Here is a 56,297-nt window from a genome sequence, read left to right on the forward strand (position 1 = left end):
GGGGCTCATCACAGGTGCGTCCGTCCTGGGCGCGGTGTTCGCGCTCGCATCGGCCTCGGTCGACATTGCAACGGCGCGACCCGAAGCGGTTGCCAGCGGTCTGCGGATCACCTTCGCCGTGGCGCTGGTGCTGATCGCTGTCGCACTGGCCATCGCGTTGGGAAGCCGCGCGCTGGCAGTGCGTCGTGACCGCCGATAACCCGATACCTCGTTTACTTTTCCAGCACGACCAGTGGTGTGTCTTTCTTCACAATGTACGTCGCCAGCTCAGACGCTTTGTTCGCGCCGACGTTCTTCGCGACGTGCGCGGTGCCTGCGGGGATGTACAAGGAATCGCCAGCCTTAAGCGTTACCGGTGGCCGCCCCTCAAGCTGATATTCAAACGTGCCCTCAATCACGTAGGCCACTTCCACCCCGGGATGAGAATGCTTGGGGGAGGTCACACCCGGTTCGAAATCAACGCGAACCTGGATCACTTCACGCCCGGAGACGTCGAGGTCCTGGCGCAGCAGATCGGTGCGGTGAAGACCCGCCTGCCAGCTTTTTACTGGAGGCGCCTCTTGTGCTTGAGAGACGCCCGCGAAGGCGGTGAGTGCCGCGGCAACGGCGACGCCGAGCATGCCAGCGGTGATACGGTGGTTGAAACGGGACATGGCATTTCTCCAATCTGTGCGCGGGAATATCGCGCGGAGCTTGCCGCGGATGCGGTGGCTCTATTCAGAGGCCGCCGTGTATCGCGCAAGTGTCGGAATGCCTTGAATTTGTATGCGAAGTTAGCTGCAGCCGCGCGGGATACGTTCCGATACAAACGGATCCGGCGCACACGAAAAAGCCCGCACAAGGCGGGCTTCGAAATCGAGTAGGTGGCCGGTGCTGGTCTCCGGCTTACAAGGTTTATCAGGACTCCCACAGAACAGTTTTGTGCTGTCCTGCTTCACACGGCATAAGGGCTGGATCTCAGCGCGGAGATCTTTCTAACCGTGTACCCTTCGGAACGCGCCCCACGTTTCCTCGCCATCCGCTTGCGCATCAGTCTGCGTCTTCACCTACACCTTCAAGATTAGTACAAACTCCAAAGCGCAAGGCGGGCTTTTTAGAACGATTTTGCCCTTTGGGTAGCGCTACAGGATGGAAAAACACTAACACCAGTGACACACCTCACTGGGTCAAAGCACAGTGCCGGCCCCTCCCTCGATCTATGACTGCCTGGTCTTCACGGTGACGAACATTTTGATGCGGTCGTGAATTTCCTGGAGGGCATGACGAAAAGGCTCATGGCGCTCACTGGTCGCCGGATCTTCGAAGCTCCACACCATCACCTCGCCGGAAGTTGGCATCCGGGAGGCTTCTTCGGACGATTTATCACACAGGGTGATGACATAGTCGAACGGCTGCCCCTCAAACTCATCGATTGCTTTACTACGTAACCCCGCGCGGTTTACCCCAATGTGATCGAGAGATTCCAAGGTGCGTGAGTCGATCTCACTGGCCTCAAGGCCAGCGCTGAAGGCTTCGAAGCGTACCGAGTCAGTGTGTCGCAGCAGTGCTTCTGCCATGAGTGATCGAACGTCATTTTTCGCACAAACGAACAGCACTCGACATTTGTCAGTCATAACGTTCTTCCCCTGTTTCAAACTGTTGGCCTTCATCGAGGCAAGGTTGCTGGGTTGATCAGTGTTTACTCATCAGTCCATGCAGAACGCCGAACCTCAGACCCGGCTCGGAAGGCGTCATATGCGAGACACCAAATACCTTGAATGCCGCCAGCATGAGCACCAGCCCCCCAGGCAAGATGCTCTGGCGGTGGGTTTGCAAGCCCGCCAGGCCGAGCTGTTTGACATGCCCCACTTCAAGCAGGCGCAACGACAAACGCAACAGACCGCTGTAGGTGATGCCGCTTTCGCCATAGTCGTTCAACCCGTTGGCCTTGAGGACTTTGGCCAGCATCCGTGCGGTGCCTGAAGAGCCAATCACCTGCTGCCAACCCAGCGCGCGATAACGACGTGCCACTTTTTCAAATTGTAGAGTGGCGACGCGCTCAGCTTCCAGGAGCGCCTGAGCCGTGATACAGCCACCCTGAAAGTAACGCGCGCCGAAGGTGCCGCTCCCTATCGCAATACTCTCGGTCATCAGGGGCTGCGCGCCCTGCCCCAGAATCAATTCAGTGGAGCCGCCACCGATATCCACGACCAATCGCCTGTTTTCGGTACCGGGTATCGTATGGGCAACACCGGCGTACACCAGTCGGGCCTCTTCATGCCCAGAGATGACGTCAATACGAAACCCCAGATGCCGCTCCGCGCTGGCCAAAAACAGTTGCGCATTGTCGGCTTCGCGCACGGCACTGGTCGCCACCGCCCGCACACGACCGGCCTCGAAGCTGCGTAACTTTTTGCCAAATCGCGCGAGCGCTTGCCATCCCCGATCCAGAGCCAACTCGTCCAGCGCGCCGCCTTGAGACCCCTCCGCCAAACGGACAGGTTCACGCAGGGTTTTCACCTCCTGGATCACGAACCCCTGACGCCGTCTGACTGACTGGCCGATCATCATGCGAAACGCATTAGAACCAAGGTCAATGGCTGCAAATAGAGAGGCGTCTCCTTTCATGGGGGGATTCCTTGCAAGCTGAGCGCACTAGGCGGTTTGCGAGGATCTTGCCATGGGGTCGATGACGCTAAGATGACACCCGCTGCCCTTTACGGATGAGCAGACTCCAGGATCGCGGGTCTTGAGGATGTGATCTTCGAAGGACGCAAAAAATGTGTCATCGCTGTAACCTTCGACAGTAATACTCAGGCTATACAACGCGTGCTCGTTCTTCTGCTGCCACTGTAGGCGGCTTTTTTTTGCCTGATGATTTTGGCAGCCGTTTTGCCAAGCCTACCAATTGGGTCTCGGCTTTTTCGAGAGCGGTCGCTGCGCAGCTCTGCCAAATCTTTTCCAGCGGGCGCAGGTCGGATTCGATCAGCGCCTTTTGGCACCATTGATAATGGTCATGCCAGGAGCCCAAAGCCGATTGCAGTGCCTTGAGAGAACTCGCCGCTTTCCGCGAGAGAGGTGAAAGCTTGGGAAAAGCTTCCGTGAGGTAGCGCGTGCGCTTGACCAGGATTCTCAACTCGTGCCGATCGAACTCAGCGTCATCCACGGCAGCATGCAGCCGGTCAATCTGCTTCTTCAGTGCTTTTTCAATTTGAGGTTGGATGTGCTTTAAACCGCCGTTGACTTCCACTGAGCGAAAAATGGAAGGCCAATCATCCAATTGGATGAACAGGTTGTTGAGGTGTGGGCTTTTTAGAACCCTGGTGTAGTGAGATGCCAAGCGCGCTTTCCTGACCTGAACCTGGGCAGGAAAGCCCCTGCCCTCCAGTTCCTGAATCATCACCTCCAGATCCCGAGCGGGCGCAGTCAGCCTTCCCACTTCAGCTGCCGCGATGTTCAGCGTCGCCACCTCGTTCATGGCGCGCATCGGTCGGAGCAAACTCCTGATACGCCTCACGGCGATCCTCAGATCATGCAACGCTTCGCTATCCGTTCGTGCTTCCAACCGAGCATGGGCGTGATACAGGGCAACCTGAAGCGCCAGTATCTCAGCAACGAACTTGTCGACGAATGCCATTCGGTCATCTCATTGAAACGGAATTGACACGAGCTTAGCAGAGGCAGCGACCATCACATATTGACCACCTTGAGATCATTCCTGGCACCCTTTCCAGACCTTGCGCATCAGCTCCTTCAGCATCAACGCCTCGGCCCAGCGATCGGTGATGTCACTTCCGTGGGCACCCGTCATTGCATACGGCGGCGGACCGAGTTCACAGGTAAAGGACAGGCTGGCGGGTGTGTTCGGTCGGGCCAGCCAATCCTCAATCCCATAGCGCCACCAGCCCAGGAAACGCTCCAGTCAGGGTCGATGCAGGAGACCTGTTCGCCATTGGCGACGCGACCATGAAACCCCCAACTGTGACGCAGGATGGTATGGATCTGCTCGTCGTCCTCGGCAGTGGCCGGCTCTGGCAGTTCGCGGCCCACGACATAGTGGGACAAGTCGGCCATCAGTTTGAGATCGGGCATTTCAGCGAGGATGTGGGCGCATGGCCTGCGGACGGGACGTCAGCAGGCCATGCGCGTCGCCGTTTACAGGTCGGTGATTTCCTTATGGCGTGGCACTAGCGTCTTCATCACACTCCACGCCACCAGATAGGCCACCGCACAGATGGCAAACATGATCATGTAGCCGGTATGGATATCGCCGATCAGTTTGTAATGGTCGATCACCCAACCGCCGGTCTTGGTCATCACGACGCCGCCCAAGCCACCTGCCAAACCACCAATACCGACCACCGAAGCGATGGTTTTCTGCGGGAACATGTCGGACACGGTGGTGAAGATATTGCACGACCACGCCTGGTGTGCGGATGCGCCCACGCCGATCAGCAGCACCGGCACCCAGAAACTGATGTAACCGAATGGCTGCGCCAGCAGTACCAGCAGCGGGAAGAAGGCGATCACCAGCATGGCTTTCATACGGCCGTCATACGGCGCGTCGCCGCGTGCCATGAAATAGCTGGGGAACCAGCCGCCGCCGATACTGCCCACCATGGTCATGCTGTACAGCACGGCCAGCGGCAACACGATGGCCTGGCCCTTCATGCCGTATTGCGCCGACAGGTAGGTCGGAAGCCAGAACAGGAAGAACCACCACACGCCGTCGGTCATGAATTTGCCAAAGGCAAAGGCCCAGGTCTGGCGGTAGGTCAGCAACTTGAACCACGATACTTTTTTGGCGGCGGCACCCGAGTCTGTGCCGGTGAGCGCTTGTGCGCCCTGATCGCTGCGAATGTAGGCCAGCTCTTGCACCGACAGGCGTTTTTGCTGCTCCGGTTTTTCGTACAGCGCAATCCATACCACCACCCAAACGAAGCCCAACGCACCGATCACGATGAACGCCGCTTCCCAGCCCCAAAGGCCGGCAATCAGCGGCACGCAGATCGGTGCCAGGATCGCGCCCACATTGGCGCCGGAGTTGAAGATACCGGTGGCGAACGAACGCTCCTTCTTCGGGAAGTATTCGGCGGTGGCCTTGATGGCAATCGGGAAGTTACCCGCTTCGCCGATCGCCAGCACGGCGCGCGACAGCATGAAACCGGCGATCGAAACCGGGATGACGGCAAGGCCCAAGGCGCTGCTGATGCCGGCAATACCCTCGCCCATCGGCTCCGCAAAGGCGTGCATGATCGCGCCGGTCGACCAGATGCAGATCGCTACCACATAGGCCTTCTTGGTGCCGATCTTGTCAACGAAGCGCCCGGCGAACAGCATGGAGATCGCGTACACAAACTGAAAGACAGAGGCGATGTTCGCGTAATCGGTGTTACTCCAGCCAAATTGCGTCGACAGATCCGGCGCCAACAGACTCAGTACCTGGCGGTCCAGGTAATTGACGGTGGTGGCAAAAAACAACAGCGCGCAAATCGTCCAGCGGTACTTGCCGACGGCCTGGCCGATTCGTTGCGGATTGATGGGCTCGTTCAGATTCATGGCATCACTTTATTGTTGGATTATGGTGATGATCTCTCGGTTTCAAGCGAGATCAATTGTGTCGTAGAGCATCGTCAAAACGCGATGGGTCCACGCCACTGTATTGCGGGCTCGAAAATGGGTATTCCATGCTCAGCGGCTGGAGTTGGACATCTAGCAAGAGCTATGGAGCGTTTGGTGGGACAGTCGTATGCAACAGGCCTGACTGCAGGAATGGGCAAGCAGTCAAGGTCGAACCGTAAGAAGCGGCATTCAGGGGGATGCGCAGGCGGATTGAATTCATGATGGGGCCGACACTCGTTTTTATTTTTAGTGTTTAACAGTCGATGATCGTCTGTCGTCGTACAACCATGCCTTTTATAGCGAGTTCACTACCTGGCTGTCAATCTGAAAAAGCAGCCGTTCGTCTCGACAAAGACTGCCCGTTAACATTGCGATATCGTACACACGCTGCTGATTGTGGGCACGTTAGACTTTTGACGTTTCGGGTGTTAATCGCAGGGTATGGAAGATTTGATGATTGAGCATTGTTGTACGACAACACACTTCATAAGCCATGACCTTCGAGGCTGGCGTTGAAGAGGCCTGAAGGGTCTTCCAGCGAAGCGCCCTTGGCAAACGTCAGCTTCACGACCTGCTTGTAGGTCTGACCGGTGCAGATGATTCCGGCGTGCGACCACACTGGAGCCCCCGCCACTTCCATTCCTCGACCACGTCGGGGTCGGTCTGCTGGATGAGCGTTCGGACTTCTTTATGAGGGTGTCCAAAACCGGGCTTTACAGCGTTTTTTGACTGTTGCCGAGGGTCTTGGCCTTTTCGATCCCCCAGTCAAAGGCTGCCTCCATGTCCAGCAGATGCGGTTTTGGATCGTGGTCCTCAAAAATGGCCGTGCCGTCCGGCCGGTAAACACCGATGAACATTCCCAATGAGCCGTCCTTCAATATCTCGGCTTTGACCTCGATCTTGCATGCGTTCGACAACGTTTCCTTGTGGTGCATATGGCGTTCAGTCATGGCTGCATTTCTCCCGTCGTTGAAGTCCGAGTAGCGCGTTTACCCATTGGCCATGTTAGCTCAGTGCGGCCCACTGAAAGGCCTGCCAGGACAGCGGCGTAATGCCACCTATACTAGAAGCCACCGCTCACACGGGGTCTGCACCCCAACAATAAAAAGCAGAGGTGGAACATGGTCTGGCAGCAACTCTACGATCCGTTCGGCAACCCGATACTTTCAACCCTCATGGCAGCAGTGCCGGTCGTGGTGATGCTGGCAGCCCTGGCGTTTTTCCATATCAAGGCGCATCTGGCCGCATTGATGGCTCTGGCCTCGGCGCTGGTGATCGCGATCTTTGCCTTCGGCATGCCGGCGAACATGGCCGGCTCGGCCGCACTTTACGGCGCCGCCAATGGCTTGCTGCCCATTGGCTGGATTGTGCTCAATATCATCTTCCTGCATCGGCTGACCACCGAGAACGGCTCGTTCAAAGTGCTGCAGGATTCCCTGGCGCGCATCACCGACGATCGACGCCTGCAATTGCTGCTGATTGCCTTCTGCTTCGGTGCTTTCTTCGAAGGGGCCGCAGGCTTCGGTACGCCGGTGGCGGTGACCGGGGCGATTCTGATCGGGTTGGGCTTCTCGCCTCTGGCCGCGTCTGGCCTGGCGTTGATCGCCAACACCGCGCCCGTGGCGTTCGGTGCGCTGGGCACGCCGATCATCACCCTGGCCAAGGTGACCGGGCTGGATGAAATGGAGCTGTCGATGATGGTCGGCCGGCAATTGCCGTTCTTCTCGGTGATCGTGCCGTTCTGGTTGATCTGGGCCTTCGCCGGCTGGCGCAAGATGCTGGAAATCTGGCCGGCGATTCTGGTGGCCGGGGTCAGTTTCGCCGTGCCGCAGTTCCTGGTGTCCAACTACCACGGGCCGATGCTGGTGGACGTGATCGCCGCGCTGATTTCCATGGCCTGCCTGACCGGTTTCATCAAGGTCTGGAAACCGGCCACCATCCATACCTCCGCCGCGCTGTCAGGGCGGGTAGACAACTCAAAGATCGACGATGAGCACGACGTACAACCCACGGCGACCGCCACCTTCAACAGCGAAAACCGCTCGGCGGTGATGCGCGCCTGGATGCCTTGGATCATCCTCACGATCTTTGTGTTCGCCTGGGGCACCCAGAGCTTCAAAAACATGTTCGATACTCGCGCGGCGATCGATCCGGCCACCAGCTCCGCCAAACTCGACCCGCAAGGCAAACCGATGCGCGAAGCCAACCCGATTTTCGCCCCGACGCTGACCTTCACCACCATTCACCAGCAGATCGAGAAGGTTCCACCGGTGGTGCCTGCGCCGAAAACCGAAGAGGCGATCTACAAGTTCAACTGGTTCACCGCCACCGGTAGCGGCATCCTGTTGTCGGCGATCCTCGGCGGGTTGCTGATGGGTTACTCCATCCCGCAGTTGATCCACCATTACCTGCGAACGATCTGGTTGGTGCGTTACTCGTTGATTACTATCGTGGCGATGCTCGCCCTGGGCTTCCTCACCCGCTACTCAGGCCTGGACGCCACCATGGGCCTGGCCTTCGCCGCGACGGGCATCTTCTACCCCATGTTCGGCACCCTGCTCGGCTGGCTCGGCGTGGCCTTGACCGGCTCGGACACGGCGTCCAACGTGCTGTTCGGCGGCTTGCAACGGGTGACCGCCGAGCAGTTGGGGATCAGCCCGGTGTTGATGGCTGCTGCCAACAGTTCCGGCGGGGTCATGGGCAAGATGGTTGACGCGCAGTCGATCGTGGTGGCGTCCACCGCCACCCGCTGGTACGGACATGAAGGGGAAATCCTGCGTTATGTGTTTTTCCACTCGATCATCCTGGCCATTCTGGTCGGTGGCCTGGTGACGTTGCAGGCGTATGTGGCGCCGTTCAGCAGTATGGTTGTGGGCGGGCATTGATTGACGTAGCCCGGGCTCACCGCCCGGGCCTTACGCCCACCCCTCAAGTCGCAGCATGGCCCTAACCAGACGCTGTTCCTCGCTTTCGATTTCCTTGAGGTTTTCGCAGATGCTCTGGATGTGCGCGATGGCCGCCTTGCGTGCTTGCTCCGGCATACGGCCGGTGACGGCGTTGTAGAGCCGCGCATGTTGACGGTCGATCTGACGCTTTTGTGGCTCGCGGTGGTAGAGGTTGTTGACCGAGGCAAACACCGTGTTCAGCAATAAGTCCGTCAGCGAGCGCAAGGTCTGCACCAGCACCGGGTTGTGCGAGGCCTCGCAAATCGCCAGGTGGAACGCATGATCGAGTCAGGCGTGTTCGGACGCCTCCAGCGAACGGCTATGGGCATTGAGCAACGCCTCGTAGCTGCGGGTGATGAGGACAAAGTCAGCGTCGGTTCCGCGCAAGGCTGCCAGGCGTGCAGACTCGCCTTCGAGCAGGCTGCGGACTTCGAACAAATCGTAGAGCGTGCGGGGTTGTGAGCTGAACAAGTGCATCAACGGCGACGCGGCACCGTGGCCCGAAAGGTCGGCTACAAATGAGCCTTTGCCCTGCTCTGTCTTGATAATCCCGCGAACGCGCAACAGCTTGAGGCCCTCGCGAAGTGCAGTGCGGGAAACGCCGAGTTTTTCGGCCAGACGACGCTCCGAGGGCAACAGCTGCTGCACCAATAAAAAACTACCGAATAAAAAACTGGTTCGACCAGCCAAACAACACATAGACAGTAGAACGCCTCAGGCCAATCATGCAAGTCAGTGGTAAACGGACACAGACCTCCTATAAAAACAACTGAGGGTCGTCAACCGACTATGAACATTCTTTACGATGAACGCGTCGACGGCGTCCTGCCTGACGTCGACAAAACTGCCCTGCTGCAAGCCCTGCAAACGCAATGGCCGGATCTGGAAGTCCTGCATCAACAGGAAGAGCTCAAACCGTACGAATGCGATGGACTTTCTGCTTACCGCACCACGCCCATGCTGGTAGTGCTGCCGCGCCACATCGACGAAGTGCAAGGCGTGCTTCGACTCTGCCATGAGCGGCAGGTCGCGGTGGTCGCCCGCGGTGCCGGCACCGGTTTGTCTGGCGGTGCATTGCCGCTGGAAAAAGGCGTGCTGCTGGTGATGGCGCGCTTCAACAATATTCTGCACATCGACCCTGCCGCCCGCACGGCTCGGGTTCAGCCGGGGGTGCGCAATCTGGCGATTTCCCAGGCTGCAGCGCCGTTTGGCTTGTACTACGCGCCGGACCCTTCCTCGCAGATCGCCTGTTCAATCGGCGGTAATGTGGCGGAAAACGCCGGTGGCGTGCATTGCCTGAAGTACGGGCTGACCGTGCACAACCTGCTCAAGGTCGACATCCTCACCGTCGACGGCGAACACCTGACCCTGGGTTCTCAGGCGCTCGATTCTCCGGGCTTCGATCTGCTGGCGTTGTTCACCGGTTCCGAAGGCATGCTCGGCGTTATCACCGAGGTCACGGTCAAACTGCTGCCCAAACCCCAGATCGCCAAAGTGCTGCTGGCGGCGTTCGATTCCGTCGAGAAAGCGGGCCGTGCAGTGGGTGACATTATTGCCGCCGGCATCATCCCCGGTGGCCTGGAAATGATGGACAACCTGGCCATTCGCGCCGCCGAAGACTTCATCCACGCCGGCTATCCGGTCGACGCCGAAGCCATTCTGTTGTGCGAGCTCGATGGCGTTGAAGCCGACGTCCATGATGACTGCGACCGCGTGCGCCAGGTGCTGGAACAGGCCGGCGCCACCGAAGTGCGCCAGGCTAAAGATGAAGCCGAACGCGTGCGCTTCTGGGCCGGGCGCAAGAATGCCTTTCCGGCAGTGGGCCGTCTCTCACCGGATTATTACTGCATGGACGGGACGATTCCGCGCCGCGAGCTGCCCGGCGTGCTGCACGCCATCGCCGCGTTGTCGGCCGAGTACGACCTGCGGGTGGCCAACGTTTTCCACGCCGGTGACGGCAACATGCACCCGCTGATTCTGTTCGATGCCAACCAACCGGGTGAGCTGGATCGCGCAGAAACCCTGGGCGGCAAGATCCTCGAATTGTGCGTGAAGGTCGGCGGCAGCATTACCGGTGAACACGGCGTGGGCCGGGAGAAAATCAATCAGATGTGCGCGCAGTTCAATAGCGATGAGCTGACCGTGTTCCATGCCGTCAAAGCCGCCTTCGATCCGAGTGGTTTACTCAATCCTGGGAAAAACATTCCGACGCTGCACCGCTGCGCCGAGTTTGGCGCCATGCACGTTCATTTGGGTCAGATGCCTTTCCCTGATCTGGAGCGTTTCTGATGCGCAGTGAACACGATATCGACGACAGCGGCGCGCTGCTCGAGCAGGTCAACCAGGCGCTGCAAAACGCCACGCCGTTGCGCATCCAAGGCTCCAACAGCAAGGCGTTTCTTGGGCGCATCGTGGCGGGCGAAGTGCTCGACACGCGCAGCCACCGAGGCATCGTCAGCTACGACCCGACCGAGCTGGTGATCACCGCCCGCTGCGGCACCCCGTTGGCAGAACTGGCTGAAGTATTGGACGCGGCGCAGCAGATGTTGCCCTGCGAACCGCCCTCTTTCGGCGACGGCGCGACTGTCGGCGGCATGATCGCCAGCGGGCTGTCGGGGCCACGGCGTCCTTGGTCTGGGTCTGTCAGGGACTTCGTCCTCGGCACACGGGTCATCACCGGTCATGGCAAGCATTTACGCTTCGGTGGCGAAGTCATGAAAAACGTCGCCGGTTACGACCTGTCGCGCTTGATGGCCGGCAGCTACGGATCGCTTGGCGTGGTGATCGAAGTCTCGCTCAAGGTCCTGCCCAAGCCGCGTCAAGCTTTAAGCATCAGCCTGGAAATGGACGGCGATCGCGCGTTGCTGCGCCTCGCCGAATGGGGGCAACAGCCGCTGCCGATCAGCGCTGCGTGCCACGATGGGCAGCGCCTGCACCTGCGGCTTGAGGGTGGCGAAGGCTCGGTGGCGGCGGCTCATGACCGACTCGGCGGCGAGTTGCTGGACGCTTCCTATTGGGAGGATCTCAACGAACATCGATTGAGCTTCTTCGATGAGGACCAGGCACTTTGGCGCCTGTCCGTCCCTCACAACACGCCTCGGCTTTCCCTGCCCGGCCGTCAGTTGATCGATTGGGGCGGTGCGCAGCGCTGGCTCAAATCTGACGCGGAGGCAGCGTTCATTCGCTCGATCGTCGAAGAAGTCGGCGGGCATGTGACCTGCTATACCCATGGCCTGATCGACAGCCCGTTCCAACCGTTGCCTGACGCATTGATGCGCTACCACCGGAGCTTGAAGCTACAACTCGATCCCCGGGGCATCTTCAACCCCGGGCGCCTGTACGCGGAGCTTTGACCCATGCAGACCACCTTGAGCGAACAAGCCCGCCAACTGCCCCGCGCCGAAGAAGCCGAAAGCATCTTGCGCACCTGCGTGCACTGCGGTTTCTGCAATGCCACCTGCCCGACCTATCAATTGCTGGGCGATGAACTGGACGGACCGCGGGGCCGCATCTACCTGATCAAGCAGGTTCTGGAAGGCAACGAAGTCACGCAAAAGACCCAACTACACCTGGATCGCTGCCTGTCCTGTCGTAACTGCGAAACCACCTGCCCTTCCGGCGTTGACTACCACAACTTGCTGGACATCGGCCGGGCGGTGGTCGATGCGGCGGTGCCACGCCCACTCGGTCAGCGCTTGTTGCGTGAAGGATTGCGCAGCGTCGTCCCCAATCCGGCGCTGTTCAAAGGGCTGGTCAGCAGCGGTCAGGTGTTCCGGGCATTGTTGCCCAACACCTTGCAGATAAAGTTGCCTCGCCGCGTCTATCCGGCCAAGCCGCGCCCGGTCACTCGCCACGCACGACAGGTGCTGATGCTCGAAGGTTGCGTGCAACCGAGTCTGTCACCCAATACCAACGCGGCCGCCGCTCGAGTACTGGATCGGCTGGGGATCAGCGTCATCGCGACCCGCGAGGCGGGCTGTTGCGGCGCCGTGGATTATCACCTCGACGCTCAGGCGGCCGGCCTGGATCGCGCCCGTCGCAACATTGACGCGTGGTGGCCGAGCATTGAAAACGGTGCCGAGGCCATCGTGCAAACCGCCAGCGGTTGCGGTGCCTTCATCAAAGATTATGGTCACCTGCTCAGCACCGACCCGGCCTATGCCGAGAAGGCGAAAAAGGTCAGTGCGCTGGCCAAGGATCTGGTCGAAGTGCTGCGCGACGAGCCGCTGGAGAAGCTCGGTATCCACAGCGCCCAGCGCCTGGCCTTTCATTGCCCCTGCACCTTGCAGCACGCGCAGAAACTGGGCGGTGCGGTGGAAGCGATTCTGACGAATCTGGGCTTCAACCTCACGCCTGTTGCCGACAGTCACCTGTGCTGCGGCTCGGCGGGCACCTATTCGCTGACCCAACCCGAACTGTCCCGGCAACTGCGCGACAACAAGCTCAATGCGCTGGAAAGCGGACATCCCGAAGTCATTGTCACGGCCAATATCGGCTGTCAGTCCCACCTCGACGGTGCGGGCCGAACCCCTGTCAGGCACTGGATCGAACTGGTCGAAGCCGCCTTGCCATAACCGAGCACTGGAGAATCCCCATGAAAAACAAAACCGTACTGAGCCAGACCGAAGTCAGCCAAATCCTCGCGGCTGCACGCACCGAAGCGCAGAACAACCAATGGGCCGTGACCATCGTGGTTGTCGATGACGGCGGCCATCCCCTGGCTCTCGAGCGCCTAGACGGTTGCGCTCCGATTGGCGCCTACATCGCCACCGAAAAGGCCCGCACTTCGGCCCTGGGTCGGCGCGAATCCAAAGGTTATGAAGAGATGGTCAATGGCGGGCGCCACGCCTTTTTGTCCGCGCCATTGCTGACGTCCCTTGAGGGCGGCGTGCCGATCATCGTCGACGGCCAGGTGATCGGCGCGGTCGGGGTGTCCGGTGTCAAAGCCGAGCAGGACGCACAAGTGGCCAAAGCCGGCGCGCAATGCCTGAACTGAGCCGAACTGATTTGAGCTGAGCGCTGAAATAGTCGGGCCGTGTGATAAACGGCCCGACGTTCGTTTTTGATCACTGCCCTTCAGCAAGCTTCGTCTTCGGTGTCCGCAGAGCGCGCCAGGCAACAAAAATCGCCATGAGTGCCAAGCCGAACGTCACCCACGAAACCAGATTAATTCCACCCTCGAATGCACTTCCCGCCTGCGTCATCAGCTCTCGTGCTTGATCTTGCGACAACTGCACCGCCACATGATTAGCACCCGATAGCGTCTCACTCGCCAGCATCGTCTGCACCTCGTTCAAAAAGCCCGGAAGCTGCAATACACCGCGATAGTAGGCAGTGACGAGACCACCGAGCACGGTCGTCCCCAAAACCACACCCACTTCATAGGCCGTTTCACTAATGGCCGACGCCGCACCCGCCTTTTCCGGCGGCGCGGCCGACAAAATCACATCGTTGGATACCGTCGCGATCGCGCCCACGCCAATGTTCAGCAAAGCAAAAGCCACCACCAGAACGATCAGACTGCTGCCGATGCTGGCGACCAACAAAAACGCCGCCCCAGCAAACGCCATCAGAATCGGTACCAGCACATGCACCTGTACTCGCCTCGCTACAGGCACGACTGCCATTCCCACTACGATCGCCATGATCTGACCAGGTACTAACGCAAAGCTGGCATTCAACGGTGACATCTGAAGGACGATCTGTAAGAACTGAGTGGTAAAGAATACAAAGCCGACGAGGAACGCGAGGCTCATCAGATTGATTAGTACGGAACCGCTAAAGGTGCCACTTCGGAACAGACTCAGATCCATCAGCGGCACTGGCAGACGTAACTGCCGATGCACAAACATCCACCCAGCAACCATGCCGATTACAAATGCTGTCAGCGCCATCCAGTCGAGACCATCACTGGCGCTGTGTTTAATGCCGTAAACGATGGCACTGAGGGCAACCATCGATTGCAGGATACTTAGCGGATCCAATGGCCCTGAACAGTCTTTCTCGGACTCGGGCAACAACACCGGCCCCAATACCAACAACGGCACCAATACGGGTATCGCCAATAGGAAAATCGCCCCCCAGCTGAAAAACTCCAGCAAAACTCCACCAACCAAAGGACCGAGTGCTGATCCTACCGTCAGCGTTGTTGCCCAGATCGCGACAGCTACCCTGCGCTCCTCTCGATCCAGAAACACCGAGCGTATCAATGCCAAAGTAGAGGGCATCAACATCGCACCGAAAATCCCCATGCAAGCTCGCCCGGCAATCAGTTGCATGGCGGTATCGGAGTAGGCGGTCAGCACCGACACAATGACAAAACCCAAAGACCCGGCCAGTAACAACTTTCGATGACCAATTCGATCGCCCAGACTACCCATCGACACCAGTAATCCCGCCAATACCAGCGAATAGGCATCGATCATCCATAACTGCTGACTAGCGCTCGGACTCAAGGCCTCGGCAATCTTTGGTAACGCGAATCCAAGCACCGTATTGTCTACGGTCACCAGTAGTACTGGCAGCATGAGCACGCTTAGGGCTGACCATCGCTTTGATTTTGCTCTGTGTTGCGCTGTCTCACTTATTAACGGCATTAGCCAAGCTCCTTATTACCTCAAAAAACATCACGGGACATTTTTCAATGCTTCCGTGAAACGAACCCTGCGCACTTCCATGGCGAGGGTTTAAGAAAGCAGAACACTTCTATAATTTCGTTACATCACAACTCAACCGGCTATTTGTTTCATATTGTTTGATGGCACCGATGTGCTGAAAGCCCTTTTCCGTCTGCCCCACCTCAAAAGCAAGCGCCCTAAACAATCTCGGGCGCTTGCTTAAGTCACCCTCTCCGCGTTTTTAACCCGGTCTTCGAGGCTAATGCCGATCAGTAGGAACGACACACTCCGTAGCAGCTGGCGGAGCCTGCGTTCGGCTGCGAAGCAGTCGTGACATCAGACAATGCGGTGTTTCAGGAAGACTACAAACTCAGGTTTCACGACTGCTGCGCAGCCGAACGCAGGCTTCGCCAGCTGCTATGATTGTGTTTTGGCTTAATTGATTGGCATTAGTCTGCGAGGCCTCTTTTTTTGTGAACGGCTACGCTCGTTAGGTATCGCTCACGCGTCCAACCGACAGAGCAATCGACCCGCCCAAGAGGAAGCGCACAGATGACCCGTCTCACTGCGAAAGACTTTGCCCCGGAACTGCTCGAACTGTACGACTACTACGCCCACGGCAAGATCAACCGGCGAGAGTTTCTGGATCGAGCGGCGCTGTTCACCCTAGGTGGTTTGACGGCCAGCGCGCTCCTCGCCGCCCTGAGTCCGGATTATGCTCTGGCCGAGCAGATTGAATTTACCGACCCGGACATTGTTGCCGAGTACATCACCTATCCATCCCCCAAGGGCAACGGGCAGGTTCGTGGCTATCTGGTGCGCCCGGCGAAGGCCACCGGCAAGGTGCCGGCGGTGGTGGTCGTGCATGAAAATCGCGGGCTCAACCCGTACATCGAAGACGTCGCGCGGCGTGTGGCCAAGGCAGGGTTCATCGCCCTCGCCCCTGATGGCCTGACGTCGGTGGGCGGCTATCCCGGCAACGATGACAAAGGCCGGGAGTTGCAGGCGACCGTCGACCCGGAGAAGCTCATGAATGACTTTTTCGCCGCCATCGAGTGGTTGATGAAGCATGAGGCGACCACTGGAAAAGTCGGGATCACCGGGTTCTGTTACGGCGGTGGCGTCGTCAATGCAGCGGCGGTTGCTTATCCGGAACTGGGGGCTGGCGTGTCCTTTTATGGCCGCCAGCCAGAAGCCAAGGATGTCGCCCGAATCAAGGCGCCGGTGATGCTTCACTACGGTGAACTGGATACGCGCATCAACGAAGGCTGGCCCGCCTATGAGAAGGCACTGAAAGCCGCAGGCAAGACGTATGAAGCGTACATTTACCCCGGCGCCAACCATGGTTTCCATAACGACTCCACGCCTCGATACGATGACGCCGCGGCCAGGCTGGCCTGGGACCGGACGCTCGGATGGTTTCGGCAGTATCTGGCTTAATGGTGAAGCTGAAGTCTGCTTGGACACTGTTGCCAGATTCCGCATGAATGGAGGGCTTCGAAAAGCTGACAAGCCAGGTGCTCAAACGCGGCTCAACAGGCCTCGTTCACGTCTCAATCACATCGTCCGCCCAACTGATGGCCGCAACGACGGTCGGGAAACCGATGGTGCTGGTCAGTGAGATCAGCGTGTGACGGATCTGCTCTGGCGTGGCGCCCGCCTCCAGTGCCCGTCGGGTATGACTGTGCACCGCGCCCTCAGAACGGATGGCCGCCGCGGCACCGAGCTGGATCAGCTGGACAACGATCTCTTCCAGTGGGCCGGTATGACGCACCGCCGTACCCAAGGCCTCCACGGCAGCCAGGTAATCCGGGTACTGCTGTTCGAGACGTTGGTAGGTGTTGTGCGCTTTCTTCTTTGTCATGTTTGTTTCCTCGCGTTGGAGGGCGATCAGTTCTCGCCTTTGCGCCTGAGTCATCAGGCTGCGATTTCCGAAACTTGTACACTGCAACAGTAGGCTACGCTTACAGCAGCTCATTGCACACGATGCTCGCGTCTGCAGGTTTTGGTTTGTTCTGGAGAGCGTCTGCAACAGCTATTTCAGACAGGCCCAAACAATTCACGCAGGACTACGTGATGACCGAGCCCCTCCTCAGTTTTGATCAACTCAAGCGTGCAGCCGCCTCCGGCGAGATCGATACCGTTCTGGTCTGCATGGTCGACATGCAAGGCCGACTGGTCGGCAAGCGATTCCAGGTCGAGTTTTTCATCGACAGCGGTCATGAAGAAACCCACTGCTGCAATTACCTGCTGGCCGACGACATCGACATGGAACCGGTGCCGGGTTACGCCGCGGCCAGCTGGAGCAAAGGCTATGGCGACTTTGTGCTCAAACCCGACATGGCCACGTTGCGACGGGTGCCCTGGCTTGAGTGCACGGCGCTGGTGCTCTGCGATGTACTCGATCATCACCATCGGCGCGACCTGCCGCACAGCCCGCGGGCGATTCTGAAAAAGCAGGTCGAGCGACTGCGCGAGCGCGGCTACACCGGCATGTTCGCCTCGGAACTGGAGTTCTATCTGTTCGACGAGAGCTACGAGGCCATCCACGAGCGCAACTACCACAATCCGAAGACGGCCGGTCACTACATCGAGGACTACAACATCCTGCAGACCACCCGCGAAGAGCCGGTGCTGCGGGCGATTCGAAAACATCTACAGGCCAGCGGCATTCCCGTGGAAAACTCCAAGGGTGAATGGGGGCCGGGCCAGGAAGAGATCAACATCCGTTATGCCGATGCGCTGACCATGGCCGACCACCACGTCATCATCAAGCACGCCTGCAAAGAGATCGCGCAACTGCAGGGCAAGGCGATCACGTTCATGGCCAAGTGGCGTTATGACGCCGCCGGTTCCAGCAGCCACATCCACAATTCGCTGTGGGACAAGAACGGTAAAAAGCCGCTGTTCTTCGACGCCAAGGCTGAGTTTGGCATGTCGAAACTGATGCGTTCCTGGGTGGCCGGGCAGCTTAAATATGCCAACGACATCACCTGTTTTCTCGCGCCCTACATCAATTCGTACAAGCGCTTTCAGGCCGGCACCTTTGCACCGACCCGGGCGGTGTGGAGCCGGGACAATCGCACCGCAGGTTTCCGTTTGTGCGCAGAAGGCAGCAAAGCCATCCGCATCGAATGTCGCATTGGCGGTGCCGACCTCAACCCATATCTGGCCTTCGCCGCGTTGATCGCTGCGGGACTGGCCGGTATTGACGAGAAGCTCACCCTCGCGCCGCCCTTTGAGGGCGATGCCTACGTCGACGAGCACTTGCCTGAAGTCTCGAAGACCTTGCGCGAAGCTTGCGCCGCACTCCAGGGCTCGACCATGTTGCGCGAAGCGTTCGGCGATGAAGTGATCGACCACTACGTGCACACCGCCGAATGGGAGCAGAAAGAGTACGACCGGCGGATCACCGACTGGGAACTGCAGCGCGGGTTTGAGCGCTATTGAGACTTCCATCATGACTTCAATGATTCAACTCATCTCCCCAGTCGATGGCCGGGTCTATGCCGAACGCCGCTGCGCCGATGCGGCGCAAATCGACCAGGCTCTGGCGGCGGCCGAAGCTGCCCAGACGCAATGGAAACGCCGACCACTGAGCGAACGCGCCGCCTTCTGCAGTGCCGCGGTAGACGCGATGCTGGCCATGAAGGCTGACATCGTTCCGGAACTGGCCTGGCAGATGGGCCGCCCGGTGCGCTTTGGCGCTGGCGAACTGCGCGGGTTCGAAGAGCGTGCCCGGCATATGATCGCCATTGCGCCTGAAGCGTTGGCAGCGCTTGAACCCACACCCGTCGCCGGTTTTCGACGCTGGATCAAACGCGAGCCGCTGGGTACGGTGTTGGTCGTCGCGCCTTGGAACTACCCTTACCTGACGGCGGTGAATACGATCATCCCCGCATTGATGGCCGGGAACAGTGTCATCCTCAAACACGCGTCGCAAACGCTGCTGGTCGGTGAACGGTTCGCCGAGGCGTTTCGCCGTGCCAATCTGCCCGAAGGATTGTTCCAGAACCTGCTGCTGAGTCATCTCCATACCGCGATGATCATTGCCTCAGGACGCGTGCAGCAGGTGAACTTCACCGGCTCGGTCGAAGCCGGCAAGACCATGGAACACGCTGCTGTCGGAGGTTTCCTCGGCGTGGGCTTGGAGCTTGGCGGCAAAGACCCGGCCTACGTCCGGGCAGACGCCAACCTCGAACACGCGGTGGAAAACCTGGTGGATGGCAGCTTCTTCAACTCCGGGCAAAGCTGTTGCGCGGTCGAGCGTATTTATGTCGATAGCAAAATTTACCCGGCGTTTGTCGAGCGCTTCGTTTCTTTGACCTGCCAATACGTGCTGGGCAACCCGCTGGACGAAGCCACCACGCTCGGTCCGCTGGTGACACCGAACGCCGCTGATTTCGTTCGTAGTCAGATCGCCGATGCACTGACCCAAGGCGCTCGGGCGCTGATCGATCCAAAGGATTTTCCTGCCGATGCACCGGGCAGCGCCTACCTCGCGCCGCAAGTATTAGTCGACGTCACCCATCAAATGTCGGTGATGCGCGAGGAAAGCTTTGGCCCGGTGGTCGGCATCATGCCGGTGGCCAGCGATGACGAAGCCATTGCCTTGATGAACGACAGCGAGTTCGGGCTCAGCGCCTCCATCTGGACGCAAGACCTTGCCGCCGCAGAACGTCTGGGCAACGAGATCGACACCGGCACCGTGTTCATGAACCGCTGCGATTACCTGGACCCGGCCCTGGCCTGGACCGGAGTGAAGAACAGCGGGCGCGGCGTCACGCTGTCGCGCCTTGGCTATGACAACCTGACCCGAGCGAAATCCTTCCATTTGCGCCACGAGATCTGAGCCATGAGCCTGACCGCGAACTGGAACTACCCCACAAGCATCCGCTTCGGTGTCGGCCGCATCGCCGAGCTCGCCGAGATCTGCCGCAGTCAAGGGATCCAGCGACCGTTGCTGGTCACCGACAGTGGACTGGCGCGAGCCCCGATCACCGCCGCAACGCTGGACGCCTTGCGCGCCGCTGGCCTTGGCGTCGCGCTGTTTTGCGACCTTAAACCCAATCCGGTCGAAGCCAACCTGGCGGGCGGGCTCGACGCCTGGCGCGCGGGCAAACACGATGGCGTGGTCGCCTTCGGCGGCGGCAGTGGCCTGGACATGGGCAAGCTCATCGCCTTCATGAGCGGCCAGACCCGACCGGTGTGGGATTTCGAAGACATCGGCGACTACTGGGCCCGCGCCGACGAAGGCAGCATCGCCCCGATCATTGCGGTGCCGACCACGGCAGGTACCGGCTCCGAGGTGGGCCGTGCGGCGGTGATCATCGATGAGCGTACGCACACCAAACGCATCATCTTCCACCCGAAAATGATGCCGCGCGTGGTCATCAGCGACCCGGCCCTTACCGTCGGCATGCCGGCCAAGGTCACCGCAGGCACCGGCATGGATGCGTTTGCGCATTGTCTGGAATCGTATTGCGCCCCCGGTTTTCATCCCATGGCCGAAGGCATTGCGGTGGAAGGCATGCGCCTGGTCGCCAATGCCCTGGTGCGAGCCGTACACACACCCTCGGACCTGGAGGCGCGAGCGGAAATGCTCGCGGCTGCCGCGATGGGTGCTACCGCTTTCCAGAAAGGTCTGGGCGGGATGCACGCCCTCTCACATCCGGTGGGAGCCCTGTACGACACCCATCACGGCATGACCAACGCCACGTTCATGCCCTATGTCCTTAAATTCAATCGCCCGGCCATCGAGGAACGCATCACTCGCCTCGCGGCTTATTTGCGTCTGCCCTCGCCCGGCTTCGACAGTTTTCTGGCCTTCGTCCTCAAGTTGCGCAAGGACATCGGCGTGCCCCATACGCTGGTTGAGCTGGGGGTGGATGATCGGCAGGCCGACCTGATCGCGGACATGGCGATTGTCGACCCTTGCGCCGGCGGCAACCCACTGCCATTGACCCGAAATGGCGCGGCAGAAATTTTCGAAGCGGCGTACCACGGCCGTCTATAGAGCAGTTGTCTGTCCATGGCCAAGGTGCGAACTCGCAGCATGGACGAGGTTTATCCGTTAGAAACAGGAGCAGTACGACAAGGGGTTGAAGGCCAGCCCATCCGGCCACGTAAAACCCGGATGGATGCGTATCAAAACCTAAGGGGCACATAACATGAATCCAGCAAGCCAGCCCGGCACGAGCGCGCCGCAAGACGATGACGTCAAGGTGCTGCACAGCATGGGCTATGCCCAGCAGCTGTCGCGACGCATGGGCGTTTTCTCCAACTTTGCCATTTCCTTTTCGATCATCTGCATCCTCTCGGGTGGTATCAACTCACTCGCCCAGGGCACCTCGGGTGCGGGCGGTGCGTCAATCGGCATCGGCTGGCCGATCGGTTGCCTGATCTCCGGAGTTTTCGCCATGGCCATGGCGCAGATTTCCTCGGCCTACCCTACCGCTGGCGGCCTCTATCACTGGGGTTCGATTCTCGGTAACCGCTTCACCGGCTGGCTGACCGCGTGGTTCAACTTGCTCGGGCTGGTCACCGTGCTCGGTGCGATCAACGTCGGCACCTATTACTTCTTTTTCGGCGCCTTCGGACCGGCCCTGGGAATGGAAGACACCACCACGACCCGGGTGATTTTCCTGGCGATCCTGACGAGCATCCAGGCCTTGTGTAACCACCTGGGTATCGGCCTGACCGCGAAGCTCACCGACTTCTCGGGGTATCTGATCTTCGCCACGGCGCTCGCGCTGACCATCGTCTGCCTGATCTCTGCACCCAGTTATGAGTTCGCCCGGTTATGGACCTTCAGCAACTATTCCGGCGAAGCAGGCGGCAGCGTCTGGCCACAGGTCTCGAACGGCTGGATTTTCATGCTCGGCCTGCTCTTGCCGATCTATACCATCACCGGCTATGACGCCTCTGCGCATACCTCGGAAGAGACCCGGAATGCCGCCATGTCGGTGCCACGCGGCATGGTCATGTCGGTGGTCTGGTCGTTGCTGTTCGGCTGGGTCATGCTCAGTTCGTTTGTGCTGATGCTGCCGAGCATGGACGAGGCGGCGAAGCATGGCTGGACCGTGTTTTTCTGGGCCATGGACACCCAGGTCAATCCAACGGTGAAGTTGGCGCTGTACGTGGCGATTTTCATCTCGCAATTTCTTTGCGGGTTGGCGACCGTGACCTCGGTCTCACGCATGATCTTCGCGTTTTCCCGTGACGGCGGCCTGCCCTTCTCCAAAGCTCTGTCCTCGGTCTCGCCTACCCTTCGCAGCCCGGTGGCGGCGATTTGGACCGGTGCCACGCTCGCGGTGTTGTTTGTCTGGGGATCGTCGGTAATCTCGGTCGGCGAAACGCCGGTCTATACCATCGTGGTGTCCTGCACGGTGATCTTCCTGTTCTTCTCCTTCATCATTCCCATCGTGCTGGGCCTGTTTACCTACGGGACTTCGAAGTGGCCGACCATGGGGCCGTGGAACATGGGACGTTTCTGGTACTCAGTGTTCGCCCTCCTCTCGATCCTCTCGATGGTGATTATTTTCGTCATCGGCATCCAGCCACCGAACGATTGGGCGCTGTACATCACCATCGGCTTTCTGGTGCTGACGGCCATCGTTTGGTTCGGATTTGAAGCCCGACGCTTCCAGGGTCCGCCGATTGGCGACATGATCGTCAAGCGTCAGGCTGAAATTGCGGCGGCTGAAGAGGCGTTGAATAAATGGGCCGGGAGCTGATCACCACAGCCATAAAAATACCGACATGTGGGAGCGAGCCCGCTCCCACAGCGATTATTCAGGTGGATCGATTTGATCCAGCACCCGGTTCGCCGTGATTTCCGCCAGCATGATGCTGTTTGAAATATCCTGAGCTGGTTGGCATGCTCGAAGACGCAGTGAAGCCCTGTCTCAATCCCTAGGCTTCGTGCGCAAACCTCTGCCATCATTGAAGAACTTACAAGCCGAGTAGAAAACATGAATCGTCGTAAAAAAATACAACAGTTATTAAAGGCTCACGCAAAAAAGGCCAGTGCCAAATTGGCACCGCCCAGTAAGTCTAAATACATTAGTAAAGCTGACCGATTGAAACTAGCTGCTGAACCTAGTCTAGACTCGATCATTTCCCCTGAGAGCTGATCTATTTATCTTAAACACCACCGGAATTTACAAATCTGTTTGGGCTAGGTATTCCGATGGCAAGTACCGTGAGGACGCAGCCTGACAATGCACTCAGCTCTCTTCGGTTGCTGGACGCTGCGCGATAAAGCTGGGACCGTGCCGCGCGCCCTTAAACAAACGTTAGGCACTTATCCAACCTCACCGTACGGAGCATATAAGACATGTCAAACATCGTCGCATGGACCCTGTTCGCCTTGGGTGTCCTCCATATTCCATTCGGTATTTTCAAGTTCAAAACAGCATTCGCCGCCGCTGTAGACTCAGGCTTCGTTGACCAATTCAAAGCGCACGAAGATCGGCGTACTGCCCTCTGGTTTACCATGCTGGGGCCGCTTTTTATGCTCGCAGGGCAGACAGCGATTCACGCTGTAGCCGTTGGCGATCTCGCGCTACTTAAAATTGTTGGCATCTATGTGCTTATGATCTCGATCATTTGCGTCATTGCTGTTCCAAAATCGGGGTTCTGGGCAACGCTGCTGGTTTCTCCGCTGATCATCGCGGCAGGGTACGGCTGGTACGTTTGACAAACAGATCAAGCCGTTCGCTTCGCTCACTCGTCTCAAGACCAGCCTCGAAGGCCATACACAGTCGACTTAGAAGGCACGAACAACGACACGCTGCGTGTCGGTTAACGGGTGAGCAAAGAACACGACATAAATGCTTTTTAATACCAGCCAGCCGCATTGCGCATCACCTTCAGAACTCCAGATTTAAGGGCGAACGATGATTTTAGTTGTTGAGGGTATCAGCGCCAGCGGGAAAACCACTTGGTGCGCCAAGCATGGAGGGCAACATGTCATTCCTGAAAACGGCCGTTTTGAAAACGAGCCGGATCGGATAAAGGATCCAGTCGGAGCAGCAACTTTTTGGGCCGAGCGAAACGTGGATCGCTGGCAAACGGCGCTGGCCATGGAAGACATTTCTTCTTGGGCTTTGTGTGACAGTGACCCTCTCAAGCTCCACTACATTTGGAGCCTTTGGCAGATCGGCGAGGCGAGCGAACACGACTGGCGAACTGAGTTGGACGCCACAAGAGAAACGATCGCACAAGGACGTATTGGCTTTGCTGACTGTTACATTGTTGGTCGCATAGATCCTCAGCTCGCGCGAGAACGAGCCAAAGCAGACACCACCCGCCGACGGAGCAGATTCGAGCTACACGTGCGCCTCCAACAAGCTCTGCTGACCTGGTACTCAGCTATGGATGAAGTGCTTCCCGGCAGAGTTCGATTCAGTTTTCCTTCAGAAATGCCGACCTTGAAAAGCCTTGATGGAAGATATGCGGTAGCGGTCTTTGATCAAATGATCGCATCGCTTCCAGGACCTACTCACACCTCTTAGCGAGACTGAGCATTCAGAAACTGTTCGTTGTCAGAGCCCCAGAACCTCCTGACCGCAGATGAAGTGAAATCCCATTGCCGCCGTGGAATGACCGCCTACAAGGTTCCGAAGATCGTCGTCTTCATGGACCATTTACCGAAATCCACCGTCGGCAAGGTGTTGCGTCGGAAACTGCGTGATCTTGGCTGAAAGGAGGGAGGGCGCAGCTGGTGCAGCGGATCGAGCATTGATACTGTCACCGACTCGTGTCATTGCATGATCTTGTTTAGAAACCAGAATCTTTGGAGGTATCGCATGCGCCCTTTGTGCCCAATCAAACCTCCGTCCTTCTCGATGCCATTTTCAGTCCGTCTGCCAAACAGGCTCGCGCGGCCCTGGTTGCGATGGGCCCTGTGCCTGAGCATTGTCGCGCCCGGCATGGCCGCTGCAGAGACACGACCCGAGAACATGGTGTATCTGCGTACGATTGATCCGGGCATTGAGCAAGACATTCGCTATGCCAGCGCTCACAACTTCACCGGGCACCCACTCGACGGTTACGCCGCGGCACAGTGTCTGTTATCGCTGGACGCCGCCAAGGCCCTCGCTCGGGTACAAACGGCCTTGCGAGCGAAGGGTTACGGTTTGAAGGTGTTCGACTGTTATCGGCCCAGCCGTGCCGTTGCTGATATGGGGCGCTTTGCTTTAGTGCCGGGTGACCCGCGCAAGGCCGAGTTCTATCCGCGTGTGGACAAGCAGGACTTCTGGCGCCTGGGTTACGTGGCCCGGGTGTCGAACCACTCCAAAGGCTCAACCGTGGACCTGACACTGACCGGTCCGGATGCCCTGCCCGCCGATACCTGGACACCTTCAGCCGGGCAAGTCGATTGCACGGCCCCCTATGACCAGCGTTGGCGCGACGGCGCGCTCGACATGGGAACGGGGTTCGATTGCTTCGATGAGCGCGCGCATACCGACAACCCGATGATCAGCGCTGCCGCCAAGGACAATCGCCAGAAGCTCAGCAGGGCCATGGAGAAAGAAGGGTTTACTGGGTACTCCAAGGAATGGTGGCATTTCACATACAACGGCGAAGGTTCGCCGAAGAACGTCATGGACTTCCCCATCACGCCGCTGGGTACACGCGACGCTCTCGACACCGCCAATCAGCTGATTGTGGTCACCACAAAAAACTGGACTGACATCCAGGGCACTGCCCAGCGCTATGAACGGCAGGGCAACACCTTTCGAAAATACGAAGGGTCGTTTCCGGTGATGGCCGGCAAGAGCGGGCTGGCGTGGGGCAAGGGCCTGAGCAGCGTTGAGCAACGCGAGGGTCCGGTCAAACGTGAAGGCGATGGAAAAGCGCCTGCCGGGGTATTCAAACTGGGAACGGCGTTTGGCTACGACAGCACGGCCGACACCAAACTGCCTTACCTGGCACTCACCCCGACCATCGAATGCGTGGATGACAGCCACTCCGAGCGCTATAACGAGCTGGTCGATGGAGCGACTGTTTCGAAAGACTGGAACAGTTCCGAACGTATGCGTCGCGATGACGACATGTATCGAAAAGGCATTTTCATCGAGCACAATACGCCGGCGTCCCCCGCCTCGGGCTCTTGCATTTTCTTCCACATCTGGCGCGCTCCCACCTCGCCGACGCTGGGTTGCACCGCCATGGATCAAACGGATATTTCTCGCTTGTTCCATTGGCTGGATCCTCGCCAGTCCCCTCTGCTGGTTCAAATGCCCGAGGCGCAATACGAGCACTTTCGCGAAAGCTGGAACCTGCCCGAACGTTGATAGCGTCGACGCCCACCTGAGCGGTGGCTGGCAGGCGGCCGACCCCATTGATACAACACTGTTACGCAGGTTGTTACTTCCTGATCTGCACCGGTGCCAGTGACCCCTCTGACTGTAACGCCAAGACACTTCGCCGCACTGCACGACCCGCCTACCGTAAAGCCGTCAATGTGCTTACAGGGTCGTGACACATCATCGGCACCGCCCGCCTCCCCGGTGGAGGCATGGAAGACGTGTCGGGTGCTGATCCCTCGTCAAATTCGATGCCCGCTGCCCATTGATTGCCCAACACACCACCAAGGAAGAGGGAAACCATGAGCAAATCAATCGCTGTCAGCCAACACAGCCAGCAACTCCAAGATGACGTGCAAGAAGCCGTCAAGTCGATCCTGGGCGCCACCAAGGCCCTGAGCCCTGCCGACTACGGCAAGGTGTTGAGGTCGACCCTGGCAGCTACTCAAAAAACGGTCACGATCGAGATCGCCGCCGGCGATCTGACCCAGCTCAAGAAGTCCGGCTACAAGCTGTGTTTTGCCAAGAAGGTGGGGACCGAAGACTACAACGTGGTCTGGCAGTCCTATGACAAGTACCTGAGCAACAACGAATTCAGCTGGACGCCTCAGTACCAGTTGTTCGCCTCCAACGTGTTCAAGGAAAACGTGCAAGTCAAAGTCTCGACCAACATCGTCAACATCGGGCTGGGACAAACGTCGATACTCGCCGACTCCGGCCTGCTGGGTCAGGCCGTGACGGGCGGTCCTAACGTTTCCTTCACGCTGGTGAACGACTACGCACCCATTCACCCGGGGGTCAACCAGTTGTCCACCGGTATCGATGGCAATCAGGTCAGTACGCCCATCTACGTAGCCGTCAACGAGGTGGTCACCGGCAATACCGTTCTGACCCCTGTCGAGACCATTCTCGTGTGGTTCGAACAGAACGTGCAGACCAGCACCATGTTCAGCACCTCGCGCTCCAAGGCCATCGAAATCGAGCTGACCTTCGCCAATGATGCAGCTCGTCTCTACGAAGGCGGTGAATGGAAAACCATATAACCGCCACACCCAGGGGCAACCTCGCGTTGCCCCTGATCCTCAGGCATCGTCGCTGCCAACCCTGGCGAAATATCCGGTCAACGACCGGCAGATGGACTCGGCCAGATCTTCCTGAGTGGCAATGCCATAAGGTCGATTGCGATCAAACTGCGCAGACCAACGAATGCGGCCCTGAGCGACATCAATCAAGCGTACCGAGGTCCGGACTCGGGCCGGTTCTACCCGCACGCTGCCCTCCAGGAAATAACTGCCGCGCCTGGCCCGCCCCAGATCCGGTGCTTTTACACTACTTCGTGGCACCTTCATCAGCACATGGTTCGCAGGCGTTTGCGTCTGTTCGAATGACTCGAACAGCCTGCAGCTCAACTCTTCGCACAAGCCCTGAGTAAAGTCATCGCCGTCGCGGGTGATGCAGGTAAACGGCTGGAGTTGCAGGACAGGATGGCGAATAGCGAGGCCTTTGAGTCTGAGTCGCTGGTACGCCAGCCGATAACAACCGGCCGGTATGCTCAGACGCACCGGATCCTGCTGGCCAAACGTGGCGTAATGACTGGCGAGCTTGCGCCGCAATCGGCCAATCTGCACCCGCACCACCGGATCATCGCCGGTGCAGTAGACCGCCGGATCACGGCGAAACACCGCGATGCCGATGGCATGCTCGGTGAGGGGAATGTCCGAGAACTGAAGGTCGTGCTCGACCAGAAAGCGCAGCAGGGCGCCCATCCGCCGTGACTTGGCGAACAACGGGCTGGCCAATAACAGCGCGAGCACCCTCTCCACCTCTTCTCGGCCAAGAGGCTCGGGAACGATGTCCGCACTCGAATTACCACTGGGCTTGATCACAACTGCCTGCCTCCTTGCAGGTAACCGCCTGTCGCCCGCCACCTCGATGGCCATGAACGACTTGAGCGCTGCCAGAACGTAGCGTAGCAGTTGCAATCGGATCGGGAAGATATTGCAGTGGCTGGAGGTCCTGGCCATCGCCGAAGGAACACCCTGGGGAAATTCGTATACCATATCTGCAATTCAATCCTAACGATCACGACCGTGGCCCTGACAAAACTCAACGCTCCCGACCTTGGCAATTCGCCTTCGACGTCGGAAATCATCACCCGTCATCTGCGTGACGCCATTGTCGCCGGGCATTTCGCCGAGGACGAGCCGATTCGCCAGGACGACATCGCCCGCCAGTTCAACGTCAGCAAGATTCCGGTGCGCGAAGCCCTCAAACGCCTGGAGGCCGAAGGACTGGTGATGTTCCAGCGCAATCGCGGGGCGATGGTCACCCGGGTTTCCGATGCGGAACTGGCGCAGATGTTCGAAGTGCGCATGCTGCTCGAAGACAAGGTGCTGCGCCTGGCCATTCCGAACATGACCGAAGACACCTTCGCCCGTGCCGAACGCATCTGTCAGGAGTTCATTGGCGAAGATGACGTGGGGCGCTGGGCCGAGCTCAATTGGGAACTGCACGCTTGCCTCTACGAACCGGCGCAACGACCGTTTCTGGTCGGCCTGATCCGCTCGGTCAACGACAAGCTGGAGCGCTACCTGCGCATGCAGATGAGCCTGTCGGCCGGCAAGGAACGCGCCGATCACGAACACCGGGAAATCCTTGCGGCCTGCCGCGCCGGTGACGTGGACCTGGCGGTGAAGTTGCTCGACGAACACATTGCCGGCGTCTGCAAGACCCTGTTCGAGCACCTGCCTCATCACCACTGACAGCTCGCCGCGCTGTGCCGATTTCGTCATTGGCACTGGATAAAACCATCAAGCCGGCAAGCCCCCGCACAGGCCACTCTTTCGTTCACTCATCTGAACGGGCGTGGCCAACTTATGAAACGCATCACCGTGATCGACTCCCACACCGGCGGCGAACCGACCCGCCTGGTGACCGCCGGTTTTCCTGACCTGGGCAGCGGCAGCATGGCCGAACGTCGACAGCGGCTGGCCCAACAGCATGATCATTGGCGCGCTGCCTGCGTACTCGAACCGCGGGGCAGTGACGTGCTGGTCGGCGCCCTGCTCTGTGAGCCGGTGGACCCGAGCGCCTGTGCCGGCGTGATTTTCTTCAACAACAACGGTTACCTCGGCATGTGTGGCCACGGCACCATCGGCCTGGTGGCCTCGCTGGCGCATCTGGGCAAGATCGGCCCTGGGGTGCACAGCATCGAAACCCCGGTGGGCACGGTGCAGGCGACGCTGCACGAAGATCATTCAGTCAGCGTGCGCAACGTGCCAGCGTACCGTTACCGCAAAGCGCTTTCGCTGCAGGTGCCGGGGATCGGTCAAGTAACCGGCGATGTTGCCTGGGGTGGGAACTGGTTTTTCCTGATTGCCGAGCATGGCCTGCGCGTTGCTGGCGATAACCTCGATACGCTGACCGCCTATACCTTCGCCGTCCAGCAAGCACTGGAAGCTCAGGGGATTCGCGGCGAAGACGGCGGCTTGATCGACCATGTCGAACTGTTCGCCGATGACGATCAGGCCGACAGCCGCAACTTCGTCCTCTGCCCCGGCAAAGCCTACGACCGCTCGCCCTGTGGCACCGGCACCAGCGCCAAACTGGCGTGCCTGGCAGCCGACGACAAATTGCAGCCGGGACAGATCTGGCGTCAGGCCAGTGTCATCGGCAGCGAGTTCGAGGGTTCCTACGAACTTCAGGGCGAGCGCATCGTGCCGACCATTCGCGGCCGCGCCTTTATCAGCGCCGAAGCCAGCCTGATCATCGAACAGGACGACCCGTTCGCCTGGGGTATTCGCCCGTGAACGAGGGTCTGGCGGCCGATGTGATCGTGATCGGCGCCGGCATCATCGGCGCCGCTTGTGCCCAAGCGTTGGCGGGGCGCGGCTTGCGCGTGCTGGTGCTGGACGCCGGCCTGCCCGGCGCCACGGCGGCGGGCATGGGCCACTTGCTGGTCCTCGACGACAACCCGGCCGAACTGGCCCTCAGTCAATATTCTTTGCAACGCTGGCGCGAACTGGCGCCGGCCCTGCCCGACGGCTGCGCCTACCGTTGCAATGGCACCCTCTGGCTGGCCACCAATGCCGAAGAAATGGCCGTCGCCCACAGTAAATACCTGAACTTGCAGGCCCAAGGCGTGGCCTGCGAGTTGATCTCCAGCGGTGCCTTGCACCAACGCGAACCGGAATTGCGCAAGGGCCTGGAAGGCGGTCTGCTGATCAATGGCGATGGCATTCTGTATGCGCCGGCGACGGCCAATTGGATGCTCGATACACCGAACATCAGCCAACGCCGGGCGCGGGTCAGCGAAGTCGATGGCAACCGCGTGCGACTCGACGACGGCCACTGGCTGAGCGCTGAAGCGGTGATTCTGGCCAACGGCATCCAGGCCAATGCGCTTTGCCCCGAGCTGCCGATCGAACCAAAAAAAGGCCACTTACTGATCACCGACCGCTACCCCGGAAAAGTCACCCACACCCTGGTGGAACTCGGTTACGTCACCAGTGCCCACAACGCAACTGGCCCCTCGACGGCGTGCAATATTCAGCCCCGGCCCACCGGGCAGCTGTTCATCGGTGCCTCGCGACAATTCGGCACCACCGACCCGCAAGTCGAGGGCTGGATGCTGGCGAAAATGCTCCGGCGTGCCACCGACTACATGCCGGGTCTGGCTCAGCTCAACGGCATCCGCGCCTGGACCGGTTTTCGCGCTGCCAGCCCCGACGGCTTGCCGCTGGTGGGTCAGCACCCGCAACGCAAAGGTTTATGGCTGGCGGTCGGTCACGAGGGCCTCGGCGTGACGACCGCCCCCGGCACCGCCGACCTGATGGTCGCGCAGCTGTTCAACGAAACCCCGCCACTGGCCGCGCAACCGTATCTGCCGCAACGTTTTCTCGGAGAGCCCGTTTATGCCTGAATTGATGCTGGACGGACGTGCCCTGCGGGTTGCCGAGGGCACCAGCGTCGCCGCGGCACTGGCGCTGAGCGGCGATGGCTGCACGCGCACCTCGGTCAGTGGCCAACGTCGCGCACCGCTGTGTGGCATGGGCATTTGCCAGGAATGCCGGGTGACCATCGACGGTCGACGACGTCTGGCGTGCCAGACGCTGTGCCGTGACGGCATGCATGTGGAGACTCAAGCATGAGCGAGCACGCCGACCTGCTGATCATCGGTGCCGGTCCCGCCGGCATGGCCGCCGCGCTCGCTGCGGCGCCCAGCGGTGCGCACATCGTCCTGCTCGATGACAACCCGTTGCCGGGTGGGCAAATCTGGCGCGACGGACCTCAAGTCAAGCTGCCGAACCCGGCGCGTCAGATGCGCGAGCGACTGGAGGCGTGCAGCAACATCCGCCGCCACTCCGGCACTCGGGTGATTGCCTGCGCCGGGCCGAAACAACTGCTGGTCGAAGACGCCGATCGAGGCTGGTTGATCGGTTACGACAAACTGATTCTGTGTACCGGCGCCCGCGAATTACTGCTGCCCTTCCCCGGCTGGACGCTGCCCGGCGTGACTGGCGCGGGTGGCCTCCAGGCGCTGATCAAAGGCGGCCTGCCGGTGCAGGACGAACGCATTGTGATTGCCGGCAGCGGACCGTTATTGCTGGCCAGCGCCGCCACCGCAAAACACAACGGCGCCCGAGTGCTGCGCATCGCCGAGCAGGCCTGTGCGGCCGCCGTCGCCGGTTTCGCCGCGCAACTGCCACGCTGGCCCAACAAGCTGATGCAGTCGGTCACGTTGTTCGACCGCCATTACCGTACCGGCACCCATGTACTGGCCGCCCTGGGCAATGAGCGGCTGGAAGGTGTGCGCCTGCAACAGCAAGGAAAAATCGTCGAGCTGGAGTGTGATCGCCTGGCCTGTGGCTTCGGTCTGATTCCCAACACCCAACTCGGCCAGGCCCTCGGCTGCGAACTTGAAGATCAGGCGATCGCCGTCGATGCCTGGCAGACCACTCGCCGCGCCGATCACTTCGCGGCAGGTGAATGCACTGGTTTCGGTGGCAGTGAACTGGCATTGGTCGAAGGCGCCATCGCTGGCCATGCCGCCGTCGGTGACCTTGATTCGGCCCGAGCATTGTGGCCGCGCCGTGCGCGCTGGCAGGGTTTCGCCAACGCCCTCAACAAAGCATTCACCCTCGATCCGCAACTCAAGTCGCTGGCACAACCCGACACCCTGGTGTGCCGTTGCGAAGACGTGCCTTACGCAGCGCTTGCCGGGCACACTGACTGGCGCGAGGCCAAGCTGGCCAGCCGCTGCGGCATGGGCGCCTGCCAGGGCCGTGTGTGTGGCGGCGCGTTGCAGCACCTGTTCGGCTGGCAACCTTCGGCACCACGACCACCGTTCAGTCCGGCACGGATCGAGACCTTGCTGTGCCTGGACGACACCCCGCCGGCCTGAATGCCGGCCCGGGGCTTTCGGGTCCGTCGCCGAGTCTTTATGATCCCGGGCATTGCCTCCAGACGCCCAGCGCCATGTATGCCTCGCTCACTACCTTCAAACCCTGCGACCTGCCCACTCTGCTGAGCAGTCTGCAGCCGATCGCGGCGCTGCTCGACACCCTGTCGGACGTGGTGTTTTTCATCAAAGACAGCGAGGCCCGCTACGCCTTTGTCAACCAGACCCTGGCCCGGCGCTGCGGTTTCAAACACAGTGACGAGCTGCTCGGGCGCACCGCCGACATGGTCTTTCCCGAGCGCTTCGGCCCGCTGTACACCGAGCAGGATCGGCGGGTGTTGTCCACCGGCCGCGAACTGGCTGACCAACTCGAATTGCACCTGTATTACGGTAACCAGCCGGTTTGGTGCCTGACCCACAAACTCGCGCTGCGCGACCTGCAAGGTCAGATCGTCGGCCTGGCTGGTATCTCCCGCGACCTGCAAGCGCCACAGTCCAGCCATCCGGCGTTCCATAAACTCGCAGCGGTGGACGCGCACATCCGCAGCCATTTCGCCCGGCCGATCAGCCTTGCCGAACTGACCGCGATCGCCGGGTTTTCCGTGGCGCAACTGGAGCGCCATTGCAAACGGGTGTTTCAGCTCACCCCACGGCAGATGATTCATAAGGCGCGCCTGGAAGAAGGTTCCCGACTGTTGCTGCACACCGAGCTGCCCATTACCGAGATCGCCCTGCGCTGCGGTTACACCGATCACAGCGCTTTCAGTCGGCAGTTCCGCGCCTTGACCAGTCTGGCGCCGAGTCAGTATCGCGAAAGCCGTCGCTGAACCCGGGCGAGTGTTCCTTTAAGGGGCGCCCGGAGTTCCCACTGCTCCCTTCTGTAACACCGCCTGATACAGGCCACCGTGGCGCTCTTCTCCTACGCCCCCGCTCCCACCATCTTGTAAGACCTTTAGCTCAAGGCTTGGCGAATAATTCTCGCCTCTGTTCGGAAACAGGCACGCTCATTGCTAATCAAATATCGTATACGAAATTCACAATACGATATCCAACAGCACTTTCCGACAACGAGGCCTCTATGAAAAACCCCGCATTTGCCGTAGCCCTCAGCGCTGTTCTCAGTACGTCCTTCATTGCCACCGCCCAGGCCGACAAGCTCGACGACATTATCGGCTCGGGCAAGCTGCGCTGCGCCGTGACGCTGGACTTTCCGCCCATGGGTTTTCGCGATGAAGGTAACAACCCGGCCGGTTTCGACGTGGACTACTGCCGCGACCTGGCGAAAATCCTAGGGGTCGAGGCTGAAGTGGTTGAAACGCCCTTCCCCGATCGAATTCCGGCGCTGGTCTCCGGGCGCGCAGACGTGATCGTCGCGTCCACGTCCGACACCCTTGAACGAGCCAAGACCGTCGGCCTCACCGTGCCGTACTTCGCCTTTCAGATGGTCGTGCTGACCCGCGATAACACCGGCATCAACAGCTTCGCCGATATCAAGGGCAAAGCGCTGGGCAACACCAGCGGCACCTATGAAGCCATCGCTCTGGAAAAAGACGTGAAGAGCTGGGGCTCCGGCACCTTCCGCGCCTATCAGTCGCAGAACGACACGCTGCTGGCGGTCGCCCAGGGTCACATCGACGCTACCGTGGTCACCAACACCGTGGCCGCCGCCACGATCAAGTCGGGCAAATACAAGAACCTGAAAATCGCCGGTAACGCGCCGTACACCATCGACTACGTATCCCTGGGCGCCAAGCGCAACGAGTATGGTCTGCTCAACTACCTCAATCTGTTCGTCAACCAGCAGGTGCGCAGTGGCCGTTACAACGAGCTGTTCACCAAATGGGTCGGTACCGAGATTTCACCCTCCGACCTGACCGTGCCTAAGGTCTATTACTGAGGTGTCCGGCATGCCTAGGCCAACCTCTCTGACCGGTCGCAGCCTGGTCGCCGGCGCCGCACAAGGCGCCCTGCTGTTTGCCGATGTCGGGCTGAGCTTCTGGGGCGGGGTCGATCCGTACAGCGGCGAGGTCATCGACCGTCACCACCCGCTCAGCGGCGAACATCTGGCCGGCCGGGTGCTGGCGATTCCCAGTGGCCGCGGCTCGTGCACCGGCAGCAGTGTGCTGATGGAACTGATCAGCAACGGTCATGCGCCGGCCGCACTGGTGCTGGCCGAACCCGATGAGATCCTGACCCTGGGCGTGCTTGTGGCACAGACCATTTTCGAGCGTTCCCTGCCGGTGCGGTGCATCGGCCGGGAGGCCTTCGCCGCCTTGCGCGGCAAGGCCTTTGCTCGGGTCGAAGCATCAACGGTGACCGTGTTCGAACACCTGCCGGGCGATGCCTGGCAGGCACTCGACAGTCCGTTGCAGACAGCAGAAAAAAGCACCGCTATCGAACTCACCGAACACGATCAGGCGCTGCTCGACGGTGAACATGGCAAGGCAGCCCAAGTGGCGATGCAGATCGTCCTGCGCATGGCTGAACTGCAAGGTGCGCGACACCTGGTGGATGTCACCCAGGCGCACATCGACGGCTGCATTTATACGGGACCTGCGAGCCTGCGCTTTGCTGAACAACTGGTGCAGTGGGGAGCAAGAGTACGGGTACCGACCACCCTCAATTCGATTTCCGTCGACCAGCGCCGTTGGCGCGAGTTGGGCATTGATCCGGCACTCGGTGTGCCGGCCAGTGCTTTGGGCGATGCCTATATGGCGATGGGCGCACAGCTGAGTTTCACCTGCGCGCCCTACCTGCTCGACAGCGCGCCGAAGGCCGGCGAGCAAATCGTCTGGGCCGAATCCAACGCGGTGGTCTACGCCAACAGCGTGCTCGGCGCACGCACCCTGAAATACCCGGACTACCTGGATATCTGCATCGCCCTGACCGGCCGCGCGCCCCTGATCGGCTGCCATCTGGACGCGCAACGTAAAGCGAGACTGCAAATCGAATTGCCGGTTTTGCGCGAGCTGGATGACGCCTTCTACCCGCTGCTCGGTTACCACATCGGTGCCCTGGCCGGCAGCCGGATTCCGCTGGTGTTGGGGCTTGAACAGCGCAAGCCGAGCCTGGATGACCTGAAAGCTTTCGGTGCGGCTTTCGCCACCACCTCCGCCGCACCGCTGTTCCACATCGCCGGGGTGACCCCGGAAGCACTCGACCCGACGCAGGTGCTGGAGGCGGATGCCGATGTGCCGGTGGAAAAAATCCGCCTGAAGGATTTGCTGCTCAGCTGGCGCGAACTCAACAGTGCCCGCGACAACCGGGTAGATGTGGTCTCGCTGGGCAATCCGCATTTCTCCCTCAGCGAATTCGCGCTTCTGGCGCGGTTGTGTCGGGGTCGGCACAAGCATCCCGAGGTCGTGCTTGCCATCACCTGCGGACGCGCTGTGCTGGAGCAGGCCCACGAGGCTGGACATATCGCCGTGATCGAAGCCTTCGGCGCGACCCTGGTCACCGACACCTGCTGGTGCATGCTCGGCGAGCCAGTGATCCCGCTGGCGGCCAAAACCTTGATGACCAACTCAGGCAAGTACGCCCATTACGCACCCGGCCTGGTGGGCCGCAAGGTGCACTTCGCCAACCTCGCCGAATGTGTCGACGCCGCCTGCAGCGCCACGGCCAGTGGTCGTTTGCCGGCCTGGCTGCAATCGGCCGCCTCTCTGGAGAGCCACGCGCATGTTTGATTACACCTTCCAATGGCGCGCGACCCTGCGCGCCCTTCCGGACATGCTTGCCGGCGCCTGGGTCACCTTCGAGACCGCTGCACTGTCGATGATCTTCGGCGTATTGATCGCCCTGGCCCTGACGGTGATGCGCGAAACCAAACAACCGTTGTTGCGCGGCATCGGCAATGGCTGGGTGTCGATCGCCCGCAACACCCCGTCGCTGTTCCAGATCTACGTCCTCTACTTCGGCCTCGGCTCGCTGGATTTGCATGTCAGCTCATGGTTCGCGCTGCTGGCCGGGATCACCTTCAACAACGCCGGCTACCTGGCGGAAAACTTTCGCGGTGGTCTCAAGGCTGTGCCCGGGACGCAAGTGCGCGCCGCGCGTTCGCTGGGCATGAGTGCCTTTCAGGCTTACCGGATGATCATCGTCCCGCAGCTGCTGCGGATCGTCTTCTACCCGTTGAGTAACCAGATGGTCTGGGCGGTGCTGATGACGTCACTGGGGGTGATTGTCGGGCTGAACAATGACCTCACCGGCGTGACCCAGGATTACAACGTCAAGACGTTCCGCACCTTCGAATATTTCGCCATCGCCGCGGTGCTGTATTACCTGATTGCCAAGGCGATCGTCGCCGTCGCCCGGCTGATGGCCTGGCGACTGTTCCGCTACTGAGGAGGTGAGCATGTTGACCACCAGTTTTTCCTGGAATGACCTGTTGTTCTTGCTTGATGGCGCCTGGGTCACTCTGAAACTCACGTTCTGGTCGATCATCCTCGGCTCCTTCGCCGGGCTGTTGTTCGGCTTGCTGCGGGCGCTGTTTCCGCGCGCCAGCCTGCCACTGGCCTGGGTGCTGGACGTGTTTCGCAGCGTGCCGTTGCTGATCCAGTTTGTGTTGTTCAACTCGCTCAAAAGCATCGTCGGCTTGAACATCAGCGCCTTCAGCGTTGGTTGCATTGTGCTCGGGGTCTACGCCGCCGCGTACTTCACCGAGATCGTGCGCAGCGGCGTGCTTTCGGTGCCATTCACCGTGCGTCGGGCCAGTCGTTCCCTGGGGTTGAGTTTCCTGCAGGACTTGCGCTGGATCGTTCTGCCGATGGCCACGCGGGTAGCTTTTCCCGGCTGGCTGAACCTGGTACTCAGCGTGATGAAAGACACCGCGCTGGTGATGTGGATCGGCATCGTCGAACTGCTGCGCGCCTCGCAAACCATCGTGACCCGCATTCAGGAGCCGCTACTGGTGCTGTGCATCGCGGGCCTCATCTACTACGTCATGAGCCTGGTGGTCGCTCGCCTGGGCGCTCGTCTGGAAAGAAGGTGGCAAGAAAATGATTGAGATCGACAACGTACACAAATCCTTCGGCAACCTCGAAGTGGTCAAGGGCGTCAACCTGACGGTGAACAAGGGCGAGGTGGTGTCGATCATCGGCGGCTCCGGCTCCGGCAAGTCGACCCTGCTGATGTGCATCAACGGTCTGGAGCCAATCCAGAAAGGCAACATCCGCGTCGACGGTGTCGAGGTCCATCACAGCGCCACGGACCTCAACCGTCTGCGGCAGAAAATCGGCATTGTCTTCCAGCAATGGAATGCGTTCCCGCACCTGACCGTGCTTGAAAACGTGATGCTGGCGCCGCGAAAAGTGCTGGGCAAGAGCAAAGCCGAAGCCGAAGAACTGGCGGTTAAACAACTGAGCCACGTCGGTCTGGGCGACAAGCTCAAAGCCTTTCCCGGCAAGCTCTCCGGCGGCCAGCAACAGCGCATGGCCATCGCCCGCGCCCTGGCCATGTCGCCGGACTACATGCTGTTCGACGAAGCCACTTCGGCGCTCGACCCGCAGCTGGTGGGCGAGGTACTCGACACCATGCGCATGCTCGCCGAAGACGGCATGACCATGGTCCTGGTGACTCATGAAATTCGCTTCGCCCGCGATGTGTCCGACCGAGTGGCGTTCTTTCGCAATGGTTTGGTGCATGAGATCGGCTCGCCTGATCAGGTCATCGGCAACCCGGTGCATGCGGAAACAGCGGCCTTTCTGAAATCAGTGAAATAACTGATGGCCTCATCGCGAGCAGGCTCGCTCCCACATTGGTCTGGGGTCGGGCCGAATTTTATGTACAGCACCAAACCCTGTGGGAGCGAGCCTGCTCGCGATGAGGCCCTAACAGACAAAACAAGGAGTAGACAATGCGCTCATCGAAAGTCATCCATGTAGTCAGCTGCCACGCCGAAGGCGAAGTCGGCGACGTGATCGTCGGCGGCGTTGCACCACCGCCCGGGGCTACGGTGTGGGAACAGTCACGCTGGATTGCCAGGGATCAGACCCTGCGCAACTTCGTGCTCAACGAGCCGCGCGGCGGTGTGTTCCGCCACGTCAACCTGCTGGTGCCGGCCAAGGATCCGCGGGCGCAGATGGCCTGGATCATCATGGAACCGGCCGACACTCCGCCGATGTCCGGTTCCAACTCGCTGTGCGTGGCCACCGTGTTGCTCGACAGCGGCATCCTGCCGATGACCGAACCGCAAACCCGGCTGGTGCTCGAAGCGCCGGGCGGGTTGATCGAGGCGGTGGCCGACTGCCGTGACGGCAAAGTCGAACGGGTGGAAATCAAGAACGTGCCCTCCTTCGCTGACCGCCTCGACGCCTGGATCGAAGTCGAAGGCATCGGCTCGTTGCAGGTCGACACCGCGTACGGCGGCGACAGTTTTGTGATCGCCGACGCCCAGCGCCTGGGCTTTTCCATTCGTCCTGATGAGGCGGCCGAACTGGTCGAGGTCGGGCTGAAAATCACCCGCGCCGCCAATGAACAACTGGGCTTCGTCCATCCGCTGAACCCCGAGTGGTCGCACATTTCCTTCTGCCAGATCGCGGCTCCCCTCGTCTATGAAAATGGCATCGCCACCGGCGCCAACGCGGTGGTGATTCAACCCGGCAAGATCGACCGTTCGCCGACCGGCACCGGCTGCTCGGCGCGCATGGCGGTGCTGCAGGCCAAGGGTTTGATGCAGGTCGGCGAACGTTTTATCGGTCGTTCGATCATCGGTTCCGAGTTCCACTGCCGCATCGATTCGCTGACGGAAGTGGCAGGACGCCCGGCGATCTACCCGTGCATTTCCGGCCGGGCCTGGATCACCGGCACCCACCAATTGCTGCTCGATCCGAGCGATCCATGGCCACAAGGCTATCGACTGTCTGACACCTGGCCTGGGGCCTGAGCACAGCCTTACAAACCCTCACCCAAAACTCTGACCAACGGCTAGCAAAAAAACCCTCGTCACTGAAAAAAGCGCTGGCCGAGTCTTTTCACTTGCAATATCGTATACGAAATACAATTAACGAACTGGAGGCAACAATGAGCAAGCGCATTAACTGGAGTGGCGTCTTCCCCGCGGTGACCACTCAATTCAACGATGACTTCACCATCAACCTGGAAAAAACCCACCAGGTGATTTCCAACGTGATCCGTGACGGCGTGTCGGGCCTGGTGGTGTGCGGTTCCGTGGGGGAAAACACCTCGCTGACTGCCGAAGAAAAAATCGCCGTGACCGAAGTCGCGGTCGATGCTTCCCGTGGTCGCGTGCCGGTCATTTGCGGTGTGGCCGAATTCACCAGCGTGCAAGCGGCCAAAGTTGCCAACGCCGTGCGCCGGGTTGGTGTCGACGGGGTCATGCTGATGCCAGCGCTGGTCTACGGCTCCAAGCCGTTCGAGACCGCCGAGCACTACCGCTACGTGGCGAAGAATGCCGACGTACCGCTGATGGTTTACAACAACCCGCCGATTTACAAAAACGATGTCACCCCGGACATCCTGATTTCCCTGGCTGACTGCGACAACGTGGTGTGCTTCAAGGATTCCTCCGGCGACACCCGTCGTTTCATCGACGTGCGCAATGAAGTCGGTGACCGTTTCGTGCTGTTCGCCGGCCTCGATGACGTGGTGCTGGAAAGCATCGCGGTGGGGGCCGAAGGCTGGGTCTCGGGCATGTCCAACGTGTTCCCGAAAGAAGGCGAAACCATCTTCCGTCTGGCCAAGGCCGGTCGCTTCGCCGAAGCCATGCCGATCTACAAATGGCTGATGCCGATCCTGCACCTCGACGCCCGCGCCGACCTGGTGCAGTGCATCAAACTGTGCGAAGCCATCGCCGGTCGCGGCAGCGCCCTGACCCGTCCACCCCGTCTGGCCCTGCCGGAAGCCGATCGTGTTTTCGTCGAGCAGATCATGGCCAAGGCCTTGGCCAATCGTCCGGAGTTGCCGGACGTCGGTCTCTGAGTGATTGCCGGGCGGGTCCCTTGCGGCCCCGGCCCGGCTACCTGTTTTTTGCGCCTCTACAGGAAACGTCAGCATGCCCAATCCTCACAGCACCGCCCGCGCAACCTCACCTTCGGGACTCAAACGTGTCGTGGCCGCCGCCATGGCCGGCACCGTCGCCGAATGGTATGAATTCTTTCTCTACGGCACCGCCTCGGCACTGGTCTTCGGCCAGCTGTTTTTTCGCCAGACCGACAGCCCGATCGATGGCATTCTCGCCGCCTTCGCTCTGTATGCCGTCGGCTTCCTCGCCCGCCCGCTGGGTGGCCTGGTGTTCGGTCACTACGGTGACAAGTTCGGCCGAAAACGCCTGCTGCAACTGAGCCTGGTGGTGGTCGGCATCACCACATTCCTGATGGGTTGCCTGCCCGGCTTCGACCAAATCGGCTACGCCGCGCCCGTGTTACTGGTGCTGCTGCGGCTGATCCAGGGTTTCGCCTTCGGTGGTGAATGGGGTGGTGCGATTCTGCTGGTGTCCGAACACTGCCCGGACAATCGCCGAGGCTTCTGGGCCAGCTGGCCGCAAGCCGGTGTCCCGGCCGGTAACCTGGTGGCGACCGTCGCGTTGCTGCTGTTGTCGTCGAACCTGTCGGAAGAGCAATTCCTCGCGTGGGGCTGGCGTGTCGCGTTCTGGTTCTCGGCGGTGGTGGTGCTGATCGGCTACTGGATTCGCACCAGCGTCGATGACGCGCCGATCTTCAAGGAAGCCCAGGCCCGTCAGGCGCAAAACAAGCAACAACAATTGGGCGTGGTCGAAGTGCTGCGTCATCACTGGCGTGCGGTGCTGGTCGGTATCGGCGCGCGGTTTGCCGAGAACATCCTTTACTACACCGTTGTGACCTTCTCGATTACCTACCTGAAACTGGTGGTGCACAAGGACACTTCAGAGATTCTGTTTCTGATGTTCGGCGCGCACCTGCTGCATTTCTTCATGATCCCGCTGATGGGTTATCTGTCCGACCTGGTCGGGCGCAAACCGGTGTACCTGACCGGCGCAATCCTCACCGCGTTCTGGGGCTTCATCGGCTTCCCGATGATGGACACCGGCAACAACTGGCTGATCATCGGGGCAATCACCCTGGGCCTGGCGATCGAGTCGATGACCTACGCGCCCTACTCGGCACTGATGGCCGAAATGTTCCCGACCCACGTGCGCTACACCGCGTTGTCCCTGTGCTACCAGGTGGCACCGATCTTCGCCGGCTCGCTGGCGCCGCTGATTGCCCTCACCCTGCTCAACAAGTACCACAGCTCGACACCGATCGCATGGTACCTGGTCGGCGCCGCGCTGATCTCTATTGTCGCCGTCGGCCTGACTCGGGAAACCCGTGGCAAGTCGCTGCATGTGGTGGATAGCGAATCCGCTGCACGGATCGCTGCTCTGGACACCGCCGTACCCGCCAGCGCACGTCGGGGTGATTCGTTGGCTTGAGCCTGGCGAATATTTGTGTCCGGCGCGCCTTTCCCTTTGCCCTTTTCCGACAGGAGTTTTTCATGCCCCACATCATCGGCCACCACTACATCGGCGGTGCGCGCAGTGCCGCCGGCAACATCACCGTGCAAAGCCATGATGCGAGTACCGGTGAAGCGCTGCCCTACTCGTTCATGCAAGCCACCATTCAGGAAGTCGACGCCGCCGCCCAAGCCGCGGCTACCGCCTACCCCGCTTTCCGCAACTTGCCGGCGAGCCGCCGCGCAGAGTTTCTAGAGGCCATCGCCGCGCAACTGGATGCGCTGGACGATGAGTTCATTGCCCTGGTAACCCGCGAGACCGCGCTGCCGACCGGGCGTATTCAGGGTGAGCGCGGCCGCACCAGCGGTCAGATGCGCCTGTTCGCTCAGGTCCTGCGCCGTGGCGATTTCTATGGCGCGCGCATCGACCGGGCCTTGCCCGACCGTCAGCCACTGCCACGTGTGGATTTGCGCCAGTACCGAATCGGCGTCGGCCCGGTCGCGGTGTTTGGCGCGAGCAATTTCCCGCTGGCGTTCTCCACCGCCGGTGGCGACACCGCGGCCGCCCTGGCCGCCGGTTGCCCGGTGGTGTTCAAGGCCCACAGCGGGCATATGGCGACTGCCGAACTCGTGGCCGATGCGATCATTCGCGCCGCCGAGCAAACCGGCATGCCCAAAGGCGTGTTCAACATGATCTACGGCGCGGGTGTCGGCGAAGCGCTGGTCAAGCATCCGGCGATCCAGGCGGTGGGTTTTACCGGCTCGCTCAAGGGCGGTCGCGCCCTCTGCGACATGGCCGCCGCACGGCCTCAGCCGATTCCGGTGTTCGCCGAAATGAGCAGCATCAATCCGGTGCTGGTACTGCCCGAAGCCCTGCAACTGCGCGGCGAGAAAATCGCCAGCGAACTCGCCGCGTCAGTGGTGCTCGGCTGCGGCCAGTTCTGCACCAACCCCGGATTGGTGATTGGTATTCGCTCCCCTGAATTCAGCACATTTGTTGAATCGCTCAGCGCGGCAATGGCCGACCAGCCGGGGCAAACCATGCTCAACGCTGGCACGTTAACCAGCTACACCAAGGGCGTGCAGGCGCTGCGCGCGCATCCGCACATCAGCCACCTGGCCGGCCGCGAACAACAGGGCAAGCAGGCCCAGCCGCAGCTGTTCAAGGCCGACGTCAGCCTGCTGCTCAATGGCGATCCTCTGTTACAGGAAGAAGTGTTCGGCCCGATTACCGTGTTGGTGGAAGTGGCCGACAAGGCCGAACTGCAACGGGCATTGCAGAGTTTGCACGGTCAACTCACGGCCACACTGATTGCCGAAGCCGGTGACCTGCAGACCCATGACGAACTGCTGCCGCTGCTCGAACAGAAAGTCGGACGGGTACTGTTCAACGGCTACCCGACCGGTGTCGAAGTCTGCGATGCGATGGTGCATGGCGGCCCCTACCCGGCCACCTCCGATGCCCGTGGCACCTCGGTCGGCAGCCTGGCCATCGAGCGTTTCCTGCGACCGGTGTGCTACCAGAACTGCCCGGATGCGCTCCTGCCCGACGCGCTGAAAAACGCCAATCCGCTGGGCATCGCCCGTCTGGTCGACGGCAACAGCCACCGCCAACCGCTGTAAAACCACTCAATTGAGCAGCGACCTCCTGTGGGAGCGAGCCTGCTCGCGAAAGCGGTGTAACAGTCGACAGAAATGTTGAATGTTACGACCCCTTCGCGAGCAGGCTCGCTCCCACAGGGTTGGCCGCCCCCCGCTTCTTCATCCCAGCAGTGCCTTCAAGTCGTTGTACAAGGCTTCGGGAATCTGCACGCCCTCCACCAAACTGCGCGCTCGCGCCTCGTAACGCCGCTGCGACGGCAAGCGGGCACCCTGCCCTTGTATGCTCTGGAACATCACTTCGGCACGGGCCAAGTGCTGCTCGGTGCCCTCGCCAAGAAAGCGCCGCGGATCGAGGGCGATAATCAGCTCGCCGTGGTACGGCGATGACTTGCTGCCGGCGTCATAGGCCAGCGATTCGGCACTGGTCAAATCACCGATCAACGGCCCGGCGATCAACTCCACCATGGCGGCCAACGCCGAGCCCTTGTGCCCGCCGAACGTCAGCATCGCACCCGCATCGAGCACCACGTTCGCATCGGTACTTGGCTGCCCGTCGGCGTCCACACCCCAACCCTCGGGAATCGCTTTGCCGGCACGTCGATGCAACTCGATTTCGCCACGGGCAATCGCGCTGGTGGCGAAGTCGAACACAAAAGGATCCGTGCCCGAACGCGGCCAACCGAAAGCGATGGGATTAGTCCCGAACACCGGTTGACTGCCCCCCGCCGGCGCGACCCAGGCATGGCTGGGATTACACGCCAGCGCCACCAGGCCGGCAGCGGTCAGCTGCTCGATCTCAACCCACAGCGCGGAAAAATGCACACAGCGATTGATCGCCAGCGCCGCAATCCCGTTTGCCCGGGTTTTCTCCTCCAGTAATGGCAGACCCGCCTGAAACGCCAACTGGGAGAAACCACCCGCCGCATCGACCCGCACGATCGAAGGGGCTTGGTCGATCACCCGTGGCTCGGCATCGGCCACCACCTTGCCGGCCCTGAGCGAATTTACGCATCCCAAAACCCGGTACAGACCGTGGGAGGCGCAGCCATCGCGCTCGCCGGCAATCACCGTGGCGGCCACCGCCTGAGCGTGGGCAAGGTTGAAACCGTTGTGCAGCAAGATCGATTCGGCCAGCTCGCGAGCTTCGGCCAGGGACAGTCGTTTCATCATCAACTCCTTGGACAGACCGCCCAGACTGGCCCATTCCAGACGCCATGGCTTGATCGCTTTAGGCCCGGTCGACGACGAATTCGGCATATCCCGGTAACCCGGCCATTCGTCGGCTGGGCAGCGCACCACCCCTTGACACCGATTGGGCTCTGCGCGAATATTATTTCAATCGCATACGATACAAACGTATACGACAATTAGACACCACCTATTGAAACGTTGAGGATTCATTCCATGAGCAAGATCGAAAAAGTACTGGTCACCGGCAAAACCCACACCACGTTCAGCGACGCGACCCGTGCCCACGGCAACCTCGACATCGAGTTGTCGTCGCCAGGTAATGCGAAACCGGCCCACGTGTTCGCAGCCACCCAACCGCACCCGACTGCCGAGCAACTGTTCGCCGGCGCATGGTCGGCCTGCTACACAGCCGCCGTCGGGCTGGTGGCCGGTGAGATGAACGTGGTGCTGCCGTCTGATCTGTCCGTCGACATCGAAGTCGATCTGGGTCAAACCGGTCCGGCCTACTTCCTTCAGGCTCGATTGACCCTGCGCGTGCCAGGTTTGTCCCACGATATCGCGACGACACTGGCGCACACCGCCGATCAAATCTGCCCGTACTCGAAAGCGACGCGGGGTAACATTGACGTGGCCCTGAACGTCCTCACGGCTTGACGCACCGCGCGGCGTTGCTATCGATCGGCATGGTCGATACGCCATATATATCGCATGCGCCTTAAGCGCATGCGAACAACAAACCCAAAACGTTGAGGACTCATCCATGAACAAGATCGAAAAAGTCCTGGCCACAGGCAAAACCCACACGACGTTCAGCGACGGTGACAACTCTTCCCGCGGCCTCGCCATCCAGCTCTCGTCGCCTGGAAACCCTAGACTGGCACACGAGTTCGCCGCCATCGTGCCGCACCCAACAGCAGAGCAGTTTTTCGCCGGCGCATGGTCAGCCTGCTACACCGCTGCCGTCGAGCTGGCGGCGAAAAATATGAAGGTGACGCTGCCGCCCAATCTGGCCGTTGATATTGAGGTCGATCTGGGCCAGACCGGTCCGGCCTACTTCCTCCAGGCCCGGTTGAGTCTTCGCGTGCCAGGCTTGACGCAAAACGTCGCGACGGAGCTGGCGCACGCCGCAGACCAAATCTGCCCGTACTCGAAGGCAACGCGCGGCAATATCGACGTGGTCATCAACGCCCTGACAGCGTGATGCGCCGTACGACCGGTTCGACTTTCGTCGTCGAACCGGTCGCCACCGTCAGTTAGAGTCGTTCCGACACAATCGCATACGAGGTATATTTCGCTTTTTGCGAGCCATCCGTCTTTGGCCAACGAGGATGCACATGAAATCCACCGACAACGTCGCCCCCGACAACCTGAAGCTCTCCGAATTCCTGTGTTTTGCGGTCTATTCCACCAACCTGGCCTTCGGCAAGGCTTACAAGCCGATACTCGAGCAGCTTGGGCTGACCTATACGCAATACATCACCATCGTCGCGCTCTGGGAGGAAGACAATCAGACCGTGGGCAGCCTGGGCGAGAAGCTGTTTCTTGAATCGAACACCCTGACCCCGATCCTGAAGAAGCTGGAAGCGATGGGCTTTTTGCAAAGGCAGCGCGATCCCGAGGACGAGCGCCAAGTGCGGATCTGCCTGACGAAGAACGGTCGACAGCTGCGCGAAGGCCAACCGGAAATGGGTCTCGCCGACGCGACGGGCCTGACGTTCGACGAGTTCTCGATCCTGCAAAAAGCGGTCGTGAAGCTGCGCAACAATCTCATCAAGTCGACGAAAGCCGGGGAATGAGCCGGCACACCGATCTGGACATTCTCAAGCGCGCGAACTAGCGCACCGCCTCATCCCGCACCACCCCGCGCTCCTCCAGCAAGCGCACAAACATGGTCAGACTTTGCGACACCGTCCCGCGGCGCCACACCAGCCAGGTGCGCAAATAGCGGAACGATTCCGATAGCGGCCAGACGCTCACGGTGGTGCATCCGGGCATGCTGTTGAGCATGCTGCGGGGCATCAGCGCCAGGCCTGCACCGGCGCTGACGCACGCCAGCATGCCGTGATAGGACTCCATTTCGAAAATCTTGCCGGGCACCGCCGCGTCCTTGGCGAACCAGCTTTCGAAGTGGTGGCGGTAAGAGCAATTGGAGCGGAAGGCATAGATGTTTTCGCCATTAACATCCCGCGCACGATGAATGGGGGAATGGTTGAGTGGCGCGATCACCACCATCTCCTCCTCAAACGCCGGCACGCCTTCCAGTGCCGGGTGCAGCACCGGTCCATCGACAAACGCTGCCGCCAGTCGGCCAGACAACACCCCGTCGATCATGGTCCCCGAAGGTCCGGTAGACAGGTCCAGCTCGACCTTGGCGTGCTTCTGGTTATACGCGGCCAGCAGCTCAGGGATACGCACCGCCGCGGTGCTCTCCAGTGACCCCAGCGGAAACGATCCCTGAGGTTCTTCACCCGCTACGGTGGCGCGAGCCTCCTGAACCAGGTCGAGGATGCGCCGGGCATAGTCGAGAAAACTCCAGCCCGCCGGCGACAGGCGCAGGCGGCTCTTCTCGCGGATAAACAGATCCACGCCCAGATCCAGCTCCAGTTGCTTGATCCGCGTCGTCAGGTTCGACGGCACCCGGTGGATGTGCTGAGCCGCTGCGCTGATGCTGCCGTGTTCGGCGACGGCTTTGAAAATTTCCAGCTGAACCAGATCCAAGTCATTCTCCAAACGTGAACGATATGCTCAGTATTATTCAGTTTCCAGAAAACAAACGCCACCGTAACCTGAGCGCATCCCCACCTCGCAGGACGGTGCCATGACTCAAGTTTCCAGCCTCACCCATGCCATTTCGATCAACCCCGCCAACGGCGAGCAGATCGGCCACTACCCTTTTGAATCCGCATCGGCACTGGAGGCCGCCCTTTCCCGTGCCGCTGCCGGGTTTCGCGTCTGGCGCAGCCAACCGGTTGATCAACGCTCGCAGTTGCTGATCGCCCTGGCGCAGGCATTGCGCGACAACGCCGCCGCGATGGCGAACATGATCACCCTGGAAATGGGCAAGCCGATCACTCAGGCGCGTGGCGAAATTGAAAAGTGTGCGCTGCTCTGTGAGTGGTACGCCGTGCACGGCCCCGCGATGCTGAGCGCTGAGCCGACGCTGGTTGAAGGAGGAAAAGCGCGCATTGAGTATCGCCCGCTCGGCCCGATTCTCGCGGTAATGCCGTGGAACTTCCCGATCTGGCAGGTCCTGCGCGGCGCCGTTCCAGCGTTGATCGCCGGCAACACCTACGTGCTCAAACATGCGCCCAACGTGATGGGCAGCGCCTATCTGTTGCGGGAGGCCTTCAAGCAAGCCGACTTCCCTGAAGGCGTGTTCGAGGTCATCAATGTCATGCCGGACGGCGTCTCCACCGCGATCGCCGATCCACGCATAGCGGCAGTGACCCTCACCGGCAGCGTGCGAGCCGGCATCGCCATCGGCGCTCAAGCCGGTGCGGCGTTGAAGAAGTGTGTACTGGAACTGGGCGGCTCCGATCCGTTTATCGTGCTCAACGATGCCGACCTCGACGAAGCGGTCAAAGCCTCAGTGATTGGCCGTTATCAGAACACCGGGCAAGTTTGCGCGGCGGCCAAACGCTTGATCGTCGAGCAAGGCATCGTCGAGGAATTCACGCGCAAGTTCGTCGAAGCCACGCAAAAACTGGTGGTCGGCGATCCACTGGCCGCCGACACCTACATCGGGCCGATGGCTCGCTTTGATCTGCGTGATGAACTGGATCAACAGGTGCGCGACACCCTGGAAGAAGGCGCGACGCTGTTGATGGGCGGCAAGAAGGCTGAAGGCCCCGGCAACTTTTACGAGCCTACGGTCTTCGGTGATGTCACCGACCAGATGACCTCGTTCAAACAGGAACTGTTTGGCCCGGTGGCCTCGATCATCACGGCGCGCGATGCGGCGCATGCATTGGCACTGGCGAATGACAGTGAGTTCGGCCTCGCCTCCACCATTTACACACGTAACGTCGAGCTTGCCGAGCAGATGGCCGGTGAACTGGAAACCGGTGGCGTGTTTATCAATGGCTATTGCGCCTCCGACCCACGTGTCACCTTCGGCGGCGTGAAGAAAAGCGGGTTTGGTCGTGAACTCTCGCATTTCGGTGTACGCGAGTTCTGCAATGCCCAGACGGTGTGGCTGGATCGGCGCTGATTGCATAACGATGCCCGGGAGCCTTTTGGCTCCCGGGCTCAGGCGCTATTCATTCAGGTAATACAGCTTGTTCACAATCATCCAGCGGTAATTGATGTTCAGTAGCGACAGATAATCGGTAAATCGCATGCCGAGATAATCATCAGTGACTTTTACCGCGGCGGCATCGCCCGTGACATCGATGCTGAGCACTTCCCAAAACGGTTTGACCTCTTTGGCTGCCGGCCCCTCGGCCTTGATCGCGCTGATAAATTCCTCCAGAGATGCCCATTCCAGCGTTCCTTCGTAATGGCCAATGATGCGGCAAGAAGGATGAAAGGCCTGTCGCAGCAAGGCTTCATCAGCGAACACCATGCCTTCTACATAATTTCGGACCACCACGTTGATGTGTTCTTTAGCCAGCAGTTGAGTCGTCATGTCATACCTCCAGCGTTCTCACCATCGCACCGCCGGATCAGGTTGTTCGATCATCCATCCCACCCTGAAAGTCTAGCACCGCGCGCTTAACCGTCCCGGACGGCGACTATGATGATGGGGGTCACCTGCCTTTCGAGGAGCTGAGAAATGTCGCTGACTCTTTACTACCATCCGCTGTCGTCGTTCTGCCACAAAGTGCTCATCGCGCTCTACGAAAACACTGTCGAATTCGAAAAGCGGATCATCGATCTCGCCAATGATGCAGACAGAGCAGAGCTGCAAGCGCTGTGGCCGCTCGGCAAGTTCCCGGTCATCCGCGATCACGCTCGCCAGCGCAACGTGGCGGAGACCACGATCATCATCGAATACCTGGACCGATTTTATCCGGGTGCACATCCACTCGTTCCGAACGATTGGGACACCGCGCTGGAGGTCCGTCTGTGGGACCGTGTCTGCGACCACTATCTCCAGGCGCCGCTACAACAGATTGTGTTTGATCGCCTGCGCGACGCTCACGGCGATTTGACCAGAGAACGTTCCACACTGCAGACGACGTACGGCATGCTCGACCGCCAGATGGCCTCCAGAATCTGGCTCGCCAGTGCAGATTTCAGCCTGGCCGATTGCGCCGCGGCTCCGGCCCTGTTTTATGCCAGCACGCTTGAGCCGTTCCCCGACGACTACGGTCACTTGAAAGCCTATTTCGACAGGCTGATGAGCAAACCGTCCGTCCAGCGGGTCATTGACGAAGCCAGGCCCTGGTTTTCGTTTTATCCATTTGAAGAGGCCATCCCGGAGCGATTTCGCCAGACGCCGGACAACACCTGACTGGCCTCGAAAGTTCGCCTACCCCACCACGTCGATCAACTGCTCGCGCTGCGCTCCCGTCAGCATCGGACCGAAACCTGCACCGGCGTTTTCTGCCATGTAACGCGGGTTGCCGGTGCCGGGGATCACGCAAGTCACCGCCGAATGCGTCAGCAGGAACTTGAGCGCTAGTTGCGGCCAACTGTTGATCCCCACTTGCGCGGCCCACCCTGGTAGCGGCTTGCCCTTCAAGCGGGCGAGCAAATCACCGCCGCCGAATGGCCGATTGCAGATCACCGCCACGCCCCGTTCGCGACACAGCGGCAGGATGCGTTTCTCGACGCCGCGATCGTCCAGGGCATAGTTGATCTGCAAAAAATCCAACGGCTCGGCCTTGAGCACCGCCTCCACCTCGTCATACGCCGACGCCGTGTAATGGGTGATGCCGATGTAACGAATGCGCCCTTCTTCCTTCCATTTGCGCAGCGTGGGCAAATGGGTTTGCCAGTCCAGCAGGTTGTGGATCTGCATCAGGTCGATCTGGTCGGTCTGCAACAGTTTGAAGGACTGTTCCATCTGCGCGATGCCTTCTTCGCGGCCACGAGTCCACACCTTGGTGGCCAGAAACGCCGGCGAGCGCGGTTCATGAATCGACAGCAGTTCACCGGTCGTCTGTTCGGCGCGACCGTACATCGGCGAACTGTCGATCACCTTCCCGCCCTTCTCGAACAACGCGCGCAGCACAGCAGGCAGCTGCTTGTAGGCTGGACTTGAAGGCTCGACATCAAAACCGCGATACGTGCCCAGCCCAACGATCGGTAGTAGTTCGGCGCTGGATGGAATGGCCCGGGTCAGCATGTTCTTGCCTCCTGTTTCGGTCGACGGCGTGGATGCTGCAAAAGCCGGATCGAAGGTGAAAACCGCCGAAGCACCGGCAGCCAGCGTGAGTATTTTTCGACGCGTGTACCCATCAGTGTGGCTCATGGAATTGTCCTTCCACATTTTTGCTGTCAGCCCTTTGCACCTGCTGCCTGGCCAGCCACAGGCACAACCCGCCCCACAGCCCGGCAAACGGCACGATCACCAGCGCCACCAGCCCGAAACCCGCTCCCAGCGCCGTCAACCCCGCGGACAACCAGCCACTGGCGGCATCTCCGCCGCGATACACCAGGGTCTCGATCACATTCTTGGCCTTGTACTTTTCTTCTCGGCTGACCACGGTCCACAGCACTTCTCGCGCCGGACGCACGATGGCGAACTCGACCGCACGGCGCAGCCCCTGTGCCAGCGCCACGGTTGCCGGCACGGGCGCCAGGGCCATGGCGGCGAACGCCACGATCGTCGCCAGCGGCAAGGCTGCCAGCGCCCCGCCGATACCAATCAAACGGATCAGCGGCGCCGTCAACACCAACTGAAAGACCAAGGTCAGCGCCGACACGAACAAATCGACGACGGCGAAGAATTGTGTCCGGCTGGCCACATCAGCATAGCTACCGGCGACAATTCGTCCCTGTTCGAAATACAACAAGGTCGCGGCACTGGTGTGCAACAGCATGAACAACACCAGTCCGAGCAGATAAGGCGAGCGCAGAATCAGGGTGATGCCGGCGAGCATGCTGCCGCCCATGCGCCGATCATCCAGCGACCGACGGCCGGATTGCGATTCCGTACGGGACAGCAACGCCCGATAGCAGCGCACCGCAACTTCCAGCAGCACCGCCGCGGCGATGGTCAACGCCACCGGGCCAAACCGGGTGGCCATGGTCGCGGCCAGCAACGGCCCGATGAACGTGCCCAGCGTTCCACCGGCTGCGACGAAGCCGAACAGCCGCCGCCCTTGTTCGCTGGAAAACCGGTCCACCAGCACGCTCCAGAAAATGGAGACGATGAACAGGTTGTAGATGCTGATCCAGACGAAAAACACGCGCCCGACGGCCACCGGTGCAACGTGATTGGCGATCAACACGCCAAACACCAGCATCGACACGGCGATCACGCGATAGATCAACGGCACGAAACGGGTGGCCGGCAGCCGCGACACCAGCGCACCAAACAGCGGCACCATCAACAACATCACCACGAAGGTGGCCGTGAACAGCCACTGCAACTTGTCGGCGCCGCCTTCAAGGCCCAAGGCATCGCGCAGCGGTCGGACCAGGTAATAGCTGGCCAGCACGCAGAAATGGAAGGCGAAACCCAGCCTCAGCGCCGCTCTTTCCGACGGCAGGACGTTGAGCCATTTAACAGCGATGGGCATGGCTGCCCTCCCGGTGCGTCGCGCTATCGGTCTACTACACTCTGACAGCGATCACGCGATAGCCGTCTTCAGGCCAGAGCCGTCAATGCCGCCCACTAAAGTTAGCCGAATGCCACGAATCCTGGTGTCAATCGTCGTCATCGTCGCCGTTGTGTATCTGGCGCTGTGCGCTGCGCTGTTCGTGTTTCAGCGCGCCCTCATCTACTTCCCGCAACCCCGCGCTGTCGGCACCTCGGCAACGCTGCTCACACTGTCCGTCGACGACGCACAGGTGTTGGTGTCCGTCAGGCCGCGCGAGGGGGCCAATGCGCTGATCTATTTCGGTGGAAATGCCGAGGACGTCTCCCGGAGCCTACCTTCGTTTTCCGAAGCCTTTGCCGGTCACGCCGTCTACTTGCTGCACTACAGAGGCTACGGTGGCAGTTCCGGATCGCCCTCCGAGGAGATGATCTCGCGTGACGCCATGACCTTGTTTGACCTGGTCTACGCCACCCATCCACACATTACGGTGGTTGGTCGCAGCCTGGGCTCGGGCGTCGCCGTACGCCTCGCCAGCCAACGCCCGGCGGCGCGTCTGGTGCTGATCACGCCCTACAACAGTGTTGAAGAACTCGCCGCCCGGCAGTTCCCCATTTTCCCGGTGAAGTGGTTGCTCAAGGACACCTTTGAATCCTGGAAGTACGCCGCCCATATCACGGTGCCGACGCTGTTGATCGCGGCTGAGCACGACGAAGTGATACCGCGTTCCAGCACCGAGCGGCTCTTCACGCATTTCGCCAACGGGGTGGCATCGCTGAAGGTCATACCGGGTACGGGGCACAACTCGATATCCGAGAGTCCCGAGTACCTCAAGGTGTTGGGCGATGGTTTGTGAGTGGCGGTGCCCGCCGCGCCGATACCGGTCCAGACCGCGTAGGCCGTCCCCACGGGCAGTGTTCGACTAGCGCAGCGATCGGAACGCCGTGCGAAGTTCCTCGGTAAAAAGCTGCGGCTGTTCCCAGGCCGCGAAGTGGCCGCCCTTTTCGGCCTGATGAAAGTAGATCAGGTTGCGATAGGCGCGCCGGGCCCATGTTTCTGGCGGGCAGTAAACATCCTCTGGAAACACGGTAACAGCCACCGGCAGCGAAATATCGGTGGTCTTCTGTGCCGCCGAAGAAAGAGGGCTTCGCCCCATGTTCTCCCAATAGAGCCTCGCTGCCGAAGCGGCGCTATTCGTCAGCCAGTAGAGGGTGATGTCGTCCAGCACTTCATCCTTCGTCGGCGACTGTTGGGGGTCGGCGCCGTATGTCCACCGGGCAAAACCAGGATGTACGAGCATGAGCGCGGCGAGGAATGCCGGTGAATCCGTCGCGCCGTAACCGATCATCTGCGGTCGCGCGGCCATCATTGTGCTGTACGCCAGGTTCCCCTGTTTGACGAGCGTGGCGACGGCGTCATAGGTCGCGCGTTCTTCCTCGGAAAATCCCGCCGGCGCCGGTCCGCCGACAGCGAGCGCCGCGCTCGCTTCCGCCGGTATCGTGGCGGGCAGGTTAAGGTGAATACCGCGCAACCCGGCCGGCGCCTGGCGTGCCATCGCGCTGGTAATGGGGGCGCCCCAGTCGCCACCTTGGGCGACGTAGTGGGTGTATTCGAGGCGCTGCATCAGCTGCACCCAGACCCGCGCGATGTGGTCCGGATCCCAACCGTTACCACTCGGTTTGCCGGAGAAGCCGTAGCCAGGAATGGACGGAATCACCACATCGAAAGCATCTGCCGCATTGCCCCCGTGCGCGGGCGGATCGGTGAGCGGACCGACGACTTTGATGAACTCGAACACGGAGCCTGGCCAACCGTGGGTCATGATCATCGGCAAAGCGTTCGGGTGGGGGGAACGCACCCAGATAAAGTGGATATCGGCTCCGTCGAGGGTGGTCACGTACTGCGCCAGAGTATTGAGCTGCGCCTCGGCCTTGCGCCAGTCGTAGTCCGTGCCCCAGTAGCGAACTAGCGCCTGCAGTTGTGCCAGCTGTGCGCCCTGTGATTGATCGGAAACCGTCTCTTTGTCCGGCCAGCGGGTCGCCGCGATACGGTTGCGCAGATCGGCGAGTTCCTTGTCCGCCACATTGACGTGGAAGGGTTGAATGGCCTGGGGATCGGCGGCGGGAGCGACGCTGGCGAGAGCCGAGACGCAAAGCGCGAGGATAGCGATAGCAACCGCGAAAAGGTGCTTCATCTTCATTACCTCAGTTGAGGGTCACGATGAGTGATGAGTTTGCGCTTATCGGTCACCGAAGACGCTTTACCAGCCGGTCAGAGAAGACACAGGGCACGTGAGTCATCTCGCAAGGGCGAAACGTTTGAGTTTCACCCTTGCGATGCCTTGCCCAAATTGCGTAACAGGTCCGGCTCAGACCAGGTTGATTTCGACGTTGATGTTGCCCCGCGTGGCTTTGGAATACGGACACAGCTTGTGCCCTTCATCCACCAGCGCCCGGGCCGTTTCGCGGTCCATTCCCGGCAGGCTGATGTTGAGGCGAGCCTGCAGGAGGTAACCCCCTGAGTTGGTGCCCAGGTCAACTTCGGCGTCAATGGCCAGATCAGGCGGGAGCGTGACCTTCATTTTGCCGGCAGCGACCTGCATCGCACCGATGAAGCAGGCTGACCACCCGGTGGCGAACAACTGCTCCGGATTGGTGCCGTCACCCTTGGTGCCAGGTGACGAAAGCTTGACTTCGAGTCGTCCATCATCACTGCGTGATGCGCCGTCCCGCCCACCCGTGGTGTGGACTTTGGCGGTGTACAGTACTTTTTCGATCTGGGTCATGATGATCTCCTGATTGAAAATGCTGGATGAAAAAGATTGCCCTCCGTGAGCGTATCGACCAGTCCTTCTTGCTTGATAGATTCGCCACGCGTCAGGGCGCTTGCATCACTTGCAGCGGACTGGACCTTTCAATATAGATGGCGGTGGGCGACTTCGGGCTATGAATAAGCACCAATCACCCACTTCACTTTTTCAAGCGCCTCCCGCAGTGCGCCCATCTCCGCTGACCCCAGCGCCAAGCGAATCGCATGCGGTACATGAGCAGAAGTGGCAAAAGGCTCAGCGGTTGAAACCGCCACTTTTTCACGCAGCAGCGCCGCAGCGATCTGGTCGGCCCTTGCATCTTCAGACAAAGGCAGCCAAAGAAAATAGGACGACGGGTGGCGAATACACGGAAGGCCTGCCAGCACTTCTGCGGCCATGGTTTGCCTGGCCTGCGCATCCCGACGTTTTTCAGCTTCCAGTTGCATGACGGTGCCATCGTCGAGCCACGTGCTCGCGATCGCCGTCAGCACGCCGGGGGTATTCCAGGTGGTCGCCCTGATCGTTCGCTCCAGCGCTGGCACTTTTTCGGCCGGGGCTGCGACGAAACCTACGCGCAATCCGGTAGCCACACTCTTGGAGAGCCCTGAAACGTAAACGGTCCGCTCGGGTGCGAGTTGCGCTATCGGTGCCGGCGGGCTCTCGGCAAGGAAGGCATACG

Annotated in this window: 54 protein-coding genes and 5 pseudogenes (2 of these 59 running past the window's edge); 38 read left to right on the top strand and 21 right to left on the bottom strand. The window is 60.2% G+C overall.

Features of this window, described 5'->3' with window-relative positions; translation table 11 throughout:
* A protein-coding gene (locus QFW87_RS16615) for an MFS transporter (RefSeq protein ID WP_283188280.1) crosses the window boundary here: on the top strand, positions 1-199 show its final stretch. It extends 1,232 nt beyond the left edge of the window; the window shows 199 of its 1,431 coding nt (coding positions 1,233-1,431); the start codon falls outside the window, past its left edge; the stop codon is at positions 197-199.
* A 13-nt stretch (positions 200-212) separates the two neighbouring features.
* Here the strand turns inward: QFW87_RS16615 and QFW87_RS16620 are convergent, their stop codons facing one another.
* The 8 genes and pseudogenes from QFW87_RS16620 to QFW87_RS16655 form a co-directional block, all read right to left on the bottom strand.
* Complete coding sequence (locus QFW87_RS16620; RefSeq protein ID WP_283188281.1) at positions 213-653, bottom strand: cupin domain-containing protein; 441 nt, start codon at positions 651-653, stop codon at positions 213-215.
* 543 nt (positions 654-1,196) lie between these two features.
* A complete protein-coding gene (locus QFW87_RS16625; protein ID WP_283180597.1) occupies positions 1,197-1,613 on the bottom strand; it encodes an arsenate reductase ArsC in 417 nt (138 codons plus the stop codon).
* Positions 1,614-1,671: 58 nt separating this feature from the next.
* A complete protein-coding gene (locus QFW87_RS16630) occupies positions 1,672-2,607 on the bottom strand; it encodes a Ppx/GppA family phosphatase (RefSeq protein ID WP_283188282.1) in 936 nt (311 codons plus the stop codon).
* A gap of 190 nt (positions 2,608-2,797) precedes the next feature.
* Positions 2,798-3,616 (bottom strand): CHAD domain-containing protein, encoded by an 819-nt coding sequence (locus QFW87_RS16635; protein ID WP_283188283.1) that lies wholly within the window; start codon positions 3,614-3,616, stop codon positions 2,798-2,800.
* A gap of 75 nt (positions 3,617-3,691) precedes the next feature.
* A pseudogene (locus QFW87_RS16640) lies at positions 3,692-4,083 on the bottom strand (sugar phosphate isomerase/epimerase); the annotation flags it as partial.
* A gap of 51 nt (positions 4,084-4,134) precedes the next feature.
* A complete protein-coding gene (locus QFW87_RS16645; protein ID WP_283180600.1) occupies positions 4,135-5,538 on the bottom strand; it encodes an MFS transporter in 1,404 nt (467 codons plus the stop codon).
* A 556-nt stretch (positions 5,539-6,094) separates the two neighbouring features.
* Positions 6,095-6,285 (bottom strand): annotated as a pseudogene (locus QFW87_RS16650) (DUF1801 domain-containing protein); the annotation flags it as partial.
* A gap of 29 nt (positions 6,286-6,314) precedes the next feature.
* The gene (locus tag QFW87_RS16655) at positions 6,315-6,551 is read right to left on the bottom strand and encodes a hypothetical protein (RefSeq protein ID WP_283188284.1); all 237 of its coding nucleotides are present in this window, start codon (positions 6,549-6,551) and stop codon (positions 6,315-6,317) included.
* Between the two features lie 171 nt (positions 6,552-6,722).
* On the opposite strand from QFW87_RS16655, the gene QFW87_RS16660 reads away from it, so the two are divergent.
* Positions 6,723-8,486, top strand: a complete 1,764-nt coding sequence (locus QFW87_RS16660; RefSeq protein ID WP_283188285.1) for an L-lactate permease — start codon at positions 6,723-6,725, stop codon at positions 8,484-8,486.
* Positions 8,487-8,516: 30 nt separating this feature from the next.
* Here the strand turns inward: QFW87_RS16660 and glcC are convergent.
* Positions 8,517-9,188: pseudogene (glcC, locus tag QFW87_RS16665) on the bottom strand (transcriptional regulator GlcC); the annotation flags it as partial.
* A 147-nt stretch (positions 9,189-9,335) separates the two neighbouring features.
* On the opposite strand from glcC, the gene glcD reads away from it, so the two are divergent.
* Genes glcD through QFW87_RS16685 form a run of 4 tightly spaced genes read left to right on the top strand, consistent with a single transcriptional unit; the run spans position 9,336 to position 13,542 of the window.
* Positions 9,336-10,835, top strand: a complete 1,500-nt coding sequence (gene glcD, locus QFW87_RS16670; RefSeq protein WP_283188286.1) for a glycolate oxidase subunit GlcD — start codon at positions 9,336-9,338, stop codon at positions 10,833-10,835.
* Positions 10,835-11,899, top strand: a complete 1,065-nt coding sequence (gene glcE / locus QFW87_RS16675; protein WP_283188287.1) for a glycolate oxidase subunit GlcE — start codon at positions 10,835-10,837, stop codon at positions 11,897-11,899. The genes glcD and glcE overlap by 1 nt, the downstream gene beginning before the upstream one ends.
* Positions 11,900-11,902: 3 nt before the next feature.
* Positions 11,903-13,120, top strand: a complete 1,218-nt coding sequence (glcF, locus tag QFW87_RS16680) for a glycolate oxidase subunit GlcF (protein ID WP_283188288.1) — start codon at positions 11,903-11,905, stop codon at positions 13,118-13,120.
* Positions 13,121-13,140: 20 nt separating this feature from the next.
* The gene (locus QFW87_RS16685; RefSeq protein ID WP_283188289.1) at positions 13,141-13,542 is read left to right on the top strand and encodes a heme-binding protein; all 402 of its coding nucleotides are present in this window, start codon (positions 13,141-13,143) and stop codon (positions 13,540-13,542) included.
* A 70-nt stretch (positions 13,543-13,612) separates the two neighbouring features.
* On the opposite strand, the gene QFW87_RS16690 is transcribed toward QFW87_RS16685, so the two are convergent.
* A complete protein-coding gene (locus QFW87_RS16690) occupies positions 13,613-15,073 on the bottom strand; it encodes an MFS transporter (RefSeq protein WP_283188290.1) in 1,461 nt (486 codons plus the stop codon).
* Positions 15,074-15,715: 642 nt separating this feature from the next.
* Here QFW87_RS16690 and yghX point away from each other — a divergent pair.
* A complete protein-coding gene (gene yghX / locus QFW87_RS16695) occupies positions 15,716-16,603 on the top strand; it encodes a YghX family hydrolase (RefSeq protein ID WP_283188291.1) in 888 nt (295 codons plus the stop codon).
* Between the two features lie 106 nt (positions 16,604-16,709).
* On the opposite strand, the gene QFW87_RS16700 is transcribed toward yghX, so the two are convergent.
* Entirely contained in the window at positions 16,710-17,027 is a 318-nt protein-coding gene (locus QFW87_RS16700) for a carboxymuconolactone decarboxylase family protein (protein ID WP_008157167.1), read from the bottom strand.
* Positions 17,028-17,239: 212 nt separating this feature from the next.
* On the opposite strand from QFW87_RS16700, the gene QFW87_RS16705 reads away from it, so the two are divergent.
* From QFW87_RS16705 to QFW87_RS16750, 10 genes and pseudogenes are all read left to right on the top strand, one after another.
* The gene (locus tag QFW87_RS16705) at positions 17,240-18,613 is read left to right on the top strand and encodes a glutamine synthetase family protein (RefSeq protein WP_283188292.1); all 1,374 of its coding nucleotides are present in this window, start codon (positions 17,240-17,242) and stop codon (positions 18,611-18,613) included.
* Positions 18,614-18,623: 10 nt separating this feature from the next.
* Positions 18,624-20,015 carry an aldehyde dehydrogenase family protein gene (locus QFW87_RS16710; RefSeq protein ID WP_283188293.1) on the top strand — a complete coding sequence of 464 codons (1,392 nt, stop codon included), beginning with the start codon at positions 18,624-18,626 and terminating at the stop codon, positions 20,013-20,015.
* A 3-nt stretch (positions 20,016-20,018) separates the two neighbouring features.
* A complete protein-coding gene (locus tag QFW87_RS16715; protein WP_283188294.1) occupies positions 20,019-21,179 on the top strand; it encodes an iron-containing alcohol dehydrogenase in 1,161 nt (386 codons plus the stop codon).
* Between the two features lie 154 nt (positions 21,180-21,333).
* Positions 21,334-22,899: an amino acid permease gene (locus QFW87_RS16720; protein WP_283188295.1), complete on the top strand. Its 1,566-nt coding sequence runs from the start codon at positions 21,334-21,336 to the stop codon at positions 22,897-22,899.
* A 237-nt stretch (positions 22,900-23,136) separates the two neighbouring features.
* Complete coding sequence (locus QFW87_RS16725; RefSeq protein WP_192343711.1) at positions 23,137-23,298, top strand: DUF2986 domain-containing protein; 162 nt, start codon at positions 23,137-23,139, stop codon at positions 23,296-23,298.
* Positions 23,299-23,501: 203 nt separating this feature from the next.
* On the top strand, positions 23,502-23,864 hold the full coding sequence (locus tag QFW87_RS16730; RefSeq protein ID WP_283180614.1) for a DUF6463 family protein: 363 nt from the start codon (positions 23,502-23,504) through the stop codon (positions 23,862-23,864).
* A 199-nt stretch (positions 23,865-24,063) separates the two neighbouring features.
* On the top strand, positions 24,064-24,681 hold the full coding sequence (locus QFW87_RS16735; RefSeq protein WP_283188296.1) for a hypothetical protein: 618 nt from the start codon (positions 24,064-24,066) through the stop codon (positions 24,679-24,681).
* Positions 24,682-24,729: 48 nt separating this feature from the next.
* Positions 24,730-24,870: pseudogene (locus tag QFW87_RS16740) on the top strand (hypothetical protein); the annotation flags it as partial.
* Between the two features lie 228 nt (positions 24,871-25,098).
* Positions 25,099-26,466: a M15 family metallopeptidase gene (locus tag QFW87_RS16745; protein ID WP_283188298.1), complete on the top strand. Its 1,368-nt coding sequence runs from the start codon at positions 25,099-25,101 to the stop codon at positions 26,464-26,466.
* 314 nt (positions 26,467-26,780) lie between these two features.
* Positions 26,781-27,521, top strand: a complete 741-nt coding sequence (locus tag QFW87_RS16750; RefSeq protein ID WP_283180617.1) for a hypothetical protein — start codon at positions 26,781-26,783, stop codon at positions 27,519-27,521.
* 39 nt (positions 27,522-27,560) lie between these two features.
* Here the strand turns inward: QFW87_RS16750 and QFW87_RS16755 are convergent, their stop codons facing one another.
* Positions 27,561-28,418, bottom strand: coding sequence for a hypothetical protein (locus QFW87_RS16755; protein ID WP_283190923.1), 858 nt, complete (start codon positions 28,416-28,418; stop codon positions 27,561-27,563).
* A gap of 150 nt (positions 28,419-28,568) precedes the next feature.
* Here QFW87_RS16755 and QFW87_RS16760 point away from each other — a divergent pair, with 150 nt between their 5' ends.
* From QFW87_RS16760 to QFW87_RS16830, 15 genes are all read left to right on the top strand, one after another.
* Positions 28,569-29,240 carry a GntR family transcriptional regulator gene (locus QFW87_RS16760; protein ID WP_176471612.1) on the top strand — a complete coding sequence of 224 codons (672 nt, stop codon included), beginning with the start codon at positions 28,569-28,571 and terminating at the stop codon, positions 29,238-29,240.
* A gap of 114 nt (positions 29,241-29,354) precedes the next feature.
* The gene (locus QFW87_RS16765) at positions 29,355-30,287 is read left to right on the top strand and encodes a 4-hydroxyproline epimerase (protein ID WP_283180618.1); all 933 of its coding nucleotides are present in this window, start codon (positions 29,355-29,357) and stop codon (positions 30,285-30,287) included.
* Complete coding sequence (locus QFW87_RS16770; protein WP_283180619.1) at positions 30,284-31,399, top strand: FAD-dependent oxidoreductase; 1,116 nt, start codon at positions 30,284-30,286, stop codon at positions 31,397-31,399. Before QFW87_RS16765 ends, QFW87_RS16770 begins: the two co-directional genes overlap by 4 nt.
* Positions 31,392-31,628, top strand: a complete 237-nt coding sequence (locus QFW87_RS16775; RefSeq protein ID WP_008157207.1) for a (2Fe-2S)-binding protein — start codon at positions 31,392-31,394, stop codon at positions 31,626-31,628. Before QFW87_RS16770 ends, QFW87_RS16775 begins: the two co-directional genes overlap by 8 nt.
* On the top strand, positions 31,625-32,881 hold the full coding sequence (locus QFW87_RS16780; protein WP_283188299.1) for an FAD/NAD(P)-binding oxidoreductase: 1,257 nt from the start codon (positions 31,625-31,627) through the stop codon (positions 32,879-32,881). Before QFW87_RS16775 ends, QFW87_RS16780 begins: the two co-directional genes overlap by 4 nt.
* 74 nt (positions 32,882-32,955) lie before the next feature.
* Entirely contained in the window at positions 32,956-33,705 is a 750-nt protein-coding gene (locus QFW87_RS16785; RefSeq protein ID WP_283188300.1) for an AraC family transcriptional regulator, read from the top strand.
* A gap of 251 nt (positions 33,706-33,956) precedes the next feature.
* Positions 33,957-34,775, top strand: a complete 819-nt coding sequence (locus QFW87_RS16790; protein ID WP_283188301.1) for a transporter substrate-binding domain-containing protein — start codon at positions 33,957-33,959, stop codon at positions 34,773-34,775.
* A gap of 10 nt (positions 34,776-34,785) precedes the next feature.
* Positions 34,786-36,564: an aconitase family protein gene (locus QFW87_RS16795; RefSeq protein WP_283188302.1), complete on the top strand. Its 1,779-nt coding sequence runs from the start codon at positions 34,786-34,788 to the stop codon at positions 36,562-36,564.
* Entirely contained in the window at positions 36,557-37,222 is a 666-nt protein-coding gene (locus tag QFW87_RS16800; protein ID WP_283180624.1) for an amino acid ABC transporter permease, read from the top strand. The genes QFW87_RS16795 and QFW87_RS16800 overlap by 8 nt, the downstream gene beginning before the upstream one ends.
* Positions 37,223-37,232: 10 nt before the next feature.
* Positions 37,233-37,883 carry an amino acid ABC transporter permease gene (locus QFW87_RS16805; RefSeq protein ID WP_056745275.1) on the top strand — a complete coding sequence of 217 codons (651 nt, stop codon included), beginning with the start codon at positions 37,233-37,235 and terminating at the stop codon, positions 37,881-37,883.
* Entirely contained in the window at positions 37,876-38,598 is a 723-nt protein-coding gene (locus QFW87_RS16810; RefSeq protein WP_283188303.1) for an amino acid ABC transporter ATP-binding protein, read from the top strand. Before QFW87_RS16805 ends, QFW87_RS16810 begins: the two co-directional genes overlap by 8 nt.
* A gap of 134 nt (positions 38,599-38,732) precedes the next feature.
* The gene (locus tag QFW87_RS16815; RefSeq protein ID WP_283188304.1) at positions 38,733-39,761 is read left to right on the top strand and encodes a proline racemase family protein; all 1,029 of its coding nucleotides are present in this window, start codon (positions 38,733-38,735) and stop codon (positions 39,759-39,761) included.
* Positions 39,762-39,898: 137 nt separating this feature from the next.
* Positions 39,899-40,816, top strand: a complete 918-nt coding sequence (locus QFW87_RS16820) for a dihydrodipicolinate synthase family protein (protein ID WP_283188305.1) — start codon at positions 39,899-39,901, stop codon at positions 40,814-40,816.
* Positions 40,817-40,889: 73 nt separating this feature from the next.
* Positions 40,890-42,287, top strand: a complete 1,398-nt coding sequence (abaF, locus tag QFW87_RS16825; protein WP_283188306.1) for a fosfomycin efflux MFS transporter AbaF — start codon at positions 40,890-40,892, stop codon at positions 42,285-42,287.
* A 62-nt stretch (positions 42,288-42,349) separates the two neighbouring features.
* Positions 42,350-43,930 (top strand): aldehyde dehydrogenase (NADP(+)), encoded by a 1,581-nt coding sequence (locus tag QFW87_RS16830; RefSeq protein WP_283188307.1) that lies wholly within the window; start codon positions 42,350-42,352, stop codon positions 43,928-43,930.
* A 138-nt stretch (positions 43,931-44,068) separates the two neighbouring features.
* Here the strand turns inward: QFW87_RS16830 and QFW87_RS16835 are convergent, their stop codons facing one another.
* A complete protein-coding gene (locus QFW87_RS16835; RefSeq protein WP_283190924.1) occupies positions 44,069-45,076 on the bottom strand; it encodes an Ldh family oxidoreductase in 1,008 nt (335 codons plus the stop codon).
* A 237-nt stretch (positions 45,077-45,313) separates the two neighbouring features.
* Between QFW87_RS16835 and QFW87_RS16840 the strand changes: the two genes are divergently transcribed.
* The 3 genes from QFW87_RS16840 to QFW87_RS16850 all read left to right on the top strand — a co-directional run bounded on the left by QFW87_RS16840 (position 45,314) and on the right by QFW87_RS16850 (position 46,896).
* Positions 45,314-45,754: an Ohr family peroxiredoxin gene (locus QFW87_RS16840; protein WP_150657332.1), complete on the top strand. Its 441-nt coding sequence runs from the start codon at positions 45,314-45,316 to the stop codon at positions 45,752-45,754.
* Between the two features lie 106 nt (positions 45,755-45,860).
* Positions 45,861-46,301 (top strand): Ohr family peroxiredoxin, encoded by a 441-nt coding sequence (locus tag QFW87_RS16845; protein WP_283180628.1) that lies wholly within the window; start codon positions 45,861-45,863, stop codon positions 46,299-46,301.
* 133 nt (positions 46,302-46,434) lie between these two features.
* On the top strand, positions 46,435-46,896 hold the full coding sequence (locus QFW87_RS16850; protein WP_283188308.1) for a MarR family transcriptional regulator: 462 nt from the start codon (positions 46,435-46,437) through the stop codon (positions 46,894-46,896).
* Positions 46,897-46,933: 37 nt separating this feature from the next.
* Here QFW87_RS16850 and QFW87_RS16855 read toward each other — a convergent pair whose 3' ends face one another.
* Positions 46,934-47,818 carry a LysR family transcriptional regulator gene (locus QFW87_RS16855; protein ID WP_046046804.1) on the bottom strand — a complete coding sequence of 295 codons (885 nt, stop codon included), beginning with the start codon at positions 47,816-47,818 and terminating at the stop codon, positions 46,934-46,936.
* Positions 47,819-47,918: 100 nt separating this feature from the next.
* On the opposite strand from QFW87_RS16855, the gene QFW87_RS16860 reads away from it, so the two are divergent.
* Entirely contained in the window at positions 47,919-49,310 is a 1,392-nt protein-coding gene (locus QFW87_RS16860; protein WP_283188309.1) for an aldehyde dehydrogenase family protein, read from the top strand.
* 45 nt (positions 49,311-49,355) lie between these two features.
* Here QFW87_RS16860 and QFW87_RS16865 read toward each other — a convergent pair whose 3' ends face one another.
* Positions 49,356-49,727, bottom strand: coding sequence for a nuclear transport factor 2 family protein (locus QFW87_RS16865; RefSeq protein WP_283180631.1), 372 nt, complete (start codon positions 49,725-49,727; stop codon positions 49,356-49,358).
* Positions 49,728-49,874: 147 nt separating this feature from the next.
* On the opposite strand from QFW87_RS16865, the gene QFW87_RS16870 reads away from it, so the two are divergent.
* Positions 49,875-50,555: a glutathione S-transferase family protein gene (locus QFW87_RS16870; protein ID WP_283188310.1), complete on the top strand. Its 681-nt coding sequence runs from the start codon at positions 49,875-49,877 to the stop codon at positions 50,553-50,555.
* Positions 50,556-50,573: 18 nt separating this feature from the next.
* On the opposite strand, the gene QFW87_RS16875 is transcribed toward QFW87_RS16870, so the two are convergent.
* Both QFW87_RS16875 and QFW87_RS16880 read right to left on the bottom strand, forming a co-directional pair.
* Entirely contained in the window at positions 50,574-51,518 is a 945-nt protein-coding gene (locus tag QFW87_RS16875; protein WP_283188311.1) for an aldo/keto reductase, read from the bottom strand.
* Positions 51,505-52,791, bottom strand: coding sequence for an MFS transporter (locus QFW87_RS16880; RefSeq protein ID WP_283188312.1), 1,287 nt, complete (start codon positions 52,789-52,791; stop codon positions 51,505-51,507). Before QFW87_RS16880 ends, QFW87_RS16875 begins: the two co-directional genes overlap by 14 nt.
* Positions 52,792-52,876: 85 nt before the next feature.
* Here QFW87_RS16880 and QFW87_RS16885 point away from each other — a divergent pair, with 85 nt between their 5' ends.
* On the top strand, positions 52,877-53,665 hold the full coding sequence (locus QFW87_RS16885) for an alpha/beta fold hydrolase (RefSeq protein WP_283188313.1): 789 nt from the start codon (positions 52,877-52,879) through the stop codon (positions 53,663-53,665).
* A gap of 2 nt (positions 53,666-53,667) precedes the next feature.
* Here the strand turns inward: QFW87_RS16885 and QFW87_RS16890 are convergent.
* From QFW87_RS16890 to QFW87_RS16905, 4 genes and pseudogenes are all read right to left on the bottom strand, one after another.
* Positions 53,668-53,736: pseudogene (locus QFW87_RS16890) on the bottom strand (SMR family transporter); the annotation flags it as partial.
* Entirely contained in the window at positions 53,732-55,003 is a 1,272-nt protein-coding gene (locus tag QFW87_RS16895) for an epoxide hydrolase (RefSeq protein WP_283188314.1), read from the bottom strand. The pseudogene QFW87_RS16890 and the gene QFW87_RS16895, both read right to left, overlap by 5 nt.
* A gap of 174 nt (positions 55,004-55,177) precedes the next feature.
* On the bottom strand, positions 55,178-55,594 hold the full coding sequence (locus tag QFW87_RS16900) for an organic hydroperoxide resistance protein (protein WP_283180637.1): 417 nt from the start codon (positions 55,592-55,594) through the stop codon (positions 55,178-55,180).
* A gap of 158 nt (positions 55,595-55,752) precedes the next feature.
* Positions 55,753-56,297, bottom strand: partial view of a PLP-dependent aminotransferase family protein gene (locus tag QFW87_RS16905; RefSeq protein WP_283188315.1) — the 3' portion only. It continues 787 nt past the right edge of the window; only the last 545 of its 1,332 coding nucleotides appear in the window; its start codon lies beyond the right edge, outside the window — the gene reads right to left on this strand; it ends in the stop codon at positions 55,753-55,755.

Source organism: Pseudomonas sp. PMCC200344 (assembly GCF_030053095.1).
Taxonomy (GTDB): Bacteria; Pseudomonadota; Gammaproteobacteria; order Pseudomonadales; family Pseudomonadaceae; genus Aquipseudomonas; species Aquipseudomonas svalbardensis.

Excerpts from the sequence above, each read along its gene's own strand:
- QFW87_RS16620 (WP_283188281.1), bottom strand. The coding sequence starts at position 653 with ATGTCCCGTTTCAACCACCGTATCACCGCTGGCATGCTCGGCGTCGCC.
- QFW87_RS16625 (WP_283180597.1), bottom strand. The coding sequence starts at position 1,613 with ATGACTGACAAATGTCGAGTGCTGTTCGTTTGTGCGAAAAATGACGTT.
- QFW87_RS16630 (WP_283188282.1), bottom strand. The coding sequence starts at position 2,607 with ATGAAAGGAGACGCCTCTCTATTTGCAGCCATTGACCTTGGTTCTAAT.
- QFW87_RS16635 (WP_283188283.1), bottom strand. The coding sequence starts at position 3,616 with ATGGCATTCGTCGACAAGTTCGTTGCTGAGATACTGGCGCTTCAGGTT.
- QFW87_RS16645 (WP_283180600.1), bottom strand. The coding sequence starts at position 5,538 with ATGAATCTGAACGAGCCCATCAATCCGCAACGAATCGGCCAGGCCGTC.
- QFW87_RS16655 (WP_283188284.1), bottom strand. The coding sequence starts at position 6,551 with ATGACTGAACGCCATATGCACCACAAGGAAACGTTGTCGAACGCATGC.
- QFW87_RS16660 (WP_283188285.1), top strand. The coding sequence starts at position 6,723 with ATGGTCTGGCAGCAACTCTACGATCCGTTCGGCAACCCGATACTTTCA.
- glcD (WP_283188286.1), top strand. The coding sequence starts at position 9,336 with ATGAACATTCTTTACGATGAACGCGTCGACGGCGTCCTGCCTGACGTC.
- glcE (WP_283188287.1), top strand. The coding sequence starts at position 10,835 with ATGCGCAGTGAACACGATATCGACGACAGCGGCGCGCTGCTCGAGCAG.
- glcF (WP_283188288.1), top strand. The coding sequence starts at position 11,903 with ATGCAGACCACCTTGAGCGAACAAGCCCGCCAACTGCCCCGCGCCGAA.
- QFW87_RS16685 (WP_283188289.1), top strand. The coding sequence starts at position 13,141 with ATGAAAAACAAAACCGTACTGAGCCAGACCGAAGTCAGCCAAATCCTC.
- QFW87_RS16690 (WP_283188290.1), bottom strand. The coding sequence starts at position 15,073 with ATGCTGCCAGTACTACTGGTGACCGTAGACAATACGGTGCTTGGATTC.
- yghX (WP_283188291.1), top strand. The coding sequence starts at position 15,716 with ATGACCCGTCTCACTGCGAAAGACTTTGCCCCGGAACTGCTCGAACTG.
- QFW87_RS16700 (WP_008157167.1), bottom strand. The coding sequence starts at position 17,027 with ATGACAAAGAAGAAAGCGCACAACACCTACCAACGTCTCGAACAGCAG.
- QFW87_RS16705 (WP_283188292.1), top strand. The coding sequence starts at position 17,240 with ATGACCGAGCCCCTCCTCAGTTTTGATCAACTCAAGCGTGCAGCCGCC.
- QFW87_RS16710 (WP_283188293.1), top strand. The coding sequence starts at position 18,624 with ATGACTTCAATGATTCAACTCATCTCCCCAGTCGATGGCCGGGTCTAT.
- QFW87_RS16715 (WP_283188294.1), top strand. The coding sequence starts at position 20,019 with ATGAGCCTGACCGCGAACTGGAACTACCCCACAAGCATCCGCTTCGGT.
- QFW87_RS16720 (WP_283188295.1), top strand. The coding sequence starts at position 21,334 with ATGAATCCAGCAAGCCAGCCCGGCACGAGCGCGCCGCAAGACGATGAC.
- QFW87_RS16725 (WP_192343711.1), top strand. The coding sequence starts at position 23,137 with ATGAATCGTCGTAAAAAAATACAACAGTTATTAAAGGCTCACGCAAAA.
- QFW87_RS16730 (WP_283180614.1), top strand. The coding sequence starts at position 23,502 with ATGTCAAACATCGTCGCATGGACCCTGTTCGCCTTGGGTGTCCTCCAT.
- QFW87_RS16735 (WP_283188296.1), top strand. The coding sequence starts at position 24,064 with ATGATTTTAGTTGTTGAGGGTATCAGCGCCAGCGGGAAAACCACTTGG.
- QFW87_RS16745 (WP_283188298.1), top strand. The coding sequence starts at position 25,099 with ATGGCCGCTGCAGAGACACGACCCGAGAACATGGTGTATCTGCGTACG.
- QFW87_RS16750 (WP_283180617.1), top strand. The coding sequence starts at position 26,781 with ATGAGCAAATCAATCGCTGTCAGCCAACACAGCCAGCAACTCCAAGAT.
- QFW87_RS16755 (WP_283190923.1), bottom strand. The coding sequence starts at position 28,418 with ATGGCCATCGAGGTGGCGGGCGACAGGCGGTTACCTGCAAGGAGGCAG.
- QFW87_RS16765 (WP_283180618.1), top strand. The coding sequence starts at position 29,355 with ATGAAACGCATCACCGTGATCGACTCCCACACCGGCGGCGAACCGACC.
- QFW87_RS16775 (WP_008157207.1), top strand. The coding sequence starts at position 31,392 with ATGCCTGAATTGATGCTGGACGGACGTGCCCTGCGGGTTGCCGAGGGC.
- QFW87_RS16780 (WP_283188299.1), top strand. The coding sequence starts at position 31,625 with ATGAGCGAGCACGCCGACCTGCTGATCATCGGTGCCGGTCCCGCCGGC.
- QFW87_RS16785 (WP_283188300.1), top strand. The coding sequence starts at position 32,956 with ATGTATGCCTCGCTCACTACCTTCAAACCCTGCGACCTGCCCACTCTG.
- QFW87_RS16790 (WP_283188301.1), top strand. The coding sequence starts at position 33,957 with ATGAAAAACCCCGCATTTGCCGTAGCCCTCAGCGCTGTTCTCAGTACG.
- QFW87_RS16795 (WP_283188302.1), top strand. The coding sequence starts at position 34,786 with ATGCCTAGGCCAACCTCTCTGACCGGTCGCAGCCTGGTCGCCGGCGCC.
- QFW87_RS16800 (WP_283180624.1), top strand. The coding sequence starts at position 36,557 with ATGTTTGATTACACCTTCCAATGGCGCGCGACCCTGCGCGCCCTTCCG.
- QFW87_RS16805 (WP_056745275.1), top strand. The coding sequence starts at position 37,233 with ATGTTGACCACCAGTTTTTCCTGGAATGACCTGTTGTTCTTGCTTGAT.
- QFW87_RS16810 (WP_283188303.1), top strand. The coding sequence starts at position 37,876 with ATGATTGAGATCGACAACGTACACAAATCCTTCGGCAACCTCGAAGTG.
- QFW87_RS16815 (WP_283188304.1), top strand. The coding sequence starts at position 38,733 with ATGCGCTCATCGAAAGTCATCCATGTAGTCAGCTGCCACGCCGAAGGC.
- QFW87_RS16820 (WP_283188305.1), top strand. The coding sequence starts at position 39,899 with ATGAGCAAGCGCATTAACTGGAGTGGCGTCTTCCCCGCGGTGACCACT.
- abaF (WP_283188306.1), top strand. The coding sequence starts at position 40,890 with ATGCCCAATCCTCACAGCACCGCCCGCGCAACCTCACCTTCGGGACTC.
- QFW87_RS16830 (WP_283188307.1), top strand. The coding sequence starts at position 42,350 with ATGCCCCACATCATCGGCCACCACTACATCGGCGGTGCGCGCAGTGCC.
- QFW87_RS16835 (WP_283190924.1), bottom strand. The coding sequence starts at position 45,076 with ATGAAACGACTGTCCCTGGCCGAAGCTCGCGAGCTGGCCGAATCGATC.
- QFW87_RS16840 (WP_150657332.1), top strand. The coding sequence starts at position 45,314 with ATGAGCAAGATCGAAAAAGTACTGGTCACCGGCAAAACCCACACCACG.
- QFW87_RS16845 (WP_283180628.1), top strand. The coding sequence starts at position 45,861 with ATGAACAAGATCGAAAAAGTCCTGGCCACAGGCAAAACCCACACGACG.
- QFW87_RS16850 (WP_283188308.1), top strand. The coding sequence starts at position 46,435 with ATGAAATCCACCGACAACGTCGCCCCCGACAACCTGAAGCTCTCCGAA.
- QFW87_RS16860 (WP_283188309.1), top strand. The coding sequence starts at position 47,919 with ATGACTCAAGTTTCCAGCCTCACCCATGCCATTTCGATCAACCCCGCC.
- QFW87_RS16865 (WP_283180631.1), bottom strand. The coding sequence starts at position 49,727 with ATGACGACTCAACTGCTGGCTAAAGAACACATCAACGTGGTGGTCCGA.
- QFW87_RS16870 (WP_283188310.1), top strand. The coding sequence starts at position 49,875 with ATGTCGCTGACTCTTTACTACCATCCGCTGTCGTCGTTCTGCCACAAA.
- QFW87_RS16875 (WP_283188311.1), bottom strand. The coding sequence starts at position 51,518 with ATGAGCCACACTGATGGGTACACGCGTCGAAAAATACTCACGCTGGCT.
- QFW87_RS16880 (WP_283188312.1), bottom strand. The coding sequence starts at position 52,791 with ATGCCCATCGCTGTTAAATGGCTCAACGTCCTGCCGTCGGAAAGAGCG.
- QFW87_RS16885 (WP_283188313.1), top strand. The coding sequence starts at position 52,877 with ATGCCGCCCACTAAAGTTAGCCGAATGCCACGAATCCTGGTGTCAATC.
- QFW87_RS16895 (WP_283188314.1), bottom strand. The coding sequence starts at position 55,003 with ATGAAGCACCTTTTCGCGGTTGCTATCGCTATCCTCGCGCTTTGCGTC.
- QFW87_RS16900 (WP_283180637.1), bottom strand. The coding sequence starts at position 55,594 with ATGACCCAGATCGAAAAAGTACTGTACACCGCCAAAGTCCACACCACG.